General features: G+C 65.7%; 43 protein-coding genes (2 of these 43 only partly in view). 28 read left to right on the forward strand and 15 right to left on the reverse strand.

The window, feature by feature from the left end; translation table 11 throughout:
• Together ertE and ertD are read right to left on the reverse strand one after the other, a co-directional pair.
• Nucleotides 1–162, reverse strand: the 5' end (the start) of a protein-coding gene (gene ertE / locus AC3RCJ_RS14125) for an N-carbamyl-l-glutamate amidohydrolase ErtE (RefSeq protein ID WP_492962665.1). The gene continues 1,110 nt to the left of window position 1, outside the view; 162 of the gene's 1,272 nt are visible here — the first part of the coding sequence; the start codon lies at nucleotides 160–162; its stop codon lies beyond the left edge, outside the window.
• Nucleotides 163–185: 23 nt separating this feature from the next.
• Complete coding sequence (gene ertD / locus AC3RCJ_RS14130; RefSeq protein ID WP_492962663.1) at nucleotides 186–1,541, reverse strand: hydantoin-5-propionate amidohydrolase; 1,356 nt, start codon at nucleotides 1,539–1,541, stop codon at nucleotides 186–188.
• A gap of 125 nt (nucleotides 1,542–1,666) precedes the next feature.
• On the opposite strand from ertD, the gene AC3RCJ_RS14135 reads away from it, so the two are divergent.
• From AC3RCJ_RS14135 to AC3RCJ_RS14170, 8 genes are all read left to right on the forward strand, one after another.
• On the forward strand, nucleotides 1,667–2,551 hold the full coding sequence (locus AC3RCJ_RS14135; RefSeq protein ID WP_492962661.1) for a LysR family transcriptional regulator: 885 nt from the start codon (nucleotides 1,667–1,669) through the stop codon (nucleotides 2,549–2,551).
• A 229-nt stretch (nucleotides 2,552–2,780) separates the two neighbouring features.
• Nucleotides 2,781–3,875, forward strand: a complete 1,095-nt coding sequence (gene ertC / locus AC3RCJ_RS14140; protein WP_492962659.1) for a thiohydantoin desulfurase — start codon at nucleotides 2,781–2,783, stop codon at nucleotides 3,873–3,875.
• On the forward strand, nucleotides 3,875–5,539 hold the full coding sequence (ertB, locus tag AC3RCJ_RS14145; RefSeq protein ID WP_492962704.1) for a thiourocanate hydratase: 1,665 nt from the start codon (nucleotides 3,875–3,877) through the stop codon (nucleotides 5,537–5,539). Before ertC ends, ertB begins: the two co-directional genes overlap by 1 nt.
• A gap of 99 nt (nucleotides 5,540–5,638) precedes the next feature.
• Nucleotides 5,639–6,997: an MFS transporter gene (locus AC3RCJ_RS14150; RefSeq protein WP_492962657.1), complete on the forward strand. Its 1,359-nt coding sequence runs from the start codon at nucleotides 5,639–5,641 to the stop codon at nucleotides 6,995–6,997.
• A 24-nt stretch (nucleotides 6,998–7,021) separates the two neighbouring features.
• On the forward strand, nucleotides 7,022–8,188 hold the full coding sequence (locus tag AC3RCJ_RS14155; RefSeq protein ID WP_492962656.1) for a porin: 1,167 nt from the start codon (nucleotides 7,022–7,024) through the stop codon (nucleotides 8,186–8,188).
• A gap of 127 nt (nucleotides 8,189–8,315) precedes the next feature.
• On the forward strand, nucleotides 8,316–8,828 hold the full coding sequence (locus AC3RCJ_RS14160; protein ID WP_492962654.1) for a sigma-70 family RNA polymerase sigma factor: 513 nt from the start codon (nucleotides 8,316–8,318) through the stop codon (nucleotides 8,826–8,828).
• Nucleotides 8,825–9,823, forward strand: a complete 999-nt coding sequence (locus tag AC3RCJ_RS14165; protein ID WP_492962652.1) for a FecR domain-containing protein — start codon at nucleotides 8,825–8,827, stop codon at nucleotides 9,821–9,823. The genes AC3RCJ_RS14160 and AC3RCJ_RS14165 overlap by 4 nt, the downstream gene beginning before the upstream one ends.
• A gap of 98 nt (nucleotides 9,824–9,921) precedes the next feature.
• On the forward strand, nucleotides 9,922–12,384 hold the full coding sequence (locus AC3RCJ_RS14170) for a TonB-dependent siderophore receptor (RefSeq protein WP_492962650.1): 2,463 nt from the start codon (nucleotides 9,922–9,924) through the stop codon (nucleotides 12,382–12,384).
• Nucleotides 12,385–12,388: 4 nt separating this feature from the next.
• Here the strand turns inward: AC3RCJ_RS14170 and AC3RCJ_RS14175 are convergent, their stop codons facing one another.
• Both AC3RCJ_RS14175 and AC3RCJ_RS14180 read right to left on the reverse strand, forming a co-directional pair.
• Nucleotides 12,389–12,766: a SirB2 family protein gene (locus AC3RCJ_RS14175; RefSeq protein ID WP_492962648.1), complete on the reverse strand. Its 378-nt coding sequence runs from the start codon at nucleotides 12,764–12,766 to the stop codon at nucleotides 12,389–12,391.
• A gap of 87 nt (nucleotides 12,767–12,853) precedes the next feature.
• A complete protein-coding gene (locus tag AC3RCJ_RS14180) occupies nucleotides 12,854–13,300 on the reverse strand; it encodes a GNAT family N-acetyltransferase (RefSeq protein WP_492962646.1) in 447 nt (148 codons plus the stop codon).
• A 283-nt stretch (nucleotides 13,301–13,583) separates the two neighbouring features.
• Between AC3RCJ_RS14180 and AC3RCJ_RS14185 the strand changes: the two genes are divergently transcribed.
• The 3 genes from AC3RCJ_RS14185 to AC3RCJ_RS14195 are packed head-to-tail and all read left to right on the forward strand — an operon-like array spanning nucleotide 13,584 to nucleotide 16,972.
• Nucleotides 13,584–14,828 carry an MFS transporter gene (locus tag AC3RCJ_RS14185; protein WP_070313631.1) on the forward strand — a complete coding sequence of 415 codons (1,245 nt, stop codon included), beginning with the start codon at nucleotides 13,584–13,586 and terminating at the stop codon, nucleotides 14,826–14,828.
• Nucleotides 14,825–16,222 carry a NarK family nitrate/nitrite MFS transporter gene (locus tag AC3RCJ_RS14190; RefSeq protein ID WP_492962644.1) on the forward strand — a complete coding sequence of 466 codons (1,398 nt, stop codon included), beginning with the start codon at nucleotides 14,825–14,827 and terminating at the stop codon, nucleotides 16,220–16,222. The genes AC3RCJ_RS14185 and AC3RCJ_RS14190 overlap by 4 nt, the downstream gene beginning before the upstream one ends.
• Nucleotides 16,223–16,279: 57 nt before the next feature.
• Entirely contained in the window at nucleotides 16,280–16,972 is a 693-nt protein-coding gene (locus tag AC3RCJ_RS14195) for a carbonic anhydrase (protein ID WP_492962642.1), read from the forward strand.
• 125 nt (nucleotides 16,973–17,097) lie between these two features.
• On the opposite strand, the gene AC3RCJ_RS14200 is transcribed toward AC3RCJ_RS14195, so the two are convergent.
• A complete protein-coding gene (locus tag AC3RCJ_RS14200; protein ID WP_492962640.1) occupies nucleotides 17,098–17,469 on the reverse strand; it encodes a ribonucleotide reductase subunit alpha in 372 nt (123 codons plus the stop codon).
• Between the two features lie 247 nt (nucleotides 17,470–17,716).
• On the opposite strand from AC3RCJ_RS14200, the gene AC3RCJ_RS14205 reads away from it, so the two are divergent.
• The 9 genes from AC3RCJ_RS14205 (at nucleotide 17,717) to AC3RCJ_RS14245 (ending at nucleotide 30,285) form a co-directional block, all read left to right on the forward strand.
• A complete protein-coding gene (locus AC3RCJ_RS14205; protein ID WP_492962638.1) occupies nucleotides 17,717–21,415 on the forward strand; it encodes a nitrate reductase subunit alpha in 3,699 nt (1,232 codons plus the stop codon).
• A gap of 1 nt (nucleotide 21,416) precedes the next feature.
• A complete protein-coding gene (gene narH / locus AC3RCJ_RS14210; protein ID WP_492962636.1) occupies nucleotides 21,417–22,967 on the forward strand; it encodes a nitrate reductase subunit beta in 1,551 nt (516 codons plus the stop codon).
• A gap of 12 nt (nucleotides 22,968–22,979) precedes the next feature.
• Nucleotides 22,980–23,636: a nitrate reductase molybdenum cofactor assembly chaperone gene (gene narJ, locus AC3RCJ_RS14215; RefSeq protein ID WP_492962634.1), complete on the forward strand. Its 657-nt coding sequence runs from the start codon at nucleotides 22,980–22,982 to the stop codon at nucleotides 23,634–23,636.
• 34 nt (nucleotides 23,637–23,670) lie between these two features.
• The gene (gene narI / locus AC3RCJ_RS14220; RefSeq protein WP_492962632.1) at nucleotides 23,671–24,357 is read left to right on the forward strand and encodes a respiratory nitrate reductase subunit gamma; all 687 of its coding nucleotides are present in this window, start codon (nucleotides 23,671–23,673) and stop codon (nucleotides 24,355–24,357) included.
• 140 nt (nucleotides 24,358–24,497) lie between these two features.
• Nucleotides 24,498–25,253, forward strand: a complete 756-nt coding sequence (locus AC3RCJ_RS14225) for a peptidylprolyl isomerase (RefSeq protein WP_492962630.1) — start codon at nucleotides 24,498–24,500, stop codon at nucleotides 25,251–25,253.
• 99 nt (nucleotides 25,254–25,352) lie between these two features.
• Complete coding sequence (gene moaA / locus AC3RCJ_RS14230) at nucleotides 25,353–26,327, forward strand: GTP 3',8-cyclase MoaA (protein WP_492962628.1); 975 nt, start codon at nucleotides 25,353–25,355, stop codon at nucleotides 26,325–26,327.
• Nucleotides 26,328–26,356: 29 nt separating this feature from the next.
• Nucleotides 26,357–28,258 carry a type IV pili methyl-accepting chemotaxis transducer N-terminal domain-containing protein gene (locus tag AC3RCJ_RS14235; RefSeq protein WP_492962626.1) on the forward strand — a complete coding sequence of 634 codons (1,902 nt, stop codon included), beginning with the start codon at nucleotides 26,357–26,359 and terminating at the stop codon, nucleotides 28,256–28,258.
• 22 nt (nucleotides 28,259–28,280) lie between these two features.
• A complete protein-coding gene (locus AC3RCJ_RS14240; protein ID WP_492962625.1) occupies nucleotides 28,281–28,943 on the forward strand; it encodes a response regulator in 663 nt (220 codons plus the stop codon).
• Nucleotides 28,944–29,073: 130 nt separating this feature from the next.
• Nucleotides 29,074–30,285: an NnrS family protein gene (locus AC3RCJ_RS14245; protein ID WP_492962623.1), complete on the forward strand. Its 1,212-nt coding sequence runs from the start codon at nucleotides 29,074–29,076 to the stop codon at nucleotides 30,283–30,285.
• Between the two features lie 212 nt (nucleotides 30,286–30,497).
• Here the strand turns inward: AC3RCJ_RS14245 and AC3RCJ_RS14250 are convergent, their stop codons facing one another.
• From AC3RCJ_RS14250 to AC3RCJ_RS14290, 9 genes are all read right to left on the reverse strand, one after another.
• Nucleotides 30,498–31,490: a response regulator gene (locus AC3RCJ_RS14250; RefSeq protein ID WP_492962621.1), complete on the reverse strand. Its 993-nt coding sequence runs from the start codon at nucleotides 31,488–31,490 to the stop codon at nucleotides 30,498–30,500.
• The gene (locus tag AC3RCJ_RS14255; RefSeq protein WP_492962619.1) at nucleotides 31,487–35,065 is read right to left on the reverse strand and encodes a response regulator; all 3,579 of its coding nucleotides are present in this window, start codon (nucleotides 35,063–35,065) and stop codon (nucleotides 31,487–31,489) included. Before AC3RCJ_RS14255 ends, AC3RCJ_RS14250 begins: the two co-directional genes overlap by 4 nt.
• Before the next feature lie 75 nt (nucleotides 35,066–35,140).
• Nucleotides 35,141–36,859: a sensor histidine kinase gene (locus AC3RCJ_RS14260; RefSeq protein WP_492962616.1), complete on the reverse strand. Its 1,719-nt coding sequence runs from the start codon at nucleotides 36,857–36,859 to the stop codon at nucleotides 35,141–35,143.
• A gap of 159 nt (nucleotides 36,860–37,018) precedes the next feature.
• Nucleotides 37,019–39,262: a hybrid sensor histidine kinase/response regulator gene (locus AC3RCJ_RS14265; protein ID WP_492962614.1), complete on the reverse strand. Its 2,244-nt coding sequence runs from the start codon at nucleotides 39,260–39,262 to the stop codon at nucleotides 37,019–37,021.
• Nucleotides 39,259–39,621 carry an Hpt domain-containing protein gene (locus AC3RCJ_RS14270; protein WP_492962612.1) on the reverse strand — a complete coding sequence of 121 codons (363 nt, stop codon included), beginning with the start codon at nucleotides 39,619–39,621 and terminating at the stop codon, nucleotides 39,259–39,261. The genes AC3RCJ_RS14265 and AC3RCJ_RS14270 overlap by 4 nt, the downstream gene beginning before the upstream one ends.
• Nucleotides 39,622–39,650: 29 nt before the next feature.
• Entirely contained in the window at nucleotides 39,651–40,268 is a 618-nt protein-coding gene (locus tag AC3RCJ_RS14275; protein ID WP_492962610.1) for a response regulator, read from the reverse strand.
• Between the two features lie 90 nt (nucleotides 40,269–40,358).
• A complete protein-coding gene (locus AC3RCJ_RS14280) occupies nucleotides 40,359–41,261 on the reverse strand; it encodes an HDOD domain-containing protein (RefSeq protein WP_492962608.1) in 903 nt (300 codons plus the stop codon).
• Nucleotides 41,258–41,917, reverse strand: a complete 660-nt coding sequence (locus AC3RCJ_RS14285; RefSeq protein WP_492962606.1) for a hypothetical protein — start codon at nucleotides 41,915–41,917, stop codon at nucleotides 41,258–41,260. Before AC3RCJ_RS14285 ends, AC3RCJ_RS14280 begins: the two co-directional genes overlap by 4 nt.
• A gap of 96 nt (nucleotides 41,918–42,013) precedes the next feature.
• Nucleotides 42,014–43,726: a methyl-accepting chemotaxis protein gene (locus tag AC3RCJ_RS14290; protein ID WP_492964438.1), complete on the reverse strand. Its 1,713-nt coding sequence runs from the start codon at nucleotides 43,724–43,726 to the stop codon at nucleotides 42,014–42,016.
• A 342-nt stretch (nucleotides 43,727–44,068) separates the two neighbouring features.
• On the opposite strand from AC3RCJ_RS14290, the gene AC3RCJ_RS14295 reads away from it, so the two are divergent.
• Together AC3RCJ_RS14295 and AC3RCJ_RS14300 are read left to right on the forward strand one after the other, a co-directional pair.
• The gene (locus tag AC3RCJ_RS14295) at nucleotides 44,069–46,519 is read left to right on the forward strand and encodes a membrane-bound PQQ-dependent dehydrogenase, glucose/quinate/shikimate family (protein ID WP_492964359.1); all 2,451 of its coding nucleotides are present in this window, start codon (nucleotides 44,069–44,071) and stop codon (nucleotides 46,517–46,519) included.
• 150 nt (nucleotides 46,520–46,669) lie between these two features.
• Nucleotides 46,670–47,299, forward strand: coding sequence for a hypothetical protein (locus AC3RCJ_RS14300; RefSeq protein ID WP_492964358.1), 630 nt, complete (start codon nucleotides 46,670–46,672; stop codon nucleotides 47,297–47,299).
• A 56-nt stretch (nucleotides 47,300–47,355) separates the two neighbouring features.
• On the opposite strand, the gene AC3RCJ_RS14305 is transcribed toward AC3RCJ_RS14300, so the two are convergent.
• The gene (locus tag AC3RCJ_RS14305) at nucleotides 47,356–50,817 is read right to left on the reverse strand and encodes a DUF748 domain-containing protein (protein ID WP_492964357.1); all 3,462 of its coding nucleotides are present in this window, start codon (nucleotides 50,815–50,817) and stop codon (nucleotides 47,356–47,358) included.
• Between the two features lie 245 nt (nucleotides 50,818–51,062).
• Between AC3RCJ_RS14305 and AC3RCJ_RS14310 the strand changes: the two genes are divergently transcribed.
• The 6 genes from AC3RCJ_RS14310 to dsdA form a co-directional block, all read left to right on the forward strand.
• Nucleotides 51,063–53,198: a TonB-dependent siderophore receptor gene (locus AC3RCJ_RS14310; protein WP_492964356.1), complete on the forward strand. Its 2,136-nt coding sequence runs from the start codon at nucleotides 51,063–51,065 to the stop codon at nucleotides 53,196–53,198.
• Nucleotides 53,199–53,253: 55 nt separating this feature from the next.
• Nucleotides 53,254–53,655: a DUF2946 domain-containing protein gene (locus AC3RCJ_RS14315; RefSeq protein WP_492964355.1), complete on the forward strand. Its 402-nt coding sequence runs from the start codon at nucleotides 53,254–53,256 to the stop codon at nucleotides 53,653–53,655.
• A gap of 93 nt (nucleotides 53,656–53,748) precedes the next feature.
• Complete coding sequence (locus tag AC3RCJ_RS14320) at nucleotides 53,749–55,836, forward strand: TonB-dependent receptor (protein ID WP_492964354.1); 2,088 nt, start codon at nucleotides 53,749–53,751, stop codon at nucleotides 55,834–55,836.
• A 219-nt stretch (nucleotides 55,837–56,055) separates the two neighbouring features.
• Entirely contained in the window at nucleotides 56,056–56,277 is a 222-nt protein-coding gene (locus tag AC3RCJ_RS14325; RefSeq protein ID WP_492964353.1) for a hypothetical protein, read from the forward strand.
• A 4-nt stretch (nucleotides 56,278–56,281) separates the two neighbouring features.
• Complete coding sequence (locus tag AC3RCJ_RS14330) at nucleotides 56,282–56,719, forward strand: hypothetical protein (protein WP_492964352.1); 438 nt, start codon at nucleotides 56,282–56,284, stop codon at nucleotides 56,717–56,719.
• Between the two features lie 112 nt (nucleotides 56,720–56,831).
• Nucleotides 56,832–57,671 carry the 5' portion of a D-serine ammonia-lyase gene (dsdA, locus tag AC3RCJ_RS14335; protein WP_492964351.1) on the forward strand. 492 nt of this gene lie beyond the right edge of the window, so 840 of the gene's 1,332 nt are visible here — the first part of the coding sequence; its start codon is at nucleotides 56,832–56,834; its stop codon lies off the right edge, out of view.

The following is a 57,671-nucleotide window of genomic DNA, read 5'->3' on the forward strand; positions in this document are numbered from 1 at the left end:
GGCGGCGAGGAATTCCTCGCGCAGCCAGGCGCGCGCTTCGAGGAACAGCGGAGAGAAGGCGCGCCGCGTCCACGGTACCCCGGGCAGTGTCATGCGCGACAGGGTTTCCACGCGCGCCCACAGGCGCTCGGCGTTCAGGGGCGGGAAGGGGATGGTGTTCATGTATTCTTTCTATGGTTGGAGGTTCAGGCGGCGCGCGGACGCAGAAAACGGCCGTCGCCGGCGCGGTTGACGATGGCGCCGCCGTCGTAGACCAGCTGCCCGCGGCACCAGGTGGCGGCCACGCGCACGGACAATTCGCGGTCCTCGAAACTGCTCCATTGCACCGCCGACAGGCTGCGCGACGGGTCGTAGCGGTAGCGCTCGGGCGCGACGATGACGATGTCGGCATCCATGCCCACGTCCAGGCCACCCTTGCGGTCGTCCAGCAGGAAGTGGCGCGCCGGATTGCGGCACAGCTGGCGCACCACCATCGAGGGGCCGATGCCGTGCTCTTCGCAGCCCGTCCAGAAGGCGGGCAGCAGGGTTTCCAGGCCGGGACCGCCCGAGGCGTTCTTGAAGATGTTCGGGTTGCCCTTGCGCTCCAGGCCCCAGCTGACATGGTCTGACGAGACAAAGGTACAGGCGTCGCGCGCGATGTGCGTCCACAGCAGGTCCACTTCCGCCTGCGGGCGGATGGGCGGATAGTGCTTGGTCTTCGCGCCGAAGCGGCGGCTGTGCTCCTCGTGATTCAGCATCAGGTACTGGATGCAGGTCTCGATGCTGGCCCGGTGGCCGGCCGCGCGGTACATCTCGCACAGCTCGAAGCCGCGCGAGGTGGACACGTGCACGGCGTGCGCGCGCGCGCCCGTCTCGGCGCCGATCTCGTAGATCAGGGCCGTGGCCAGGTTTTCGATCAGCGGCGTGTGGGCGCGCATGAAGGCGTCCCAGCCCGTGTCGCCCAGTTCCAGCATGCGCGCGATATTCTTGCGCGTCAGTTCCTGCATCTGGTTGTGCACGCCGCACACAAGACCGGACGGCGCAATGAGGCGGAACGCCTCGTATAACTGGTCTTCCTCGACGCGTGGAAAGCGTCCCGGCGTGGCCTCGAAGGTGGAAAACTTGAACGCGCAGACGCCGCCCTCGATCAGGCCCGCCGCCGCCTGCAAGCCGTACTTGTCGTTCAGGGTGCCGAACAGGGCCACGTCGACGTGGCAGTCGCGCTCCACCTCGGCGATCTTGGCGTCGAGCTGCGGCCGCGACGCCACCGGTTCCGGATCGTCGTAGGGCATGTCGACCATCACCGTGATGCCGCCGGCCGCCGCCGCGCGCGAGGCGTGGCCCAGTCCCTCCTGGCCCGCCTGGCTGCCCGCGTGCACCTGGCCATCGACGGCGCCGGGCAGTATCCAGCGCCCGCCCGCGTCGACCCTGTCGCGTGCCTGCGGCGCGCGGCCCGTGCCGCGCGCCACGATCTTGCCGCCGCGCGCCGCCAGCCAGCCGTTTTCCACTACCTTGTCCGCTTCGACGATATTGCCGGACACCACCAGATCGAATTCGCTCATCGTTGCACCGTTCTCCATAATTGACGATGGATGAAAGTGTAGGACGGCCAAGCCAAAATACCTTATGCTTAAATATGCGATCCAATTAACATCGTGTTATGGACGACTGCTTGCGAGGTTCCTCCGTGAAACTGAATTTGCGTCAAATCGAAGTCTTCCGCGCCATCATGCTCAGCGGCTCCATCAGCGGCGCCTCCAAGTTGCTGTATGTGTCGCAGCCGGCCGTCAGCCGGCTGATTTCCTACACGGAACAGCGCCTGGGCCTGCTGCTGTTCCAGCGTATCAAGGGACGGCTGTACCCCACGCCGGAAGCGCGGCGCCTGTTCGAGGAAGTGGGCGCCGTCTATCAGAGCGTACAGCGGGTCAACGAAGTGGCGGAAAACCTGGCGGAAAACCGTATCGGCCAGCTGCGCATCGCCAGCAGCCCCAACCTGGGCCAGTCGCTGATGCCGCGCGCGGTGGCCATCTTTTGCGAGCGCTACCCGGACGTGCGCATCGTGCTGCATACCCTGATTCCCAGCGTGATGCTGCAAAGCCTGCTCACGCACGAGGTGGAGCTGGGCGTGACCTACATGCCTGTCACGCATCCGAGCCTGGCCGTGCGGCCGCTGTACAGGAACCGCATCATGGCCGTGGTGCCGCTCGATCACCGGCTGGCCGGGCGTACCGAGATCACCACGGACGACCTGGCGGGCGACCGCTTCGTCGGTTACAGCAGCGACATTCCATTCGGCCAGCTGGTGCAGCAGATGTTCGGCAACGAAGAGCAGCGCCCGCAGCCGCGCATCGAGGTGCAGCAGGCGCACGTGGCTTGCGCCATGGTGCAGGCGGGCGTGGGCGTGGCCCTGGTCGACGAGATCACGATCAGCGGCCCGATCTGGTCGAAGGTGGTGGCCATTCCCGTCGTGCCCGTGGCCAGCGCGCCCGTCAACGTGTACCACATCGAACTCGAACCCCTGTCGCGGCTGGCGCAGGAATTCATCGCCATCCTGGAATCGTTGCGCAATTGAAACGCGCACCGCGCTGGTGCAAGGGCCGCGCCAGCATGGCCCGCCCCGGAGTGCAGGCGGGTGCACCATCGCATGGCATTAACATCATGTTATATGCTAATCACAAAATGTAACGCGACATTATCGTTAATCCTACCTAATATTTGATCCATCGCGACAGGCAAGGGGCCGGCAATGTGGGCCGGCGCCGCCTGGCGCAGATGCAGATCAATCATGGAGGAGAAAAATAATGGGACGTATCTTGACACTCAGGGATGTGGAGGCGGCGGTGAAAGGCGGTTCCGTCTTTGCCTGCGGCGGCGGCGGCTGGGCTGACCACGGACGCGAACTGGGCACCCTGGCCGTGACCATCGGCCGGCCGGAACTGGTCGACATGGCCGAAGTGCCGGACGATGCCTGGATCGCCACGGCGGCCGCCATCGGTGCGCCGGGCGGCCTGACGGACTGGGAAATGCTGGGCATGGACTACGTCAAGGCGGTGCAGCTGACGCAGGCAGCGCTGGGCCATGCCATCTATGGCCTGATCATCGGCCAGAACGGCATGTCGAGCACCCTGAACGGCTGGCTGCCGTCGGCCGTGCTGGGCACCAAGGTGATCGACGCGGTGGGCGACCTGCGCGCCCATCCGACCGGCGACATGGGGTCGCTGGGCCTGGCCAACAGCCCGCTGCCCATGATACAGAGCGCGGCCGGCGGCAAGCGCGCCAACAACGCCTACATCGAACTGGTGGTGCGCGGCGCCACGGCCAGGGTCTCGCCCATCCTGCGCAAGGCGTCCGACATGTCGGGCGGCTTCATCGCCAGCTGCCGCAATCCCGTTCCCGCTTCCTACGTGCGCCAGCATGCTGCGCTGGGCGGCATCAGCATGGCGCTGGCGCTCGGCGAAACCATCCTGGCCGCCGAAAGCCGCGGCGGCATGGCCGTCGTCGACGCCATCTGCAAGCAGACGGGCGGCAGCATCATCGGCAGTGGCAAGGTGGCGCGCAATACCCTGCGCTACACGGACGAAGCATTCGACATCGGCGTGATCGAGGTGGGCCAGGGCGCCGATACATGCCTGATCCACGTGATGAACGAGCACATGGCCGTCGACGACGCGCATGGCGCGCGCATCGCCAGCTACCCGGACGTCATCACCACGCTCGACATGCAGGGCAATCCCGTCAGCGCGGGCCAGGTAAAGGAGGGCATGGAAGTGCTGATCCTCCACGTGCACAAGAGCGTCATCCCGCTGTCGTCCAGCGTCAGCGACCCGGCCGTGTACCCGCCCGTGGAAAAGGCGCTGGGCATCAAGCTCGCCGACTACGCGCTGGAGGGCAAATGATGACGCCGACGACATTCAGCGTGCAATCGGGCACCGTGCTGCGCTGCAAGGGCTGGCGCCAGGAAGCGCTGCTGCGCCTGCTGGAAAACGTGCTGGCCGTGGGCGAGGCGCCGCAGGACCTGGTGGTCTACGCGGCGCTGGGCAAGGCGGCGCGCGACTGGCCAGCTTATCGCGCCATCGTCGACGCCTTGCTGTTCCTGGAGGAGGACCAGACCCTGATCATCCAGTCGGGCAAGCCGATCGGCGTGCTGCGCACGCACAGCCAGGCCCCCATCGTCATCATGGCCAACTGTAATCTGGTGGGCCAGTGGGCCAAGGCGGAAAACTTCTATGCGCTGGAAAAGCAGGGCCTCATCTGCTGGGGCGGACTGACGGCCGGCGACTGGCAGTACATCGGTTCGCAGGGCGTGATCCAGGGCACTTACGAGATTTTCTGCCGCATCGCCGAGCGCCATTTCAACAACGACCTGCGCGGGCGCTTCATCCTGACGGCGGGCCTGGGCGGCATGGGCGGCGCGCAGCCGCTGGCAGGGCGCATGGCCAACGCCGCCATCCTGACGGTGGAAGTGAATGAAGAGAGCATCCAGAAGCGCCTGAAGAACGGTTTCCTGGAACTGCGCGCCGACTCGCTCGACCATGCGCTGGCGCTGATCGCCGATGCCGTGGCGCGCAAGGTGCCCGTTTCCGTCGGCCTGCTGGGCAATGCGGCCGATGTCTACCCGGAGATCCTGGCGCGCGGCATCGTGCCCGACATCGTCACCGACCAGACCTCGGCGCACGACCTGGTGTACGGCTATGTGCCGTCCGGCCATACGCCGCGCCAGGCAATCGAGCGCCGCGAGACGGACATCGAGGGACTGATGCGGGACAGCCGCGCGTCCATCGTGCGCCACGTGCAAGCCATGCTCGGCTTCCAGGACCGGGGGGCCGTCGTTTTTGACAACGGCAACCTGATACGTACGCATGCGAAGCAGGGCGGCGTGGCGCGCGCCTTCGATATTCCCGTGTTTACCGAAGCGTTCCTGCGGCCCCTGTTCGCGCGCGCCATCGGCCCGTTCCGCTGGATCGCGCTGTCGAACGACCCGGAGGACATCCGCAAGATCGATGACTTCCTGCTGCAACGCTTCGCCGGCAACTGGATCGTCTCGAACTGGGTGCGCCTGGCGCGCCAGTACGTGCCGTTCGAGGGGCTGCCGGCCCGCATCGCCTGGCTGGGCCATGGCGAGCGCACGGAGCTGGCGCTGGAAGTGAACCGCATGGTACGCGACGGGGAACTGAGCGCCCCGGTTGCCTTTACGCGCGACCACCTGGACGCGGGCGCCATGGCGCATCCGAACATCATGACGGAAAACATGCGCGACGGCTCGGACGCCATCGCCGACTGGCCTCTATTGAACGCCATGATCAACTGCTCCTCCAGCGCCGACCTGGTGGCCATCCATTCGGGCGGCGGCGGCTACAGCGGCTACATGACCAGCGCGGGAGTGACGGTGGTGGCGGACGGCAGCGCAGCGGCCGAACAGCGCCTGCGCCTGTCGCTGACGAACGACACCAGCAGCGGCGTGCTGCGCTATGCCGATGCCGGCTATGCCGAAGCGCTCGACGAAGTGGCCGTGAAGGGCATTGCCCGCATCGATACCGGAGAGGAGCGCTTCCGGCAATAATTCACCGTCATACGCCATACAAAACTAAAAAAAGGCCGTCCGGGGACAACCCCGGCGGCACATAACGACAACGATAATGTGGTTTACAGGGAGATGGAAATGAAAGAGCTGGCAATCAATGCGGGTGGCGCAAGCCCGGCGAAGACGGAAACAGGGGCGGGCGCCGCGCATGCCGCGATCGTGCACGATCCGAAGGCGAGCCGGCGCGCCGTCATCGCCGCTTCGACCGGCAATGCGCTCGAGTGGTACGACTTCACGGTGTACGCCTTGTTCGCCGTGTATATCGGACAGAATTTTTTCCAGAACGAGAATCCCACGGTGCAGCTGATGGCCTCCTTCATGGCCTTCGGACTCGGCTACGTGGCCCGCCCGCTGGGCGCCTTGCTGCTCGGCTCCTACGGCGACCGCGCCGGGCGCAAGGCGGCGCTGACGATGACCATCATGCTGATGGCGCTGGGCACCCTGTTGATCGCCATCGCGCCGCCGTATGCCGCCATCGGCGTGGGCGCGCCGCTGCTGATCGTCTGCGGCCGGGTGCTGCAGGGTTTTTCGGCCGGCGGCGAGATCGGCGGCGCGACGGCTTTCCTGGTCGAGCATGCGCCGCCGGAAAAGAAGGGGCAGTATGCCTCCTGGCTGCAGGCCAGCATGGGCATCAGCAACGTGGCCGGCGCGCTGGTGGCGACCATCGTCACCACCATTTACACGGTCGAGGAAATTGGCGAGTGGGCCTGGCGCATTCCCTTCATCATCGGCCTGGCGATCGCCCCGGTGGGCCTGTGGATGCGCAAGGCGCTCGACGAGACGCCGCACTTCAAGCTGGAAGAGCAGCGCATGAAGGCTGCTGGCGAAGTCAGGAAGACGCCGCTGCTGCAAGTGCTGCGCGAGTGCCCGAAACAGCTGGCGGCCGGCTTTGGCTTGTCCGTGCTGTGGGCGGCGGCGCCGTACTCGCTGATCATCTTCATGCCCATCTATGCGCAAAAGACCATGGGTTTCACGGCTTCGCAGGCGTTCACGGCTTCGCTGATCGGCAACCTGTTCATGATCGTCTGCTGCGTGCTGGCCGGTACCCTCTCGGACAGGCTGGGACGGCGCGTGATGCTGCGTTTCGGCGCCGGCCTGCTGCTCGTTTGCGTGTATCCGCTGATGATGTGGCTGCAGGCTTCGCACACCACCGTCACCCTGGTCATCGTGCAGTCGCTGTTCTGCGCCATGATCGCCATGTTCGTTGGCGTGGCACCGGCGGCGCTGTCGGAAATCTTCCCCACGTCCGTGCGCTCGTCCGGCATGTCGCTGTCGTATAACACGGCCGTCACCCTGCTGGGCGGCTTCGCACCCGCCATCCTGACGTGGATCACCTATACGACGGGCGTGGCGTTTGCCCCGGCCCTGTACGTGATGGGCGCGGCCGCCATTGCGCTGGTGGCCATCTCGACCCTGCCCGATGCCAGCAAGGCCTGATCCACCAACAAACCGGGAATTACCATGAAAATGACACCAAGCGGCGCCCTGCGCGCCGCCACGGCACTCGCTTGCCTGGCGCTTGGCCAGGCGGCGCAGGCGCAGTCGAATATCAGCTTCACCGGCGTCATCGACGCGTATGCCGGCTCGCTGCAGCGCAGCGGTGAAACGGCCCGCACCAACGTCGTCAACAGCAGCGGCATGAGCACCTCGTGGTGGGGCTTCAAGGGCGTGGAAGACCTGGGCGGCGGCTTGCAGGCGCAATTCAACCTGACGGGCTTTTTCCGCCCCGATAACGGCGGCGCCGGCCGCTACGACGCCGATACCCTGTTTGCGCGCGATGCCAACGTGGGCCTGGCGGGCCGCTTCGGGCGTTTCTCCATCGGGCGCGACCTGGCGCCCAGCTTCGTGCCGTCGATCACGCTCAATCCGTTCGGCGGCTCCTTCGCCTTCGCGCCGCTGCTGGTGCACACGCAGGCCTCGTCCGGCGCCTACCGTGGCCAGAAATGGGCGCCGACGACGGCTGGCGACACGGGCTGGAGCAACGAGATCATGTACGTCACGCCGAACATGGGCGGCCTGACGGCCAGCCTGTTCTACCAGTTCGGCGAGCAAGCCGGCAATGGCGGCAAGAACAATGTCGGCGCCAACGCCATGTACGGCAGCGGCCCGCTGACCCTGGGCGCCTACGTACAGCGCATCGCCGTCAACAATCCGCTCGATGCGGCCGCTGGCGACTCGAAGGTGTTCAGCTTCACGCCCTACCACATCGACACGGGCGCCGTCTACAAGCTGGCGGCGGCCCGCCGCCAGACCACGTGGTTCATCGGCGGCGCCTACGATTTCAAGAGCGTGAAATTGTTCGGCACCTGGCAACAGGCGGACAACCGCCTGCCCGATGGCGCGGACAGCGACCGGCACGGCTTGAAGTCCGATACGGCGCAGCTGGGCGCCAGCGCGCCGCTGGGTGCGGGCGTGGCCATGCTGTCGTGGGGGCGCAGCAGCATCCGTGCCAGCGGCGACTTCGGCGGCCCGGGCTGGCGCAGCGCGGTGCGGCGCAATACCGTCTCGCTGGGCTACGACTACATCGTATCGAAGCGCACCGACGTGTACGGCGTCGCCATGCGCGACAAGATCAGCGACCAGGACGGCGGCAGCAGCGTGGGGGCGGGTATCCGCCACAAGTTCTGACGCTGGGCATGGACCGGCAGAGGGCGAGGTCCTGTTGTCGCCCTGCCACGTCCAACGCGGCGGTTGCGCCAGCCTTGCCATGCCAGTTAGAATGCGAATCATTATTGTTTGTGCGTGAGGATATCCAGTGTCGGCTGCCCAACCCGGCGTTCACCAGGAGGTGGGCAGCCTGTATCGCGATCATCACCGCTGGCTGCAGGGCTGGCTGCGGCACAAGCTGGGCAACGCCTTTGACGCGGCCGACGTGGCGCACGACACCTTCATGCGCCTGCTCAATCGCGAAGAAGGCATTGCCGCGCGCGAGCCGCGTGCCTTTCTGACAACGGTGGCCAAGGGAGTGCTGGGCAATCTGTACCGCCGCCGCGACCTGGAAGCGGCCTACCTGGAAACCCTGGCGAGCCTGCCGGCGCAGTGCGCGCCAGATCCCGAGGCGCAGGCGATCCTGCTCGAAGCGCTGTTCGACATCGATCGCCGCCTCGATGGCTTGCCTGCGCCCGTGCGCCGCGCCTTTTTGCTGTCGCAGTTGGACGGCATGCCGCAGGCGGGCATCGCCGCCGAATTGCATGTGTCGCTGGCCACCGTGCAGCGCTACCTGGTGAAAGCCATGCACCAGTGCTTTTTTGCCAAGCCATCGGCATGAGCACGAGCTTGAGTGGCGCCGCCGCGCCGGAAGCGCCCGGCCTGCAAGCCGTCGAATGGCTGGTGCGCCTGCAGGCTGGCGATTGCGGGCCCGAAGTGGAGCAGGCATGGCGCGCCTGGCGGGCCAGCGACGCGGAAAACGAACAGGCATGGCAGCACATCGAAGCGTGCATGGCGCGCATGCGCGGCTTGCCCGCAGCGCTGGCGCACGGCACCCTGGCGCGCAAGCCCGCCCGCGCGCAGGCGAATGCGGCGCGGCGCCAGTCCTTGAAACTCGTGGCGCTGCTGGCCGTGGGCGGCGGTGCCTGGCTGGCGGGCGGCGATGAACAGGCGCGGTTCTGGCTGGCCGATTACCGCACCGGCACGGGCGAACTGCGCCACATCGTGCTGGAAGACGGCACGCGCATCGCGCTCAACACGGCCTCCAGCATCGACGTGCGTTACGATGCGGGTCAGCGCCTGGTGACGATACTCAAGGGCGAGATCATGGTCACGACCGCGCGCGATGCGGCGGGCCGGCCGTTTTTCGTGCGCACGGCGCAAGGCCGTTTGCAGCCCGTTGGCACGCGCTTTGCCGTGCGCGTGAAAGAAGACCGTACGCAGCTTGGCGTGTTCGAAGGCGCCGTCGACATTTTTCCAGGGCAGTCGCCAGTGGCGGCGCGCAGGCTGCAAGCCGGCCAGCAAGCGAGCTTCACGGCGGCCCAGGCCGGCACCGTGCGGCCCCTGCCAGCCGGCGCGGATGCGTGGACGGCCGGCATGCTGGTGGCGCACGACATGCCGCTGGCAGATTTCGTGCAGGAACTGGCGCGCTACCGCCAAGGGCGCCTGGCCTGCGATCCGGCCATCGTTCACCTGCGCGTGTCCGGCATCTACCCGCTGGCCGATACGACACAGGTGCTCGACATGCTGACGCGCACCTTGCCCGTCGACGTGCGCCAGAGCACGCGTTTCTGGGTCACGGTAACACCACACCGGCCAGACGCCGGGCGTACATAGGCCGCTTGGAAAAATATGTTCAGAAAATAGTGAGGGGTTTGCGGTTTTCGCGTGGCAGGCACAGTGAACCCTTCATTCACTTTCTGGAAAATCGTCCCATGCCTGGTAAAACATCTTCTCTCTTTCCCGCCGTTTCCTCCCGCTGCCGGCGCAGCGTGGCCGCCATCGCCGTCAGCCAGGCCCTGTGGCTGCTGGCCGCCGGCGGCGCCACGGCCTTTGCGCCGGCCGCCACGGCCGCCAATGCCAGCCGTGTCGCCATGGCGATACCCGCCGGATCGCTGGAGCAGGTGCTCGTGCGCTTCGGCCAGGAGACGGGCACCATGATTTCCTACCAGGCTGCCACCGTGGCGGGCAAGCGCAGCGCCGGCCTGGCGGGCAGCTACAGCGTGCCCGAGGCGCTGGGCGCCATCGTTGCCGGCTCCGGCTTGCGCGCCGTGCCGCAGGCGAATGGCGGCTATGTGCTGGAAGCGGCGCCCGCCAGCATGGGGCAAACCATGCCGGAGATGACCGTGACGGCCCCCGCCGATGCCAAAGGCACGACGGAAGGCAGCGGCTCGTACACGACGCAGGCCATGCGCTCGGCCACTCGCCTGGGCCTGTCCGTGCGCGAGACGCCGCAAGCCGTCAGCGTGGTGACGCGCCAGCAGATGGATGACCAGAATCTGCAAACGGTGGAAGAGGTGCTGCAAAACGCGGCCGGTGTGGCCATCAACCGCTATGACAGCGACCGCACCTCGTTCTTTGCGCGTGGCTTTTCCATCGCCAGCTACCAGTATGACGGCATTCCCACCACGGTCGACAATGCCTACAACGTGGGCGATAGCACCCTGGACATGACGGCCTACGACCGGGTCGAGATCGTGCGCGGCGCCACGGGCCTGCTGACGGGCGCGGGGGAACCGTCGGCCACCATCAACCTGGTGCGCAAGCGCGCCTCGTCGGCGCAGCTGGCCGGCGCGGCGGCCCTGAACCTGGGTTCCTGGAACCATGCGCGCGCCAGCGCCGACCTGTCCACGCCATTGACGGCGGATGGCAAGGTGCGCGGCCGCGTCGTGGCCAGCTACCAGGACAGCGAATCGTATGTGAATCTGTACCACGGCAAGAAAGCCATGGCCTACGCCACCGTGGAAGCGGACCTGGCGCCCGGCAGCGTGCTGATCGCCGGTTATGAATACCAGGACAACCGCCCGCGCGGCGGCATGTATGGCGGCTTGCCGCTGTGGCATGCGGATGGCGAGCGCGCCGCGTTTTCCCGTTCCACCACCACGGCCGCCACCTGGAGCCGCTGGTTCAGCGCCAGCCAGACGGCGTTCCTGCGCCTGGAGCAGCAGCTGGGCAGCGGCTGGAACCTGACGGCCATGCTGAATCACGGCTGGGGCAATTACTCGGCGGCCGAAACCTTCGCCTACACCTGGCCGGACAAGGTCACGGGACAGGGCGTGACGGGCAGCCCCGGCTTTTATTCGGGCACGCGGCGCCAGGACAGCGTCGACGCCTATGTGCAGGGACCCGTGCAGCTGCTGGGCCGCACGCACGACCTGGCGTTTGGCGTCTCGGGCAGCAACCAGTTCGCCAGCAATCCCGGCATCTCGGGCGGCAGCGTCGATTACGGGAACTTTTACCAGTGGCAGGGTGTGGCGCCGGAGCCGGACTGGAACGATCCCGACTTTTACCGCTGGAAGCTGCTCGACACGGTGCAGCAGCGCGGCATCTATGGCACGGCGCGCTTTTCGCTGGCCGACCCCTTGACACTGATCGTCGGCGCGCGCTACAGCCGCTACAAGGCGGACCACATCGACGACTGGGGCGGCAGCTACGCCTACGCCAAGCATGCCGTCACGCCATATGCGGGCCTGGTATGGGATATCGATGCGCGGCATGCGCTGTACACCAGCTACAGCAAGATCTTCAAGCCGCAGGGCAACCAGGACCGCTTCGGCCGCTATCTCGATCCCGTGCAGGGCAAGAATCTGGAAGCGGGCGTGAAGGGCGAGTATTTCGGCGGCAAACTCAATGCAGCGCTGGCCCTGTTCCGCATCGCGCAAGATGGCCTGGCGCAGGAAGACACGGGCCACTTTGTCGGCAATTCGCTGACACAGGCGTATTACGCGGCGGACGGCACCACCAGCAAGGGCGTGGAGCTCGATCTGTCTGGCGAGCTGGCAAAGGGCTGGAATGTCTCGGCCAGCCTGTCGCATGCGGCGGCCAAGGACAATGCCGGCGCGCGCCTGAACAGCTACGTGCCGCAGACGCTGGCGCGCGTGTTTTCCACGTACCAGCTGCCAGGCGGCTGGCGCGCCCTGTCGCTGGGCGGCGGCGTGAACTGGCAGAGCGGCGCCTACCGCGACGCCACGGGCCCGAACGGCGTCGAGCGCGTGGAGCAGGGTAGCTACGCCGTGGCCAGCCTGATGGCGAAATATGCGCTGTCGCGCCAGTTGTCCGTGCAGGCGAACGTCAACAACCTGTTCGACAAACACTACTACAGCCAGGTCGGCATGTACAACCAGGGCTACTGGGGCGCGCCGCGCAATGCCAGCGTGACGCTGCGCTACCTCTTCTGATGTATCAGAATGGCCAGGCCTGCTTGGTGACGGCCACGGCGATAATGTAGGCGAAGACCAGCACGGCTGCCGCGAAGGCGGCGCCGCGCGTGGCCGGCGTCTTGCCCCGCTTCAGGGCGATGGTGCCCAGCACGATATAGGCCAGCAGCGCGCACAGCTTGGCGGCCAGCCACGGCTGGCTGCCCGGCGACTGGCCGCTCCACACGGCCAGGGCGATGGCGCTGGCCAGCAGCGCCGTGTCGACCAGGTGCGGCAGGATTTTTACCCAACGCTGCTGCAAGGCGGGCGAGGCGCGCAGCATCCAGGCGCCGCGCAACAGGAAAAGACAGCCGCTGGCGGCGGCGCAGCCCATGTGGAAATGCTTGAGGCTCAGATAATCCATGCGTGATGTGGTGGGCGTTGATTGATCGTGGCGCCAGCATAGCCGCCTTTGGCGTCCTGCGCCATACGTCGTCGGGACGAGATGCAGCTAAGGCAGCAATTTCACGTACACGAGCTCCGGGTCGCCCTCGTCGAGATGGTCGATCCGGCCGCTGCGCACGAAGCCGGCCCTGGCGAACAGCCGTTGCGCGGCGCCGTTGGGCCGGTTCGTCGAGGTGAACAGTTTCCCTGTCTGGCACGCGGCTTCGGCGGCCGCCAGCAGGCGCAATCCTACGCCGCAGTGCTGCTGCGCGGGCGCGACCACCACCAGCGAGACAAAACCGTGGCCGAAGAAGTCGCCGTGCGTGAGGACATAGCCGGCCACCTGGCCATTGCGGATGGCCACCTGGCAGTGCCCCTTGCCGGCGGCGGCGCGCACGGCATCGCCGCGCTCCGGGTGCGTCTGGGCATAGGCGTCGCAAGCGAGCATGGCTGCCACATCGCCATGCCCGGCCATGCGGGTGACGATTTCATCTGCTTGCGTTCTGTTTTCCATGCCGCTCCCTGTTGTGCCGGTGCCGAGTGTGCCAAAAATGCGCCGGTTTGTAAAACCCCCGCCATCCAGGCTAGGTCCGCGTGCCGGTATCTAGTCACTTTTGCCGATGCGGCTATCCAGATTGCCTTTCCAGAATCACCCTGTGGCCGATAGTGCCTTTCGCGGCCGCCACGTAAGCTGGTCGGGACGGCTGGCCAGACGGCCAGTGCATTCATGGAGAAACATCGTGGCTACCCTAGATGGCACTAAGAACAACAGTAGTAACAAGGCAGTCGAACCCGGCATGCGGCGCAAGCAGGCATCCGTATTGATCAGCAGTACCTTCGCGTTTACCATCTGCTTCGCGGTATGGATGATGTTTGCCGTACTGGGCATCCCCATCAAGACCAGCCTGGGCTTGACTGAAACACAATTCGGCCTGCTGGCCGCCATGCCCGTGCTGACGGGCTCCCTCGTGCGCGTGCCGCTGGGCATCTGGACGGACAAATACGGCGGACGCCGCGTCTTCTTCCTGCTGATGCTGGCCAGCGTGGTGCCGATCTACCTGATTTCCTACGCCACCGCCTACTGGCACTTCCTCGTGCTGGGCATGTTCGTGGGCCTGGCGGGCGGTTCGTTTTCCGTCGGCACGCCGTATGTGGCGCGCTGGTATGAGAAGGAGCGCCGCGGCCTGGCGATGGGCATCTTCGGCGCGGGTAACTCCGGTTCCGCGCTGACCAAGTTCGTCGCGCCGGGCATCGTCGCCGCCTTCGGCTGGCAAATGCTGCCCAAGGTGTATGCGGTGGCCATGCTGGCCACGGCCATCATCTTCTGGCTGTTTTCGTACACGGACAAATCGCACCTGGCGCCATCGGGCGAAAGCTTTTCCGCGCAGATGAAGGTGCTGAAGGACCCGCGTGTGTGGCGCTACTGCCAGTACTACTCGGTGGTGTTCGGCGGCTACGTGGCGCTGGCGCTGTGGATGACGAAGTATTACGTGGCCGAATACGGTTTTGATTTGAAACACGCGGCGCTGCTGGCCGCCTGCTTCTCGCTGCCGGGCGGCGTGCTGCGCGCGCTGGGCGGCTGGATCTCGGATAAATATGGTGCCGCCAAGGTGACCTGGGCCGTGATGTGGGTGTGCTGGGTGTGCTTCTTCCTGCTGTCGTATCCGCAAACGCAGATGGTGGTGGAAACCGTCACGGGTCCGCTGGCCTTCCATATCGGCCTGTCGCCGCTGTGGTTCACCGTGCTGCTGTTCATCGTCGGCATCGCCATGGCCGTGGGCAAGGCGTCCGTCTTCAAGTTCATCGGCGATGATTTTTCCGACAACATCGGTGCCGTCTCGGGCGTGGTCGGCCTGGCCGGCGGCCTGGGCGGCTTCATCCTGCCCGTGATGTTCGGCGCCCTGGTCGACTTCACGGGCGTGCGTTCGAGCTCCTTCATGCTGCTGTACGGCACCGTCTGCGTTTCCCTCGTCTGGATGCATTTCTCGTTCAAGCCGCTGCGTGCGGCACCAACTACTCAACCTGCAGGAGTTAAAGCATGAGCCGCTATATGATCAATACGTGGGAGCCTGAGACTCCCAGTTTCTGGCAAAGCACGGGCAAGGCCACGGCCGGGCGCAATCTGTGGATTTCGATTCCCGCCTTGCTGCTGGCATTTGCCGTGTGGATGGTGTGGAGCGTGGTGGTGGTCAACCTGCCCAACATCGGCTTCACCTACAGTAACAACCAGCTGTTCTGGCTGACGGCCCTGCCGGGCCTGTCCGGCGCCACCCTGCGCATCTTTTACTCGTTCATGGTGCCGATTTTCGGCGGCCGGCGCTGGACGGCCATTTCCACCGGCTCGCTGCTGATTCCCGCCATCGGCATCGGCTTTGCCGTGCAGGATGTGAATACGGGCTACCCGACCATGCTGATCCTGGCGCTGCTGTGCGGCTTCGGCGGCGGCAATTTCGCCTCGTCGATGGCCAACATCAGCTTTTTCTACCCGAAATCGAGCAAGGGCTTCGCGCTGGGCATGAATGCGGGCCTGGGCAACCTGGGCGTGTCGGTTGTGCAGTTCGTCGTGCCGCTGGTAATCACCTTTGCCGTCTTCGGCGCCTGGGGCGGCGATGCGCTCACCTGGACCAAGGGCGGCGTCAGCAAGCAGATGTGGCTGCAGAACGCGGGCTTCATCTGGGTCCCGTTCATCGCCCTGAGCACCTTGCTGGCCTGGTTCGGCATGAATGACCTGGCCTCGGCCAAGGCCTCGTTTTCGGAACAGGCCGTGATCTTCAAGCGCAAGCACAATTGGCTCATGTGCTGGCTGTACACAGGCACCTTCGGCTCCTTCATCGGCTACTCGGCCGCCTTCCCGCTGCTGATCAAGATCCAGTTCCCCGACGTCAATCCGCTCGACTATGCCTTCCTGGGCCCGCTGGTAGGCGCGCTGGCGCGCGTGGCAGGCGGCGTGATCTCCGACAAACTGGGCGGCGCCCGCGTCACCCTGTGGTCGTTCCTGCTGATGATAGGCGCCGTGCTGGGCGTGCTGCACTTCATGCCGCAGGCGGGCCAAGGTCTGCACACTGCGGGCAGCTTCAATGGCTTCTTCTGGATGTTCATGCTGCTGTTCGCCGGCACCGGCATCGGCAATGCCTCGACTTTCCGCATGATCCCCGTGATCTTCATGACGGAGCGCCAGCGCGCCGCGGCAGGCCAGGGCAAGGCGGCGCAGGAGCAGGCCATCGTCGACGCCAACAAGGAAGGCGCGGCGGTACTGGGCTTCACCTCGGCCGTGGCCGCCTACGGCGCGTTCTTCATCCCGAAAAGCTACGGCACCTCGATCGCGCTCACGGGCAGCCCCGACGCGGCCCTGTGGTGCTTCATCGGCTTTTATGTCAGTTGCATCGCCATCACCTGGTGGTGCTATGCGCGCAAGGGCGCAGCCATGCCTTGTTAATCAGCATGCCCGGCAAGGCAGTCCTGGCCGGGCGTGGTATCAGTATCAGAGGATGTCATGGAAGAACTGGAAAAATTCGTCAACGGCTTCAGCCTGTTTCAGCAGCAGTATTTCAGCGAGCCGCAGACCCTGTACGACAGCCTGCGCGACGGGCAGCGGCCGTCGACCCTGCTGATCGGTTGCTGCGATTCGCGCGTCGACCCCATGCTGCTGACGGGCAGCGACCCGGGCGATATGTTCGTGGTGCGCAATATTGCCAACCTGGTGCCGCCGTGTACGCCGGAGGCGCCGCCCGGCGTCAGCTCGGCCATCGAATTTGCCGTCTGCAAGCTGGAGGTGGCCAGGGTGATCGTGCTGGGCCATGCGCGCTGCGGCGGCATCCGCGCGCTGCTGGAGCCGCAGCCGCGCGCGCAGGGGCAGGAAACGGACTTCGTGGGCCAGTGGATGCGCATCGCCGAACCGGTGGCGCAGCGCGTGCGGCGCGAACTCGCGCACCGCTCGTCGGAAGAACAGCACCACGCGTGCGAGCTGGCCAGCATCCTGCAGTCGCTGGACAACCTGCTCACCTACCCGTGGCTCAAGCGCCGGGTGGAGCAGGGCGTGTTGAAACTGCATGGTTGGTATTTCGATATCGACAGCGGCGCCCTGATGGCGTATTCGGCGCGCCAGCAGCAGTTTTTGCCGCTCGTGTGCCCGATCGAAAGGGCGCGTCATTTGCATGAGCGCCCTTGGCCGGACGCGGTCAGGTAAGTTGATATGCGGGGTCAACAATGTGTCGGATTACGCGTGGCGCTGCCCCGCTAATCCGACCTACATCTGGTAGGTCGGATTAGGTGGGGCCGCCGAGGCCGCAGGCCGTAATCCGACAAATTCCCTCAGCTAAAACGCAATAAATCCCCGCTGCGGTCGAACGCCAGCAGGCTGTCGATGCGGCCCTGCTCGATGGCCGTCACCATGGCGCGCAGGGGCGCCTCGCATGCCTGCTGCGGCGGCGGCACGCCGTCGCGCCCCGCCAGTCCCGCCACGAAGACCACGTCCCAGTGCGTCTGCATCTGTTTCGATTCTTCCATCAATGCCTCGAAGCTGCCCAGTTCATCGGGCAGCTTGTCGGCGCACATCACGGGCGTCAGCGATTTGCCCTGGCCGCCGGGCTGGGCCTGCGCCTGGGTGAAGGTGAACAGCAGCCGTTGCGGCTGATCTTGTGTGCGGGCGCTGCGCAGCAGGCTGGCGTAGTCGGTGATGCTCATATTGGTCCTCTTTGTCTGGGTTGAAAGGTGCGGTGCATGCAGACCTGTAGGTATACCGCAGCACGCCTGCGCAGCCCATAGGCATTAGTGACTATGGGTATATGCATTCCTGGTGCCGGAAACCGACTTCTTGCCAATACCGCCGCGCAATGCGCATCGATAGACTGTTTGCATCGACGCGTGGGCCATCCGGCTTGCGGCGTTTTAATGACCTGGCGCCGTTTTCGCGGCGCAATGTGGAGGTAGCATGAGTCACTTTCTGGACCGTCTTAAATTTTTTAGCAAGCCCGCCGAGCCGTTTTCGAACGGCCATGGCACCGTGGTCGATGAAGACCGCACCTGGGAAAACGCCTACCGCCAGCGCTGGCAGCACGACAAGATCGTGCGTTCCACGCATGGCGTGAACTGCACCGGCTCGTGCAGCTGGAAGGTGTACGTCAAGAATGGCCTGATCACCTGGGAAACCCAGCAAACCGATTACCCGCGCACGCGGCCCGACCTGCCCAACCACGAGCCGCGCGGCTGCCCGCGCGGCGCCAGCTATTCCTGGTACGTGTATTCGGCCCAGCGCGTGAAGTATCCGATGGTGCGCGGCCGGCTGATGGAAATGTGGCGCGAAGCGCGCAAGACCATGGACCCCGTCACGGCCTGGGACTGGATCAGCCAGGACCCTGTGCGCTCGCAGCAGTACAAATCCATCCGCGGCCTGGGCGGCTTCGTGCGCGCCACCTGGGAAGAATCGAATGAAATCATCGCCGCCGCCAACGCGCTGACGATCAAGAAATACGGTCCGGACCGCATCGTCGGCTTTTCGCCGATTCCCGCCATGTCCATGGTCAGCTACGCCTCCGGCACGCGCTACCTGTCGCTGATCGGCGGCGTGGCCCTGAGTTTCTATGACTGGTACTGCGACTTGCCGCCGGCCAGCCCGCAAGTGTGGGGCGAGCAGACGGACGTGCCGGAATCGGCCGACTGGTACAACTCGACCTATCTGATGGTGTGGGGCTCGAACGTGCCGATGACGCGCACGCCGGACGCCCACTTCTACACGGAAGTGCGCTACAAGGGCACGAAAACCGTGGCCATCTCGCCGGACTACGGCGAAATGGTGAAGTTCGGCGATATCTGGCTGGCGCCGAAGCAGGGCACGGACGCCGCGCTGGCGCTGGCCATGGGCCACGTCATCCTCAAGGAATTCCACTCGGAAGGGCAGAGCGCCTACTTCCGCGACTATGCGCGCCAGTACACGGACTTCCCCATGCTGGTGCTGCTCAAGGAGCATAACGGCACCCTGGTGCCCGACTACTTCCTGCGCGCTTCGCACCTGGACAACAACCTCGACGAAACCAACAATCCGGAATGGAAAACCCTCGTCATCGACGAAACCACGGGTGCGATTACCGCGCCGGCCGGCTCCATCGGCTTTCGCTGGGGCGAGTCGGGCAAGTGGAATCTGGAACAGAAGGCGGGCGGCAGCGGCGCGCCCATCGTGCCGATGCTCTCCATGATCAACGACAGCGACGCCGTCACGGAAGTGGGTTTCGCCTACTTCGGCGGCAAGGATGCGTCCGACATGCTGCTGCGCAAGGTGCCGGTGAAAACCATCCGCCTGGCCGACGGCACGACGGGCCTGGTCACCACCGTGTTCGACCTGACCCTGGCCAACTACGGCATCGACCGTGGCCTCGGCGGCGAGAACGTGGCCGAGAGCTATGACGACGACGTGCCCTACACCCCCGCGTGGCAGGAAAAGCACACGGGCGTGAAACGCGCCGACGTCATCACCGTGGCGCGCCAGTTCGCGCAAAACGCGGACCAGACGCGCGGCAAGAGCATGGTCATCGTGGGCGCCGGCCTGAATCACTGGTACCACATGGACATGACGTATCGCGGCATCATCAACATGCTGATGATGTGCGGCTGTATCGGCCAGTCGGGCGGCGGCTGGGCCCATTACGTGGGCCAGGAAAAGCTGCGTCCGCAAACGGGCTGGACGCCCTTGGCCTTCGCCCAGGACTGGGTCCGCCCGATGCGCCAGATGAACGGCACCTCGTTCTTCTATGCCCACACGAGCCAGTGGCGCCACGAAAAGCTGGAAACGGGCGACATCGCCTCGCCATCGGCGGCCGGCGGCACGGGCGACCTGACCCTGCTCGACTACAACGCCAAGGCCGAGCGCATGGGCTGGCTGCCATCGGCGCCGCAGCTGCAGACCAATCCGCTGGAAGTGGCCAAGGCCGCCAAGGCGGCAGGGCAGGCGCCGGCCGCGTATGCGCTCGACCAGATCAAGGCGGGCCAGCTGCAGTTCTCGTGCGACGACCCGGACAATCCGGCCAACTTCCCGCGCAATATGTTTGTCTGGCGCTCGAACATCCTGGGCAGCTCGGGCAAGGGCCACGAATACTTCCTGAAATACCTGCTGGGCACGCAGAATGGCCTGCTCAGCGACGAAGACGACTGCATCACGCCGAAACAGGTGAAAGTGCGCCCGGCCGCCGAAGGCAAGCTCGATCTGCTGGTGGTGCTGGACTTCCGCATGTCGACCACGTGCCTGTATGGCGACGTGGTGCTGCCGACGGCCACCTGGTACGAAAAGGATGACTTGAACACCTCGGACATGCATCCGTTCATCCACCCGCTGTCCGAAGCCGTGCAGCCGCTGTGGCAATCGAAGTCGGACTGGGAAATCTACAAGGGGCTGGCCGAGAAATTCTCGGAAATCGGCGGCGAGCTGCTGGGCACCCAGCAAGACATCATCCTCACCCCGCTGATGCACGATACGCCGGGCGAGCTGGGCCAGCCTTTCGATCCCAAGGACTGGCGCGCCGGCGAATGCGATGCGATTCCCGGCAAGACCATGCCGAACATGACGGTGGTCGAGCGCAATTACCGCGACGTCTACAAGAAGTTCACCTCGATCGGACCGCTGCTGGAAAGCATCGGCAACGGCGGCAAGGGCATTTCCTGGAAAACGGGCCATGAAGTCGAGGTATTGCGCGGCATCAACCGCACGGTGCTGGACGAGGGCGTGTCCAAGGGTCAGCCGCGCCTCGATACGGCCATCGATGCGGCCGAGATGATCCTGTCGCTGGCGCCGGAAACGAATGGCCACGTGGCCGTCAAGGCCTGGGCCGCGCTGTCCGCCATCACGGGACGCGAGCATACGCACCTGGCGCTGCCGCGCGAGCATGACAGCATCCGCTTCCGCGACGTGCAGGCGCAGCCGCGCAAGATCATTTCCTCGCCCACCTGGTCGGGCCTGGAAAGCGAGGAAGTCAGCTACACGGCCGGCTATACCAACGTGCATGAACTGATCCCTTGGCGCACCCTGACGGGCCGCCAGCAGTTCTACCAGGATCATTTGTGGATGCGCGACTTCGGCGAGGGACTGTGCGTGTACAAGCCGGCCATCAACACGAAGACGACGGAAGCGCTGCTGGGCACCCGCCCGAACGGCAACAAGGAACTGGCGCTGAACTTTTTGACGCCGCACCAGAAGTGGGGCATCCACTCCACGTATTCGGACAACCTGCGCATGCTGACCCTGTCGCGCGGCGGACCGCACGTGTGGCTGTCGGAGACCGACGCGAAGACGGCAGGCATCGTCGACAACGACTGGATCGAGGTCTTCAACGTGAACGGCACCCTGACGGCGCGCGCCATCGTCAGCCAGCGCATCCCGGCCGGCATGACGATGATGTACCACGCGCAGGAAAAGATCATCAACGTGCCTGGCGCGGAGATGACGGGCAAGCGGGGCGGCATCCATAACTCGGTGACGCGCGCCGTGCCCAAGCCGACGCACATGATCGGCGGCTACGCCCAGCTGGCGTACGGCTTCAATTACTACGGCACGGTGGGCTCCAACCGCGATGAATTCGTATTGGTGCGCAAGATGAACAAGGTTGACTGGCTCGAAGGCCCGTTGCAGGAAGAAGGAGCATAGTATGAAAATCAGAGCGCAAATCGGCATGGTGCTGAACCTGGACAAGTGCATCGGCTGCCACACCTGTTCCGTCACCTGCAAGAACGTGTGGACCAGCCGCGACGGCGTCGAATACGCGTGGTTCAACAACGTTGAAACCAAGCCCGGCATCGGCTATCCGAAGCAGTGGGAAAACCAGGACAAGTGGAATGGCGGCTGGCGCCGCACGGATGCGGGCAAGATCGAGCCGCGCCAGGGCAGCCGTCTGAAGATCCTGGCGAACATCTTCGCCAATCCGAACCTGCCCGCCATCGACGAGTACTACGAGCCGTTCACCTACGACTACGAGCACCTGCAAAGCGCGCCGCTGTCGCAGACGCCGCCGACGGCCCGTCCGATCTCCGTGCTGACGGGGAAAAAGATGGAGAAAATCGAGTGGGGCCCGAACTGGGAAGATGACCTGGGCGGCGAATTCGCCCAGCGCAGCAAGGATAAACTGTTCGACAACATGCAGAAGGAGATGTACGGCACCTTCGAGAACACCTTCATGATGTACTTGCCGCGCCTGTGCGAGCATTGCCTCAATCCCACGTGCGTGGCGTCCTGCCCGTCCGGCTCCGTGTACAAGCGCGAAGACGACGGCATCGTGCTGATCGACCAGGACAAGTGCCGCGGCTGGCGCATGTGCATCTCCGGTTGCCCGTACAAGAAGATTTACTACAATTGGTCGTCCGGCAAGGCGGAGAAGTGCACGTTCTGCTTTCCCCGCATCGAGGCGGGCCAGCCTACCGTGTGCTCGGAAACCTGCGTGGGCCGCATCCGCTACCTGGGCGTGCTGCTGTACGACGCCGACAAGATCGAGGCAGCGGCTTCCGTGCCGCAGGAGCAGGACCTGTACCAGGCGCAGTTGGACCTGTTCCTCGATCCGCACGACCCGGCCATCATCGCCGAGGCGCGCCGCCAGGGCATCCCGGACCTGTGGCTCGAAGCGGCCGTCAAGTCGCCCGTCTACAAGATGGCTGTCGAGTGGAAGGTGGCGTTCCCGCTGCATCCCGAATACCGCACCTTGCCGATGGTGTGGTACGTGCCGCCGCTGTCGCCGATCCAGGCGGCGGCCGAATCGGGCAAGCTGGGCGTGAACGGCATGCTGCCGGACACGCAAAGCCTGCGCATTCCCGTGCAATACCTGGCCAATCTGCTGACGGCCGGCGACCAGCCGCCCATCGTCACGGCGCTGGACCGCATGCTGGCCATGCGTGCCTATATGCGCAGCAAGACCGTCGAGAAGGTGGAAAACCTCACGGTCCTCAAGCAAGTGGGCCTCACCAAGGCGCAGGTGGAGGACATGTACCACATCATGGCCATTGCCAATTACGAAGACCGCTTCGTCATCCCCAGCAGCCACAAGGAAATGGCCGAGGACAGCTTCAACGAGAAGGGGTCGTGCGGCTTCAGTTTCGGCAACGGCTGCTCGGACGGCAGCAGCGAACCTACCTTGTTCGGCAAGAAAAAACACGGTTCGGCCATCTTCATGCAGATGCCGAAGTCGCGCAAAACGGCGCCTGGCGCCTAAGGAGAAACAGCCATGAACCACTACACCATCCTTTCGCGCCTGCTGCTGTATCCCGAGCCTGAGCTGATCGCGCACCTGCCGCAGCTCGATACGGCGCTGGAAGCGGCGCCCGAGTGGCAGGCGCTGCTGCGTCCGCTGCTGGCGCACCTGGGCAATGGCAGCCTGATCGACCTGCAGCAGCAGTACGTGGCCACGTTCGACCGCAATCCCTCGCACTCGCTGCACCTGTTCGAGCATATCCACGGCGAATCGCGCGACCGGGGCCAGGCCATGGTCGACCTGATGGAAGAGTACAAGCGCCACGGCCTGCAGATGACGGGCGACGACTTGCCCGACTTCGTGCCGCTGTTCCTGGAATTCCTGGCGCAGCTCGACGCGGCGGCCTCGGCGCCGCTGCTGGGCGACGCCGTGCACGTACTGGCGCACATCGGCCGCAAGCTGACGGCCAACGGCAGTCCGTACGCACCGGTCTTCACGGTGCTCGAACGCCTGAGCCCGGTGACCGCGGAAACCTTGGCCGAGCCGCCCATCCGGGACATGGACGAGGCGCTGGAAACCTTCGGTCCCGGCGCGGACGGCGTCGAGCCGCTGCTGCGCCCAGGCCAGGGTCCGGTCGCGGGCGGCGTCCATCCCGTGCATTTTCACCCGCAGCCGCGGCGCGCCGCCTAACTGGCCCACCGCGTCCGCATGAGGAGAGTACATCATGAGTAATTATCTGCATCAATTTCTGTATGGCATTTATCCATACATCGCGCTGGCCATCTTTTTCCTTGGCAGCCTGATCCGCTTCGACCGCGAGCAATACACGTGGAAGTCCGATTCCAGCCAGCTGCTGCACCGCGGTAGCTTGCGTTTGGGCAATATCCTGTTCCACCTGGGCATCATCGGCCTGCTGTTCGGCCATGCGGCCGGCTTGCTCACGCCCGTCTGGGTGTGGGATACGCTGGGCGTATCGCACAGCCTGAAGCAGGGCGTGGCCATGGCCGCCGGCGGCTTGATGGGCGGCCTGTGCCTGGCCGGCCTGCTGATCCTGCTGGTGCGCCGCTTTTCCAATGAGCGGCTGCGCGCCGTCACCACGGCCGGCGACAAGCTGGTGATGCTGTGGATTCTGCTGACCTTGCTGCTGGGCCTGTCGTCGATCTTCGTCTCGGCGTCGCACATGGATGGCCACATGATGGTCTTGCTGATGAACTGGGCCCAGCACATCGTGACCTTCCGCGGCGACGCCGCCAGCTTCATCGTCGACGCGCCGCTGGTGTTCAAGCTGCACCTGTTCATGGGCATGTCGCTGTTCGTCATCTTCCCGTTCACCCGCCTGGTGCACGTATGGAGCGGCTTTGGCGCCGTCGCATATCTGGGCCGCACCTGGCAACTGGTGCGCCGCCGCTAAAAAAACGCCATGAAAAATCTACTGCGCGTAGCGATTTGCGGCCTGCGATGCTCACTGTGCATCCGCACAGCTGCGCTTCTCAGCCGCAACTCATCTCCGCTCGCTACGATTTTTCAGGCTATTTATGGAAGGAAAGTAAGATGGGAATCTCCGTCAATGGCATCGATATCGACGATGCCGACATCGCGCAGGAACTGCCGCACCACCAGCAGGCGGGCAATCCGCTGAAGCAGGCCGTGCATGAACTGGTGCTGCGCCGCCTGCTGCTGGACGAGGCGCAGCGCCTGGGCTTGCAAGCAGATAGCGACGATGCCCTGGTCGAAGCGCTGTTCGCGCAGGAAGTGCGGGTGCCGCCCGCCGACGATGCGGCCTGCCGCACCTTCTATGCGCAGCGCCCGCAGCTGTTTCGCAGCGGCGCGCTGGTCGAGGCGCGCCACATCCTGTTCCAGGTGACGCCGGAAGCGCCTTTGGAGCTGCTGCGCACGACGGCGCAAGCCGTGCTCGACGCGCTGAAACTGGCGCCCGAGCGCTTCGCCGAACTGGCGGCGCAGTATTCGAACTGCCCGTCCGGCGCCCTGGGCGGCAGCATGGGCCAGCTGTCGCCGGGCCAGAGCGTGCCGGAGTTCGACGCGCTCGTGTTCCGCCTGGAAGAGGGCGCGCTGGCCGCGCACCTGCTGGAAACGCGCTTCGGCTACCACATCGTGCAGGTGCAGCGCCGGGTCGAAGGCCAGGCCATCCCGTACGAAGCGGTGCAGGCGCAGATCGCCGACCGCCTGTCGCGCGCAGCCTGGCAGCGCGCCGTGCACCAGTACCTGCACCTGCTGGCCGGGCGCGCGCAGATCGCCGGCGTGGAACTCGAAGGCGCCGACGGCACAGGCAGCCCGCTGGTGCAATAGGTCGGAAGACCTAGGCCGCTAGCCCTTCTGGGGCGCAGCCAGTTCTTCCCCGCGCCGTTATAATCGGCTTAACTGTTGTATGTTGCAAGGAGTATGGCCATGTTGGTTGACCGCTTTGGCCGATCGATCGATTACGTGCGGCTGTCCGTGACGGACCGCTGCGACCTGCGTTGCAGTTATTGCATGCCGAAGGGATTCCGCGGCTTCGAGGAGCCGAAGGACTGGCTGACGTTCGACGAGATCGAGCGCCTGCTGGGCGTCTTCGTGCGCCTCGGCACGCGCCGCGTGCGCCTGACGGGCGGCGAGCCGCTGTTGCGGCGCAAGCTGCCCGAGCTGGCGCAGCGGCTGTCCGCGCTGCCCGGTTTGCAGGACCTGTCGCTGTCGACCAACGCCACGCAACTGGGCAAGCACGCCGTGGCCCTGCGCGCGGCGGGCGTGGACCGCATCAATGTCAGCCTCGATTCGCTGGACCGCGCCTGCATGCAGCAGATCACGGGGCGCGACAGCCTGCAGCCCATTTTGGATGGCCTGATGGCGGGCAAGGCGGCCGGTTTCGACCCGATCAAGATCAATATGGTGGCCATGCGCGGCATCAATGACGGCCAGATCGAGGCCATGGCCGCGTTTTGCATCGAGCAGCAGTTCATCCTGCGCCTGATCGAAGCGATGCCCATGGGCAGCACGGGCCGCAATGCCAGCTACATGCCGCTGGCCCCCGTGCGCGAGCGCCTGGCCGCGCGCTTTGACCTGGTGCCGCAGGCCCTGGAGCTGGGTGGCGGTCCGGCGCGCTACCTGGCGACGCGCGACGGCCGCTCGAGCATCGGCTTCATCACGCCGATGTCGCAGCACTTCTGCGCCACCTGCAACCGCGTGCGCCTGTCCGTCGACGGCACCTTGTACCTGTGCCTGGGGCAGGAACAGCAATTCGCCTTCCGGCCCCTGCTGCGCGACGGCGCCAGCGATGCCGAACTGGAGGCGGCGCTGCGCGCGGCCATCGAACTGAAGCCGCAGCAGCACGATTTCAATACGCAACCCGATAAAATCGTGAGATTCATGGCACAAACGGGCGGCTGAGGCAGTTTGCATTTATATTCAAGGGCGGTATGAAATTCAAGGCGATGTTTTCCTCGTGGCAAAAGCTGTCGACCAAGATCGTCGGCGCGCTGCTGCTCATGCTGGCCCTGGCCCTGACGGCCATCGGCTGTACCCTGTTCCTGTCGTGGCAGCTCGAGGGCAGTTCGGCCGCCATCAATGAAACGGGCAGGCTGCGCATGCAGGCCTACCGCCTGACCCTGATGATCGCCAGCGACGCACCCCGGCAGGCGCGGCAGCAGGTACTGCTGATCGATGAAACCCTGGCCAAGATCGGCCACGGCGACCCGCAGCGGCCGCTGTTCCTGCCGCCGCGCCCCGCCATCAAGGCCGAATTCGCGCGCATCGGCCAGGCCTGGCGCGACGAGCTGCGGCCGGCCGCGCTGGCGGCCGATACGCCCGCGCGCGCGCGCCAGTTCGAACACGCAGCCGATACCTTCGTCGGCCAGGTGGACCAGCTGGTGCGCATGATCGAACACGACAGCGAGCAGCGCACGTTCTGGCTGCGCGCTTCGCAGCTGGTGCTGCTGGCCATGGCGATACTCGGCACGGTCAGCATGATCTACCTGATGTTCATGCTCATCATCGAACCGGTGACCCGCCTGCGCCTGGGCATGCAGCGCATGAAGGAGCGCGATTTCAGCGTGCGCCTGGCCGTGGAAAGCAATGACGAATTCGGCCAGCTGGCCAGCGGCTTCAACCAGATGGCCGACCGCTTGCAGGCACTGTACGGCAACCTGGAAGAGGGCGTGCGCAGCAAGACGGCCACCCTCGAGTACCGCAACCGCGAACTGGCGCTGCTGTACGAAAGCGCCGCCTTTTTGCAGCGCCCGCAGCCGTTGGAAGATATCTGCGGCGGCTTCATGCAGCGCATCGTCGATTATTTCGAGGCCGACGGTTCCACCGTGCGCGTGCTCGACGCCGAGCGCGGCAACCTGCACATGGTGGTGCATACGGGCCTGTCCGAGGAACTCGTGGCGTCCGAGCATTGCCTGAAGGTGGGCGACTGCCTGTGCGGCACGGCTGTCGAGATGAAGGTGGCGAAGGTGCACGACATGCGGCGCATCGACAAGGCGCACGAGCTGCGCTGCCACCGCGAGGGCTTTGCCACCGTCTCCGTCTTCCACATCCACGCGCACGAACAGCACATGGGCTTTTTCAACCTGCACTTCCGCCAGGCGCGCGTGTTTTCCGCGCGCGAGCTGGCCCTGCTGGAAACGCTGGGGCAATTGCTGGGCATCGCGCTGGAAAACCTGCGCCTGGCCGCGCGCGAGCGCGAAATGGCGATTTCCGAGGAGCGCAACCTGGTGGCGCAAGGGCTGCACGACAGCATCGCGCAAAGCCTGAACTTCCTCAACCTGCAGGTGCAGATGCTCGACGATTCGGTCGGCAAGTCGCGTTTCGACGAAGTGGCCAGCATCGTGCCGGCCCTGCAGGCGGGCATCAAGGAAAGCTATGAAGACGTGCGCGAGCTGCTGCTGAACTTCCGCAGCCGCCTGATGGAGGACGACCTGATCGGCTCCCTGCGCGCCGCGGTGGACAAATTCCGCCGCCAGACGGGCATCGATGCAGAACTGCTGGCCGATGTCGACGGCGCGCCTTTCCCCCGCGAGCAGCAATTGCAGTTATTATTCATCGTCCAGGAAGCGCTGTCGAACATCCGCAAGCACGCCCAGGCCAGCCACGTCGAGGTGCGGCTGGACGATCACCAGGACTTTACCCTGACGATCAGCGACAATGGCGTCGGCTTCGATGCCGCCGCCGTCTTGGAAAAGGGCGACAGCCACGTCGGCATCCACATCATGCGCGAGCGCGCACAGCGTATCGAGGCGACGTTCGAGGTGCATGCCTGTCCGGGCGGCGGCACCACGGTCGAACTTCACCTGCGGCGCGAACAGCGCCGCGCAGCCTGAGCACTCACTTGAAAGAAAAATAATGGAGACTCCCGTCAAACCGATCACCGTCATGCTGGTGGATGACCATGCGCTGTTCCGCAGCGGCATACGCTCGCTGCTGCAGCGGCACGCCGAATTTTCCGTGGTGGGCGAGGCGGCCGACGGCGTGGAAGGCATCAAGCGCGCCATCCAGCTGCAGCCCGACGTGATCTTGCTGGACCTGAACATGGCCGGCATGTCGGGCGTGGAAGCGCTGCAGCTGATGCAGCACGACTGTCCCGACACGGCCATCGTCATGCTCACCGTGTCGGAAGACGCCGAAGACCTGGCCACGGCCCTGCGCGCGGGCGCCTGCGGTTACCTGATCAAGAACATCGATGCGGACTACCTGGTGCGCGCCATCCGCCGCGCGGCCGCCGGCGAAGTCGTCATCGCCGAAGCCATGACGGGCAAGCTGGTGGCGCAGCTGCAGGCGGGCACGCGGCGCGAGGAGCCCGTGTCGGAGCTCGACAAGCTCACGCCGCGCGAGAAGGAGATCATCGACTGCCTGTCGCGCGGCGAAAGCAACAAGGGCATCGCGCGTACGCTGGACCTGGCGGAAAGCACCGTCAAGATCCACGTGCAGAACGTCTTGAAAAAACTCAACCTGACCAGCCGCGTGCAGGCGGCCGTGTACGCGGTCGAGCACCGCCAGGGCAAGTAGCCCGGTAGTTGGGGGCTGACCCGCCGGGCCGGACCCCATGGCTATCATCTCTCTCTAGTCCTTTTTGCCGATGGCAGTTCCTGTGCTTTTAAAGTAGTATATTGAATATATCTTTAAAGGCGTATCCATCATGGCCATCACACCGATCAGCGAACCATCCGTCCGCCGCGCCGCTCCAGGCGCGGCGCCCTGGCACGCCAGCCATGCGCTGTGGCAGCTGGGCTTCCGTCCTTTCTACCTGCTGGCGGCCGTGTTTGCGGCCATCGCCATTCCCCTGTGGCTGGCCAGCTATGTCGGCCTGTCGCCAGGGCGCGCGCAGGTGGGGCTGGGCTGGCACATGCATGAGATGGTGTTCGGCTTCGCCGTCGCCGTGGTCATCGGTTTCCTGTACACGGCGGGGCGCAACTGGACCGGCTTGCCGACGCCGCGCGGCGCGGCGCTGATGGCGCTGGCCGCTCTGTGGCTGGCGGGCCGCGTGGCCATGCTGTGCTTTCCCGGCGTGGCCGCGGCGGCCATCGATGTGCTGTTCCTGCCGCTGGCCGGCTGGCCGCTGTACCAGGTGCTGCGCCGTTCGGGCAACCACCGCAACCTGTTCCTGGTCGGTCTGCTGGCCTTGCTGGCGCTGGCCAACGCCCTGTATCACGCGGCCGCGCTGGGCGCGCTGTCGCTGTCGCCGTTCGTGCCCGTGCAGGCGGCCATCCTGGTCATCGTGCTGATCGAATCGGTGCTTGGCGCCAGGGTCATCCCCATGTTTACGCGCAATGGCGCGCCGGGCAGCACGCCCGTGGCCAGTCCGCGGCGGGCCTTGATCGCCGTGGCCTGCATGGCGGCGGCCGGCATCGCCTGGCTGGCGGGCGCGCCCGGCCTGGTGACGGCGCCGCTGGCGCTGTGCGCGGCCGGCGTGTCGCTGGCCAACCTGCTGGCCTGGCAGCCGCAGCGCACCATGCGCGTGCCGCTGCTGTGGATACTGCACCTGTCGTATGCGTGGATAGGCGTCGGCTTCGCGCTGCTGGCGGCCGCCAGCCTGGGCCTGCTGCCGGCCAGTGCCGCGTTTCACGCGTTGACGGTCGGTTCGATGGCGGGGCTGATCATCGGCATGATGACGCGCACCACGCTGGGTCATACGGGGCGCGCGCTGAAGGGCGGCCGGGCCGAAGCGGCCATGTACTGGCTGGTGCAGCTGGGCGCGCTGGCGCGCCTGCTGGCCGGTGTCGGTCCCGCAGCGCTGGCCGTGCCGGCGCTGCTGGCGGCGGGCGCGTGCTGGTCGCTGGCCTTCGGCCTGTATGTGCTGGTGTACGCGCCCTACCTGTGGCGCGCCAGGGTGGATGGCCGCGAAGGCTGAGTGGCCGTCAGGATGGACGCCAGGCCAGCAGCTTCTTGATTTCCGGTGTCCAGTAGGACAACGATTCACCCACGACGAACAGCAGCATGCCGAGCATGAAGGCTCTCAGCAGCAAGTCCCTGCACCAGATCATATCGTCCCCCGAATTTTCATATTGGCAAGTTTACCATCGGTCTGCGCGGCCATGTTGACTTTCTGGCGTGGCCAGCGCGTCATGTGGTCGCGCCCACATCGTGGAATTGCTCCTTGATCATCAGCAACTGCGGCATCAGCTCGATGAACAGTTCCGTCAGCCAGGGGTCGAAGTGGCTGCCCGCGCCGGCCTTCAGGTGCGGCACGATGTCTTCGATGGGCCAGGCCGGCTTGTACGGACGGCACATATTGAGCGCGTCGAAGACGTCGGCCAGCGCCACGATGCGCGCCGATTGCGGGATGGCGTCGCCGCGCAAGCCGTCCGGGTAGCCGCTGCCATCCCATTTTTCGTGGTGGCGCAGCGACACTTCGGCCGCCAGGCGGAACACCGGCGCTTCGCTGCGCGACAGGATCTCGTAGCCTATCCTCGGATGCGTGCGCATGATGGCCCATTCCTCATCGTCGAGCGGTCCCGCCTTGCGCAGGATGGCCTGCGGCACGCCCAGCTTGCCCGTGTCGTGCATGGCCGCCGCCAGCTTGATCTGCGCGCAGCGCTCGGCATCCCAGCCGGCGGCGCGCGCCAGCGCGGCCGAATAGGCGGCCATGCGCCAGATATGCGCGCCCGTGTCGGTATCGTTGTAGTGGCCCGCGTGGCCCAGCATCTGGATGGCGTCGCGGTAGCTGCGTTCCAGCGCCGTGGCGCGCACCAGCGACAGGTGGGCCGCCACCCGCGCCCGCACGATGGGGGCGGAGACGGGCTTGACGATGTAGTCGACGGCGCCCGCGTCGAAGCCGGCCGATTCCTGCTGCGTGCCGCTGTAGGCGGTGATGAAGATGACCTGCATCGCCTGCGTGGGGTCGATCTGGCGCAACTGCGGGCATAGCGCATAGCCATCGATGTCGGGCAGGCCCACGTCGAGCAGCACCATGGCGGGGCGGTGCTTGAGCACGGCCGCCCGGGCATCGGCGCCATTGCAGGCGAATACCAGGTGGTAGCTGTCGGCCAGGATCGAGCGCAGCAGGCTCAGGTTGGTCGGCTCGTCATCCACCACGAGTATCGTCGGCAGGTTCACCCCGGCTCCCCCAGCGCCAGTTCGGCGGCCAGCCGGCGCGTGGCCTGCTCGGCGCCGCGGAAGTCGAACGCGCACAGGCGCGCGCGCAGCGCATCGAGGCTGTCGGGCGGCAGCACCTGTTCCAGTTCCTGCAGCAGCAGTTCGGCTGGCGCCGGGTCGTCGCGGTCCAGCGCTTCCAGCAGGCGCGCCAGCAGCACGCCCGGCGCCGCATGGGGGCCGGCGGCGGCCCGCCCGGGGCCGTGCGGCGGCACCGTGCCCGCCATGGCTTCCACCGCCTCGATGGCTTGCGCCAGCGCATGTTCGAGCGCATCGAGCGCGGCGGCCGCGTCGCTGCCGGCATGCAGCACCTGTTCCGCATGCTGGGCCGCGTGCAGCGTGGCGGGCAGGGCCAGGCTGCCCGCCACGCCCGCCAGTTTATGCGCGAGCGCGGCCGCGTCCGCGCGCGCGTCGGCCGCCAGCAGCGCGCGCATGGCGCCGACCGCGTTGCGGTACGTGACGCCGAAGCGCGCCAGGTGCTGGCGATAGGGGGCCTCGTCGAGCCATTGCGCCATGCCCAGGCTCAGGTCGATCACGGGATCGGCCGCGCCAGGCACCGCAGCGCCGCCGTCCTGGGCGTGCAGCGACTGCGGCGGCAGCGGCACGCCTTGCGCGCGCTGGCGCTGCACGCGCGCGATCAGGGCGATGGTCTGCGGCACGTCGAAGGGCTTGCTGATGAAGTGGTTCATGCCCGCCTCCAGCGCCGCCGTCCGCTGCGCCTGGAAGGCGCCCGCCGTCAGCGCCACCACCGGCAAGTCGTCGAATTGCGGCAGCTTGCGCAGTTCGCGCGTCGCCTGCAAGCCGTCCATGACGGGCATCTGCACATCCATCAGCACGATGTCGACGGCGCCGGGGTGGGCGTGCAGCCATTCCAGCGCCTGCCGGCCGTCGCAGGCGAAGGCGGGCAGGGCGCCCTGGTCGCACAGGATATGCCGGATCACGTCGCGGTTGATTTCGCTGTCGTCCACCACCAGGATGCGCACGCCATCGAGCAGGCGCTCGCGCGTTTCCTCGCGCAGCTCGGGCAGGCCGGCCGTCTCGGCGCGCCGCTGCCGCGCTTCCATTACCGCGTTGTACAGGCTCGATGCCGTCACCGCCTCGTTCAGGATGGCGTCGGCCGGCGCGGCCGGCGCGGCGCCGGGAGCGAGCATGACGACGGGGCAGTCCTGCGGCGGCAGCACGGCGCGCAGCGCGCGCGCCACGCCCAGGCCGTCCATGTCAGGCAGGCGGGCGGCCAGCAACACGGCGCCGGGACGCAGGTCGGGTGCGCAGTCGTGCACGTGGGCCAGCGCTTCCTGGCCGCTGGCCACGGCCGTCACTTGCCAGCCCAGGCCCAGCGCGACGGCGCAGACGGTGCCGCGCGCCGCGCTGTCGCTGTCGGCCAGCAGCAGGCGCAGGCCGGTCATCTCGCCCGATGACGCGTAGGCCGCCATCAGTTGCAGGGGCACGGTAAAGCTGAATTCGCTGCCCTGGCCCGGCGTGCTCTCCAGGCTCAGGGTGCCGCCCATCAGGCGCACCAGCTGGCGGCAGATGGTCAGGCCCAGGCCCGTGCCGCCGAAGCGCCGCGTGGTGGAGCTGTCGGCCTGGGTGAAGGCGGAAAAGATCGCTTCCTGCACTTCCGGGGCGATGCCGATGCCCGTGTCGCGCACGTAAAAGCGCAGCACGGCGGCATCGCCGTCGCGGCTGTCGAGGGCCACGCCCAGGTTGATCGCGCCGCGCGCGGTGAACTTGATGGCGTTGCTGGCCAGGTTGATCAGCACCTGCTCCAGCCGCAGCGCGTCGCCCAGCACGCTGTCGATGCCGTCGGGCAGCGGGCCGATGCGCACCTCGATAGGCTTGTCATGCACGGCCACGGCCATGCTGGCCGCCACCCTGTCGATCACGTCGGCCAGGCGGAACGGCGCCTGTTCGATGCTCATGTGGCCCGCCTCGATCTTCGAGACATCGAGCACGTCGTTGATAATGCCCAGCAGCGACTGGCCCGCGTCGCGGATCTTGCGCGCCATCTGCGCGCCTTCCGCGTCCAGGTGGCCGCGTTCCAGCAGCCAGGCCATGCCGAGGATGGCGTTCAGCGGCGAGCGGATTTCATGGCTCATGTTGGCGAGGAATTCAGCCTTGCCGCGGTTGGCCGCTTCGGCCGCGTCGCGCGCCAGCAGCATGTCCGTCTCGGCCTGCTTTTGCACGGAGATATCCTGCGCGAACACCAGCGTGGCCGGCCCGTCCTTGAGCATCACGCGGGCCGTCGTCTTGAACACCGGCACGGGCCGTCCCTGCTTGTCCAGGCCGACGGCTTCGAACATTTGCTCGCTGGCGGAATCGGCCTCGATCAGCGCTTCGTTGGTCGCCAGCGCCGCCTGCGATTCGGCCGTGATCATGGCGCGCCACGGCAAGCCGCTGAGGTCATCCTCGAGGGCATAGCCGTGCAGGTGGCGGTAGCGCGGGTTCGAATACACGAAACGGCCATGGCGCAGGATGGCGATGGCCAGCGGCGCATCTTCGATCAGCGTGCGAAAGCGCGTCTCGCTGTCGGACACGGCCTGCATGGCCTGGCGTTCGCTTTCCTGCTGCGCGCGCCAGGCGGCCAGGTAGCGCCGGCGCCGCTGGCTCCAGTACAGCAGCGCGCCGCCGGCCAGCGCCACGATGGCAAAGAAGATGGCATAGCCGAACGCCTGGCGCCGCAGCGGGGCGGCGATGGCCGCTTCCTCGCGGCTCAGGCCGATGATCAGCGCGCGGTCCATGTGCAGGGCCGGCGGCGCGATCGTGGCCAGCGCCATCACGCGCGGCGGGCTGCCGGGCACGCCGGGAACCAGCACGCCGTCGAGCACGGTGGATGGCAGGCCGCTGTCGCGGTAGCGCCGCAGGAAGCTGCCGGGCACGTCCAGGTTGCTGCCATCGACGGCGCCCTTGGCCGGGTAATTGAGGAATTGCCGGCCGTCGCCATGCAGCACCACGGCCCAGACATCGGCCGCATACATGGCGGTGCGGAATTTTCCCGTGAAATATTCAGGATCGAAGGTGGCCACCACCAGGCCGGCAAAGTGGCCTTGCCGGTCCGGCACCATGCGCGCGGCCGTGATCACCAGGTCGTTCTTGAACGAGCGGAAGGGCGGCGAAAGGTACAGCATGCGCGCATCGGGCGCGTCGCGCACGGTCTGGAAATAGCCGCGGCGCGAAAAATCCTGGCCGATCAGCTCCGGGATGTTGGTGGCGACGGGCTTGCCGCTGGCATCGATGACCAGCATGGTGCGCACGCCGGGCATGGCGTCGACGAGGGCGGCCAGGCGTCGCGGCAGGGCCTGGCTGGCGTCCGTTTCCGCCTGGGGGCCCAGGTAGTCGCGGATCACGCCTTCGAGCACCAGGTTGGTGGCGGCCAGGTCGACCTCGATATTCTTGGCCAGCAGCGTCGTCAGCACGTCCAGCCGCTCCCGTTCCGCCGCCGCGTGCCGCGTGGCTACGTCATGGTGCAGGTAAGCCAGCGTGGCGCCGATGATCAGCAGTCCGAGGAGAAAAAAAAGCCACTCAATCAGTCGTCTGTGCACTGCGTCGCCACCTGGTAGTCGGATCATGTGATGATGCTATACCGGATATGGAAGAAGGACAACTTTTCCCAGCGACTACTCTGCTGATAGTGTGGTCAATTTGTCGAAGCGGCCGTCTGTTTGCGCCGCGTCGGCCAGCGGCAGGCTCAGGCGGAACACGGCGCCCCGGCCCGGCGCCGAGTCCACCGCGATGCTGCCGCCCATCAGGACCGCCAGGTGGCTGGCGATGGCCAGCCCCAGGCCCGCGCCGCCGTGCGCGCGGCTGGGCCGGTCGTCGGCCTGCGAGAACTTGTCGAAGATGGCGGCCTGCTGCGCGTGCGCGATGCCGATGCCCGTGTCGCATACCTCGATGCGCAGCTGGCCGGCGTGGCGCGCCACGCGCACGTCGATGCGCCCGGTTGGCGTGAAGTGCAGCGCGTTGTCGAGCAGGATGGCGAGCAGGCGCACCAGGCGCGGGCGGTCGCAAACGATGTGCGACGGCGTGTCCGCGGACGCGCTCCAGGCCAGCCCGACGCCCTGGTCCGCCGCGCGCTGGCGGAACGGCGCCAGCGCCTGGGCCAGCACGCCGGCCAGCGGCTCGGGCGCGCACCTGAGCCTGAGCTGGCCGCCCTCGAGCGCGCTCAGTTCCATGGTCGCCTCGACCATGGCCAGCAGCTGGCGGCCGCTGGCGCGTATGGCGTGCGCATGGCCGGCCAGGTCCGGCTGCGGCTGTTCCAGCAGCAGTTCGGAAAAGCCGAGAATGCCGTTGAGCGGCGTGCGCAGCTCATGCGACATGTTCGACAGGAAGCGCGACTTGGCTTCGCTGGCGGCGATGGCTCTGGCGCGGCTGTCGATCAGGCGCCCGATCAGCAGCACCAGCGCGGCCCACGACAGCACGATCAGTGCGCTGGTGACGGTCGCCATCAGCAGTGCCTGGTCGCGGCGCGACACGTAGTCGGTCAGCACCGTGTCGCGGTCCAGGCCGATCAGCATGTACAGCGGGTAGTGCGCGAGTTTTTCAAACGCGTAGTAGCGCAGGGCGCCGTCGACGGGGCTGCGCAGCAGGAAGCTGCCGCGCGTCTTGCCGCGCATTTGCGCGAACAGTTCGCTGTCGCCCACGTCCTGGCCGATGGTGTTGACGCTGCCGACGCGGCGCGCGCGCATCACGCCATCGGTGCCGACGAGGGCGATGGAACTGTTGTTGCCCAGGTCGACCTCGTCGTACAGGCGCGTGAAGTAGTACGGGTCCATCGATGCCACCACCACGCCCTTGAAGCTGCCATCGGGGTGGTTGATGCGCCGCGTCAGCTGGATCGACCATTTTTTCGAGACGCGGCCCAGCACGGGCTTGCTGATGTACAGTTCGCCGCTGTCGCCGTGCACGTGCACCTGGAAGTGCTCGCGGTCGGCCAGGTTGGTGGGCTTGAACGGCTTGCTCGTCAGTACCGTGTCGCCCCGCTCGTCGACGATGGTAAACAGGTTGTACAGGGGGCCGGGATTGAGCCCCTGCTGCAGGTCGGTGACGATGTCGAGCCGGTCGCCCAGCGCGTTGTAGCGGCCGCGCAGGTAGGTGACGGCCTGGTCGGCCCCCTCGATGGTGCGGATCGCATGTTCGTCGAAGACGCGCGCCATGCTGCGCGCCTCGCGCCGGGCATCGGCGACGGCGCCGTCGTAGGCGTGCGCGAGTTGCAGTGCCGTCACGCCCCACAGGCCGGCCAGCAGCAGGGCCACGAAAACCGACAGCACGATGCGCGTATCGAGCCGTTCCCAGGGAATGGCCCGCCATTGCAACGGTAGTTTGATATGGTGCCGCATGCCGCCTCCCGCAGTGTTTATTCCATGACCATGGTCGCGTATGCGGTCGATGGCATGGCGTGCACTTCATTGCAATCAATTATACCGAATATAAATGATTTCATCGATTAAATTGATTTTTATGTGGAAAGTGTTGCAATCGATCCAAATGGCCCTGTTTCAGCCTGTCGCCGCCCGGCGTGCCAGCCAGTGTTCCACCATGTCGCGCAGCTGCGCGGCCGTAAAGGGCTTGGACAGGTAGTCATCCATGCCGGCATCGACACAGCGCTGCCTGTCATCGTCGGTGACGCCGGCCGTCAGCGCGATGACGGGCGTGCGCGCGCCGCCGCTGCGGGCCTCGCGCGCGCGCAGCGCCTGGCAAGCGTGGTAGCCGTCCATGACGGGCATCATGCAATCCATGAGCACCAGGTCGTAGCGCTGCGCGGCCAGGGCCAGCAAGCCCAGTTCGCCGTTTTCCGCCGTGTCGATGGCATAGCCGCGGCCGGCAAGCTGCAGGCAGACCAGCTGGCGGTTCAAGGCCGTGTCTTCGACCAGCAGGATGCGCGCTTGCGGCGGCGCTTCCGGCGTCGTGTTCGTCTGCATGTGCATCTCCTCTCCAGGTTCGGGCGGCGCCGGCGCGGTACTGGACACCGGCGCCACGGCCGTGGCGACGCCGCACGGGATGCGCACGGTGAAGCGGGAGCCGGCGCCGGGCGCGCTGTCGCAGGCGATGTCGCCGCCCAGCAGTTCGGCCAGGTGCTTGCAGATGGACAGGCCCAGTCCCGTGCCGCCATACGCGCCGCTGATGCTGTCGTCGGCCTGGCAATAGGGCTGGAACACGCGCCCCAGCTGCTCCTGCGTCATGCCGATGCCCTGGTCGGCGACGCTGAACACGAGGACGGCGGTGTCTCCGCCGGCCGGCGCGTCGGGCGCCAGCTGCAGGCGCAGCGTGACTTGCCCCGCTGCGGTGAACTTGACGGCGTTGTTGAGCAGGTTGCCCAGTATTTGCGCGATGCGCGTGCGGTCCGAGCACACCTGCGGCGGCACGTCGGGGGCGACTTCGGCGGCCAGGCGCAAGCCTTTCTTGTCCGCCTGCGCCTGCTGCAGCACGAGCAGGTCGTCGAGCAGCAGGCGTGGCGCGAAGTCGCGCAATTCGATGCCCATCTGGCCCGCCTCGACCTTGGACAGGTCGAGGATGTCGTTCAGGATATGCATCAGGTCGTGCACGCCATTGCTGACGTTGGCCGCATAGTGGCGCTGCGTCGCATCGAGCGGGGTTTCCAGCAGCAGCTCGGCCATGCCGGCGATGCCGGCCATCGGCGTGCGGATCTCGTGGCTCATGATGGCCAGGAAGCGCGACTTGGCGGCGTTGGCCGCTTCCGCGCGCGCCTGCAGTGCCAGCGCCATCGCCATGTCGCGCTCGCGGCGCCGCAGCAGCGCCATGATCAGCGCCATGGCCAGGCTCACCACCAGCAGGCCGACCAGCGCCGCGCCGCCCATGGTGCGCAGCATGCGGCGCCAGCCGGCCAGGTAGACCTCGTCCGTGATGGTCACGTTGATGGCCAGCGGATAGTCGCGCACCAGCCGCACGCCGGCCAGGCGATTGACGCTGCGGCCCTGGTCGGCCGCGCGCGGCAAGTCCACTTGCAGCACGCCATGCGTCTTGCCCTGTTCCAGCAGGCGGTAGGTGCTGCCCGTCAGGTTGCGCTTGCCCATCATGGCGGGCACGGCGGGCCAGCGGGCCAGTAGCGTGTAGTCGCTGCGGTACAGGGAAAAGGCGGTGTTTTCGCCGATGCTGCTGTTCTGGAAGAATTTGCTGAAGAAATCGCACGACAGGCCGACCAGGACCACGCCCAGGAAGCGGCCGTCCGGCCCGCTGATGCGCCGGCTGATGTAGAAGGTCCAGGCGCCGTTGCCCTTGTTTTGCACGGGGGCGCTGACATGCATGCCGCCGTCCGGATGGCGGCGGTGGTAATCGAAGTAGTCGCGCTCGCCCAGGCGGATCGGTGGCGTGGGGTAGGCGCGGCTGAAGGCCAGCACGGCGCCGTCGCTGCCGACGATGGACACCACGTCGACCTGCGGCACGCCGCCGATCTTGTGGCGCAGCATCTGGTGCGTGGCAGGCGTGTCGATGGCGGCGGCCAGCGCCGCCGCATCGGCGGGCGCGCCGGCCTGGATCTCGCTGCTGACGCTGTCGAGCACCAGGCGGGCCGCCGTCATGCTTTGCGCCGTGCTCTCGGCCAGCAGCAGCGACAGCTTGGACAGGTCCTGTTTCCAGTCGTCGACGGCTTCGCGGTACAGCAGCACGCCGGAGATGATGATGCACGCCGCCAGCAGGCCCACCAGCGCCAGGCCCGCCACGGCCGCCGTGGCGCGTGGCCGATAGCGGTGAACCAGGCGCAGGACGGCCCGGCGCGCGTTCATGCCGGCGCGCCCGTGTAGTCGTTCATGCTGCGGCGTACTTCCTGTTCCACTGCGCCGAGCAGCGCCGCCGTTTCATCGAGCCAGCCGGGCGCCGCCACGCCCTGGTGGCGCACCAGCTGTTCCAGCGCCGCCAGGCGCGCCGTCAGCGCGCGGGCGCCCAGCAGGGCCACGGTGCCGCGCAAGGTATGGCAGCTGTGCACGATGGCTTGCATCGCGCCGCCCCGCACGGCCTGCTCCACGCGCGCGTACATGGCCGGGGCGGTGTCCAGGTAGGTCTGGGACAGGGCGCGGAACATCTGCAGGTCGTTGCCCGTGGCCTGGAACAGCACGGCTGGATCGATGTGGCGATAGGCTTGCATGGGGACTCCGGGACGGTGGTGGCGCCGGACTAGGCGGCCAGGCTGTTGCGCCGCGCATGGCCGGCGCAGCAGGCGCGCAGGTAGCCGCGCAATTCGTCATAGTTGACGGGCTTGGAAAAGAACACCACGCCGGGCGGCACGCCGCCGCGCTCTTCCAGTTCTTCCGGCGTCAGGCTCGACAGCATGGCGATATGCATGTCCGTCAGCAGCGGGTCGGCGAGGATGGTGCGTATCACTTCGTAGCCGTCGATGCCATCCATGACGATGTCGGCCAGCAGGATGTCGGGCTGGTCGCGGGCGATTTCCATCAGCGCCTGGTAGCCGTTCTCGCAAAAGCGCAGCGCGGCCTGCAAGCCCCAGGAACCGATCTGCTTTTCATACAGCGCGCGCTCCATGGGATTGTCCTCGATCACCAGGATCGACGGCGGACGGCCCGACGGCGCCTGGCGCGCAGGGCGCGCGGCGCGCAGGTCCTGGCCGGGGCCGCCCTTGTAGGCTTCCACGGCGGCCAGCGGAATGCGCCGGTGGCCGCCCTTGGTCTTCCAGGCCTCGATGACGCCGGCCTCGACCAGTTGCTGCACCGAAGTGACCGAAATGCCGAGGATTTCGGCGGCCTTTTGTGTGGTGCAAACGTCAGCTGTGTGCATGGTGTCGTCTTTGTAGGGTTGGTTTGGTATGTATGCCAATGATACGCATGCACCGTAGAAAAATCAAATCCAACAAATTAGGTGAATTCACTAAAAACATGCCGCGTGGTGGTGCGCGCTCGCCTGCATCGCCCGCATCGGGGCGGCGTACGGGGCCTGGCCACGCAGGTTTTGCCATTCCGTCCAGTCGGCGTTGCTGTGGCGCAGCAGCGTTTCCAGGCGTTCCGCGTCCAGTCCCAGCGCCCGCGCGGCGCCGATGGCGGGCCCACGCTGTCCCGCGCCATTGAGCAGGATCAGGTCGGCGATGGCGGAGGCCAGCTTCAGCAGCCAGGCGAGGTTGCTCAGGCGCCCGGCCAGTCCGCAACCGGGAGGCGCTGCATGGCACAGCACCGCATCGCACAGCAGTTCGGGCATGCCCCAGCCCCGCATCAGCATGCCCGACAGGGCCAGTTGATGGTGGCCGAAGCGCCGCGCCTCCTGCTGCAGCAGGCCGGCGGGGGCGCCGCCGCCGTGCTGCCGCAGCAGTTGCGCATACGCCTGCGGACGCAGGCTGGCCAGCGCCAGCTGGCCGCTCCTGGCCAGCAGGCCGCAGGTGAACAGTTCATCGGCTGGCGCCAGCCGCAGCGCGTCGCCGACCAGGCGCGCCGCGCACGCCATGGCCAGCGCATGCGCCCAGTAGCGCTGCTGGTCGAAGCCGTCGCACGGCGCGGGCGCGGCGGCCGGGCCGGCGAAGGCCTGGCGCAGCGCGGGCAGGCCGATGCTCGCCAGCATGGCGCCGTTGACGGCCGCATGGCTGCGCTGCCGTGGTGCCAGGGCGGCGTTGGCCAGGCCGATCACCGTGCCGCTCATGGCGGGATCGCTGCTGATCTGTTCGGCCAGCTCGTCGAGCGGCACCTGCTGCTGGCACAGCTGCTGCAGCTTGCGGCGCTGCCAGGCGGGCGAGGGCAGGATGGCGCCGCCCTGCAGCGCGCTCAGGTCGATGTGCTCGTTCATGGCAGGCTTTCCGTATCGCTGTGATTGTCCGTTTGTGCCGGCAGGTACTGCAGCCGCGTGACCGCGCTCGACAGCACGTCTAGCGCCACCAGCAAGTCCGCGTGCAGGCGGCGCTGCATCTCGATATCATCGGCGAAGCCGGCGTTGACGGCGCGATGCGCCAAGGCCTGCAGGGGGCCGAGACCCATGGCGGCGCTGCCGTCGAGGATCTCCTGCGACAGCAGGCGTGCCGGCGCCGTGCGCCCGCAGCGCAGCGCATGGGCGATGCCGGCCAGGCGGTCGCGCGTCTCCGAGACGAACAGGGTCAGGATTTCGCCCTGCAGGCGCCGGTCGTAGCCAAACATGGCATCGAGCCGGGCCTGGTCGAACGGCGCCATCTCGGCCGCTGCCGCCGGCCGGTCCTGCTGCGGCGGCGCCTGGTGCAGCGGGCGGGCGCTATCTTGCGCCGCCGGGGTGGCGCTGCGCTCCTGCAGCAACTGGCGCAGGTCCTGGTGGGGCGCGCCCGCCGCCTTGTCGCGGATGCGCTGGCGCCACTGGATGCGGCGCCACAGCAGGGCCGTCAGCAACAGCAGCAAGCCAGCCACGGCCAGCGCCGGGCGGACCAGGGTCGTGTCGTCGCAGCGGGCAAGCAGATAGGTGTGCAGGAAAGCGTTCATGGCCACACCTGCGCGCTGGCGTGGCGGCGGAAGGGAGCGGATGTCATCGTGATTCTCCTGTCAATGTCTGTCGTTGCCTGCGGCGTCGGGCGGAAATCAGAATTCTTCCCAGTCGCCGCCATCCTTGGCCGCTGCGCCGGCCCTGGTTTCCCGCTGCGCCGGCTTGCCGACCAGCGTCAGAGGCGCCGGCCGGCGCGGCGCCGGGCGGAGCGGGGCGGCTGGCGCCGCATGCAGGGGCGCGCGCGCAGGCGCACGCGCCGGGGCCGGGGCGGCCTGGCCCGCTTCCAGCTTGAACACGCTGACCACCTCGGCCAGCTTGGCCGCCTGTTCCTGCAGCGATTGCGATGCCGCAGCCGCTTGTTCCACCAGCGCCGCATTCTGCTGCGTGACTTCGTCCATTTGCGTGATGGCGCGGTTGATTTCCTCGATGCCCGTGCTTTGCTCGATGCTGGCGGCCGAGATTTCGCTGACGACGTCGGTCACGCCGCGCACCGTGTCGACCACTTCCGTCATGGCCGCGCCGGCCTGTTGCACCAGCTTGCCGCCTTGCCCCACCTGTTCCACGGAATCGCTGATCAAGGCCTTGATTTCCTTGGCCGCCTGGCTTGACCTCTGCGCCAGGTTGCGCACCTCGGTCGCCACGACGGCAAAGCCGCGCCCCTGTTCACCGGCGCGCGCCGCTTCCACGGCCGCATTCAGGGCCAGGATATTCGTCTGGAAGGCGATGCCGTCGATGACGCCGATGATGTCGACGATCTTGTTGGACGAGCTGTCGATCGCCTGCATCGTGCGGATCACGTCATTCATCACGTCGCCGCCGCGCGCCGCCTTGTCCGAGGCGCTGACGGCCATCTGCCTGGCCTGGCGCGCATTGTCCGCGTTTTGCCGCACGGTGGCCGTCAGTTCCTCCATGGCCGAGGCGGTTTCTTCCAGCGAGCCTGCCTGCTGTTCCGTGCGTGCCGACAGGTCCAGGTTGCCCGCCGCGATTTCACCCGTGGCCGTGCCGATGGTGTCCGTGCCGGAGCGTACTTCGGCCACGATGCGCACCAGGCTGGCGTTCATCTCGCCCAGCGCCGTCATCAATTGACCGACTTCATCGTTCGAGGTGGCCAGCACGGGCGTGCTCAGGTCGCCCTGGGCGATGGTGCGGGCCACGCCGATGGCCGAAGCGAGCGAGGCGACGATGCGCCGTGCCAGCACCAGGCCCATGCCTGCCACGAGCGCCGTCACGGCCAGCGCCAGCACGATGGCGATCCAGCGTGCGCTGCCGGCCGTGGCGGCACCCTCGGCCGCGCCTTTCCTGGCCAGGTCTTCATTGTATTTGTGGTGCGTGGCCAGGGCATCGATCAATTGCTTGATGATGGGCTGGTTTTCCATCAGCAAGTCGCGTGCCGCGTCCAGTTCGCCAGCCTTCGACAGCGCCATCACCTTGTCGCGCACCGTATCGTAGCGGGCCAGCACGGCACGGTCGGCGGCCAGCAGCGTGCGGTCTTGCTCGTCCGAAATATTTTCCTTTTCGTACTGCTCCAGCGCCTTGCCCACGGCCACCCGGGCCTCGGCGATGCCTGTTTCCAGCGCGGCGCGCTGGGCCGCATCCTTGCTGGCCAGGTGTTGCCAAACGGCCGTGCGCATTTGCGCGAAGGGCACGAATGCCGCGTTGAGGCTCAGCAGGCTGGGGACGGTATTGACGGTGGCGTAGCTGGCCGCCGTATACACGCGGTCCATCTGGTAGATGCTGGCCCCGGCCAGGGCCGCCAGGCCCAGGACGACGGAGAGGATCAAGGCGTACAGTCGTTTAGCGATGGTCATGGTAGGCGCCGCTCCTGCAATGGGGTTAAAAATCAAGTAAACATGCCTGCTGGGAATTCATGATGTTTATTTTACGCTATAAATTTGTTTTATTCGAGAAATTTGTTTTTGATTTTTATTTTATTGTTGTTTTCATTTTTCTTTGTCAAAATTCTCAAGCAAACACGGCGTGCCGCCGGCGGGCAGGGGTGTGCGCCTGTGTGGTTAAAAGCAACACCGCAAAAACAGGGTGTTCTCGCGTGTGCCACGCTTTGCCGATTAGTGAAAAAATGAAATTGCATTGATCGCCGTCAATCCGGTGCGCTGGCGCGTGCCGCCGACTTACCCTTGCAAAGGAGCATCATGACTGCCTCTTCCCGGCCTGGACCCTTGTTGCTGATCACCGCCGCCGTCTTCATCCTGCTGGGACTGGCGCTTGCCGGCGGCGGCGCCTGGCTCGCCAGCCTGGGCGGTTCCTGGTACTACCTCGTGGCCGGCATCGGCATGCTTGTCGCGGGCGTGCTGGTGCTCAAGGGGCGGCGCGGCGCCCAGCCTTTCCTGGCGCTTCTGCTGTTCGCCACCCTCGTCTGGTCCGTGATCGAGGTGAAATTCGACTGGTGGCAATTGCTGCCGCGCCTGGACATCTGGTTCGCCGCCGGCGTGTGGCTGCTGCTGCCCTTCGTCGACCGCCGCCTGGGCGCGTATGGCGCCAGCCAGGCGCCGGCCCGCGAGCCGGGCAAGACGGCCTTGCTGGCCGCCGTCGTGGCCACCGTGGCCGTGGGCGTGTTCGCGCTGTTCCAGGATTACCATACCTTGCACGGCGAAGTGCCGGCTGAAAACATGGCGGCCACGCCCGCAGGTGATATCGCGCCCGGCGTGGCGCCCAACGACTGGGCCGCGTATGGCCGCTCCGGCTATGGCGACCGCTATATGCCGGCCGCGCAGATCACGCCGGCCAACGCCGCGCAGCTGAAACAGGCGTGGGTGTACCACACGGGCGACTTCAAGGGGCCGGACGACCCGGGCGAGATCGCCAACGAAGTCACGCCGCTGAAAGTCAATGGCATGCTGTATCTGTGCACGCCGCATAACATCGTCATCGCGCTGGACCCGGACACGGGCAAGGAACTGTGGCGCCACGATCCGAAGATCAACCGCGACGCGTCAAGCTACCAGCACATGATCTGCCGCGGCGTGGCCTACTGGGACGTCAACGCGGGCCGCGCCAAGGGCGACCCTGCGCCCGAGGCGGCCGGCATGGAGTGCCCGCGCCGCATCTTCGCGCCCACCATGGATGCGACCTTGATCGCCGTCAATGCCGATACGGGCGCAGCGTGCAAAAGCTTCGGCGAAAACGGCGTGATCGGCCTGTACCACGGCATGGGCATGAAGAAGCGGGGCTTCTTGATGCCGACGTCGCCGCCGGCCGTGGCGCAAAAGGTGGTGGTGATGGCCGCCAGCGTGACGGACAATTTTTCCACGGAAGAGCCGTCGGGCGTGATCCGCGGCTACGATCCCGTCAGCGGCAAGCTGCTGTGGAACTGGGATGCCTCGAACCCCGACGACACGGCGCCGATTGCCGATGGCAAGACCTATACGAACAACTCGCCCAATTCCTGGGGCGTGTCCAGCGTCGATGAAAAGCTGGGCATGGTGTATATACCCATGGGCAATGAAACCCCGGACACCTGGGGCGGCAAGCGCAATCCGAATGGCGAGAAATACAATAGCGCCATCGTCGCGCTCGATCTTGCCACGGGGAAAGTGCGCTGGGTCTACCAGACCGTGCACCACGATATCTGGGACATGGATATCGGCGGCCAGCCCACCCTGGTCGACATCGACACGCCGACAGGCAAAGTTCCATCGGTCGTGGCCACCACCAAGCGCGGCGACATCTATGTGATCGACCGGCGCGATGGCAGCCTGGTCGTGCCGGCGCCGGAAAAACCCGTGCCGACCGCCAACGCGGCCCCTGGCGACCGCCTGTCGCCCACGCAGCCGTTCTCGGCCCTCACTTTCTTGCCCGAGAAACACATCAGCGAAACGGATATGTGGGGCACGACGCCATTCGACCAGCTGGCCTGCCGCATCATCTTCCGCCAGCACCGCTATGAAGGGCCGTTCACGCCGCAAACGGTGGCCGAAGGCAAGATCAAGGGCGCCATCATCTCGCCGGGCCCGCTCGGCATCTTCGAGTGGGGCGGCGCGGCCGTCGATCCCGTGCGCCAGCTGTTGCTCGTCAATCCCGACTACATGGGCTTTTTGGAACGCCTGGTGCCGCGCGCGCAAGCCAATGCGAAGGGCGGCACGGGGTCGGAAATGGGCTTGCAGCCGCAGACGGGCGTGCCGTTCGCCGTGGAAATCAAGCCCTTCCTGTCGCCGCTGGGTTTTCCTTGCCAGGCACCGCCATGGGGCTATGTGGCCGCCGTGGACTTGCGCACGATGAAAAAAGTCTGGATGCACAAGAACGGCACCACGCGCGACAGCGCCCCCGTGCCCATCGCCTTGCCGCTGGGCGTGCCCAGCCTGGGCGGCATGAGCACCACGGGCGGCGGCGTGGCCTTCCTCAGCAGCACGCTCGATTACACCATCCGCGGCTACGACGTGCGCAACGGCAAAACCGTCTGGCAAGCCCGCCTGCCTGCCGGCGGCCAGGCCACGCCGATGAGTTATGTCTCCGACAAGACGGGCAAGCAATATGTGGTCGTCATGGCCGGCGGCCACGGTTCGCTGGGCACGAAGATGGGTGACAGCCTGGTGGCGTTTGCCTTGCCGGACGAAGCGACGAAGGAGGCGGGGAAAGCAAAGTAATTGCGTTTGCTGCGGTTCCGCCACTGCTGGCGGCACCGCAGCATAATTACTTGCCGGGCTGGCGAGTTTTTAAAGTTGCATGTTGCTTATAATAATGTCGTTTGTTAGACTCGGGACCGGACTCATATCGCCCATCCTGTGACTTATTCAATGAATACGACGACCTTTTCGCTAATGACAGCAGTACTACTTTCCGTTGGTGCTTGTTCTCCTAAAGCACCGAATGCCGAACTCGACGCGGCGAATAAAAAGATCGCCGCGCTGGAAGCCGAGCTGGCGGTTGAAAAGGCAAAAAACGTTCCAGTTTCTGCAGCCGTCGCCGACACAGTGGTTGCGGGAAAACAGTGGACTTATGACGTGAGTGAGGACAAGATGGATGGCGGCACGACTTATTTCGCCAACGTGTATAGCACCAATGCCGTCAATTTTGACTTCCCCTACAGCGGATTACAAAACGCCAAATTGACTTTGCGGGCAGGATACCGTCAAGCTAAAGATGTGATTTTCTCGATCAGAAAGGGACAGATATTATGCCCCTCCTATCAGGATTGCACGGTGCTGGTGAGATTTGATGATGAAAAGCCCGTCAATTATGCCGCGGCGGCGCCTGCTGATAATAGTTCAGATACGATTTTCTTCCGCAATTATGAGAAATTCCTGGGGAAACTGCAAAAAGCGAAACGAGTACGCATTGCCGTGGATATTTTTCAGGAAGGCGCGCCCGTATTTGAATTTGATGTCAGCGGATTTGACCGTCAGCGATATCAGCCCAAGCAATAAATTCACTTCTTGATCAAAGGGCGTTGTCCGCAAATTCACTGCGGAAAACGCCTTTTTTATTGCGCCGCCAATCCCAGCTTCAAGCCCACCGGCTTGCCCGGCGCAGCCTCCGTCTTTTCCGGCGCCCCGGCGCCGACCCTGGCCGCCGGCGTGCCGTCCTGCTGCAGGGCCGCCAGGATGGCCGCGCTGCGCTGGGCGCCCAGTTTGCTCAAGGCATCGGCAGGCAGGGCCTGCTTGGCTTCCAGCTGCTGGCGCAAGCCGGTATAGAAGGCGCCTGTGTCGGCCACTTGCGGCTCGCCCTCGATCAGCTTGCCCAGGCGTTGCAGGACGGGGATCTTGGCCGCTGCCGGCGCGGAGGCGCTGGCCGATGCCGCCGCCGTGGCTGGTACGGCCGATTCCGCCGCCTTCTTTTGCTTGTCCAGCTCGGCCTTGCCGAAGCGTTCGCCGTACAGCTCGCGCAGGGCGCCCCGTATCTTGCGTTCGCCCAGGTTCAGCGGTCCCGGTTCTTCGCCCGCTTCCAGCTTGATGCCGGCCTTGGCGGCGACGGCGCGGCGCACGGCCTGGGCGCGCAGGGCGGCCCCGTCCGTGTCGCTGTACTGGCCCGGCACGGCCAGCTTCAGCTGTTCGCGCTTGGCGAGGATCTGTGCCACCTGCTTGAGTTTTTCCCGCTCGGGCGGCAGCAGCACGGCGCTGCCCGCATCGAAATCGATGGCTTCGAGCTTGTCGGCGCTGATGCCCAGCAAGCTGCCCAGCGCACGGAATGGCGCCGTGACGATCTTGGTCAGCACATTGCCCACGGCTTTCCAGATCAGGGCGCCATAGCTGAATTGCGGGTCGTTCATGTCGCCCGACACGGGCAAGCCGAGGTCGATGCGCCCGTCGCTATCCTTGAGGATGGCCAGTGCCAGTTCCAGCGGCAGTTTCAGGGCATCGGGACTGTCGATGCGCTCGCCCAGGGTCAGCTTGTCGAGCACGATCTGGTTGCTGCCGTCGAGCTGGCGGTTGCGCACCTTGTATTGCAAGTCCAGCGAAATCTTGCCTTCCGCCACCTTGTAGCCGGCAAACTTCATCGTGTACGGCGAGGCGGACACCATGTCGACGTTCTTGAACACCACGTTCAAGTCCGTATTGTCGGTCGGGGCGAAGGGATTGAGCTGGCCGCGTACGCGGGCCAGGCCGAATTCGTCGATGCGGCCATCGAGTTCGATCTGGCTGCGCGCATCGCGCTTGGTCGACAGGCCCGTGACGACGCCATTGAGTTCATAAATCTTCGCCGCGAACTGGGGCCGCAAGCTCAGGTCGGCGAAGTCCAGCTTGGCGTTCTGCAGGCGCACGCGGCGCACGCGCACGGGGAAGGCGGCGTCGGCCGCCGACGCGGTGGCGCTCGCAGGAGCGGGTGCCGTGGCCGGCTCGGGCGCCTTCACCAGCAAGCGCTGCGCGTTCAGGCTGCGGTCGTTTTCGATGATCAGCTGGGCGTTCGGTTCGACCACGCGCAGCTCGGGGATGTCGACAAAATCGGGGCCCACGCTGGCCGTCAGCTTGTCGGCGCGCACGCTTTTCCATGAGGCAAAACGCTTGCCATCCGTTTCATTGAGCACGAGGCCGGCGATATCCACGCCGCCCTCATAGCGCACTTTCGGCGCCTTCGGCGCGCCGCCGCCCGTCGTCAGGCGGCCGCTGCCGGAGAGAGTGCCGCCCGCCAGCTTCAGCTTTACATGCTGCGCCAGCAAGGGTTGCACGGGCGCCAGGGCCAGCTGTTTCAAATTCAGTTGCGCATCGACGGCACCCGTGCCCGGCACGAACTTGCCCTTGGCCGTCAATACTCCGCCTTCGCGCAGGCCCACGCCCAGCTCGAACGGCAGCGCCTGCTTCATATCGTTGCTGACCTTGTCCAGCGACAGGCGCGCATCTTGTAAGTTGCCCTTGATGCCCGTGCCCGCGTCATCGAAACGGGCGCCGAACTTGCTCAGTTCCACCTTGTCTATCTGGGTGGACCACGGCGCGGAAGGGGCGTCCTTGCCCGCGTCGGCCTTGCCGGAGGCAAACACGGGCAGTTTTTGCGCAATCGCAAAGTCTCCCTGGCGGTTGCGCGCCAGGTCGATCTGCGCGCCGCTGGCCGTCACGGCGCCCACGTGCACGCTATGTGCCGCCAGGTCGATCTTGCCTTCTGTAAAGCCCAGTTGGGCCAGCTTGAACGGCGTTTGCGCACCGCGTTGCATGGCCAGATCGGCCAGTGCAAAGCTGGCGCCGTCGATCACGGTGGCCATGCCCGCCGGCCCCTGCTGCAAGCCCAGTTGCAGTTGCAGTTGCAACTGTCTTGCACTCAATTGCAGGGCGGGCGAGACGGTTTCATCGATGGCGGAGACGTCCACATTGGCCAGCGCCAGCTGTTTCAAATCCACCTTCCACTTGCCAGGCTTGGCTGGCGCGGCGGCCGGTGCTACAGGTTCGGGATTGCCGGGCAACATCAGGTTGGCCACGTCGATCTCGCCCTTGCTGTCGCGCCGCACGGCCACCTTGCCGCCGTACAGATTGATTTTATCCACCGTGACATTCTGGCGCGCCAGGTCCACGTTCACGCCGGCGATGCCCAGGGTGGACAGCGAGGTAAACGGTTCCCCTTTGCCATCGCGGACCAGCGCCAGGTCGCGCAAGGCCAGGCCCGCGCCCTTGACGGTCGCTTGCAGCGCACCGTCGGCATAGGAAAAGGCGTAGGGCAGGCGGGCCGACAGCTTGCCGCTGGTCACCGTCGCGCGCGTGTACGCCTTCAAATACGCGGCCAGGCCTGGCAGGGAAGCGTCGTTCAATATCAGTTCGCCGTCGCCACGAATCGGGCTGAGCGAGGCCGTGCCGCGCCAGTGCAGCTTGCCGCCGCGCGCCGCGTCGGCGCTCAGGCTGTAGCTGCCGTTGGCGTCGGGCAGGGTCGAGATATTGTCGAGCGTAAAGTTGATCGGCGTGAAGTTATCGGCATAACCCGCCTTCTGGTCTTGCCAGTCCACTTTGCCTTGTTCCAGCGCAAAGTGGGCGATGACGAGGCGCGGCATGCCGCCCTCGCTCTTGTCCGGGTGCTTGCGTTGCCAGGTGGCCAGCACTTCGGCCAGGTTGAACTTGCCGTCCGGCGTGATGGTCAGCTGGGCCTGCGGCGCCGTGATGCGGATTTCCGCCAGGCTCCAGGCGCGGCGCACGATGGATTTCCACTCGAGTTGCACGGCCAGGGCGCCGATGGACAGCAGCGGCGCGCCGCCCTGGCCATCGGCGCCGGGTGCTTCCTTGAAAGCGATCTGGTCCGCTTCCAGGCGCAAGGTAAACGGGTTGAAGCGCACGTCGGCGATGCTGGCCTGGCGCGCGAGTTCTTTTTCTGCAAATGTGGGCAACTGGTGCTTGATGACGTAGGGCACGAGCCAGAAGCCGGCCGCGCTGTAGGCGGCGAGGGCACAGCCGATGCCGACGGCCCAGCGCTGCCAGCGTTTCCAGCGAAATGTTTTCGTCTGCACGCTTTTGTTGTCGATTGTGTTCACGAACTTACCTTTTGATCTTGTTGGGCGGCGCGTCCTGCGCGCCGTGACTGTCAGTATGCCTCTTTGCGGCCTCGTCTGCAAAATCCAAACGTGTTCAAGTGACAACAGGCGCCACGGTGGCCTTGTTTCTTGTGTAAAACTCACACAAACTCACTCTTACTTGATAATGATTCTCATTATCGGTATCATGCGCGCTAACCGTAAGTTTCCATTCGTACATATTTTCTCATTGAAAGTCCGATGTCATGCCTGTCGTTTCTCCTCGTACCCGCTTGCTTCCAGTCGCCGCCGCCCTGTCGCTGGCCTTCGCTTCCCATGCGGCCCATGCCGCCAGCGGCCAGGACGACTTGACGGCTGGCGATGAGAAAGTCATGCAAGCCGTGCAAGTGACGGGCGCCCGCGCGCAAGGCCTGGTGCCCGTGACCACGGAAGCGGGCAGCTTTCGCGGCGCCAACATCATGGATGTGCCGTCGACCGTCAACGTGATCACGCGCGCATTGCTGGAGCAGCAAGCCGTGTCCGGCCTGTACGACGCCGTGCGCAATACGGCCGGCGTGACGCGCCAGCAGAATGGCGGCGAAACCTGGGATCAGTTGGTGATACGCGGCATCGCCGTGGAAAACCGCACGAATTACCGCCTCAACGGTTCCATGCCCATCATGAATTTCTCGCAAGTGGCCATGGAAAACAAGGAGAGGGTGGAAGTGCTCAAGGGCGCCTCGGCCCTGTACTACGGTTTTACCTCGCCGGCCGGCGTCGTCAATTTTGTCACCAAGCGGGCCGGCAGCCAGCCCGTCACCAGCGTGGGCTTGAGCCTCGATGACCGGGGCAGTGCCGTGGCGCATGTCGACGTGGGCCGCCGTTTCGGCGCGCAGCAGGAATTCGGCGTGCGCATCAACGCGGCCGGCGGCACCCTGGGTTCCTACCTTGATCATGTCGGCAACGGCAACCGCAGCTTTCTCTCCACCGCGCTGGACTGGCGCGTGACAAATAAACTGTTGTTGAAGGCGGACCTCGAGTACGACCGCCGCAAGGTGACGGAGCAGGCGGGCGTGGCCTTGCCGGCCGCCGTGAAAGGCGTGATCAGCCTGCCGCGCGCCGTCGATCCGCGCCAGCTGATCGGCCCCGACTGGTCGCATTTCGAGGCGCAGACGAAAAACGCGCAATTGCGCGCCGACTACGCCATCACGGATGGCTGGGCCTTGACGGTGGAGGCGGGCCACTCGGAAACGGCGCGCGACCGCCGCCTGGCCATCTTTCGCCTGAATAACGCGGCGGCCCTGGCCACGGGCGCGGGCCGCATCACGGGCAATATCCAGCACAGCGTGACGGCGTCGGATCTGCTGCGCGCGGAACTGGCCGGCAATTTCCACACCGGATCGATTGCCCATGAACTGACCCTGGGTGCCTCGCGCACGGACAAGTCGCAAGACCCTATCTACCAGAGCAACTACACGATCGCTTCGCAAAACCTGTACAAGCCCGTGCCCGTGACGACTGTCGTGTTCGGTCCCAAGCCGGCCATGCCCACGACGGCCGCGCTGGAAACGCGCGACACGGGCTTGTACGCGCTCGACCGCATGGTCTTCAGCCCGCAATGGCAAAGCGTCATCGGCGTGCGCCGCAGCAGTTATCAGAGCGACCAGGGCGCCAGCCATTACGACGTCAGCAAGACGACGCCGATGGCCTCCTTGATCTACAAGGCCACGCCCCAGCTGTCGTTCTACGCCTCGACGGCGCGGGGGCTGGAAGAGGGAGAGACGGGCCCGACCGGCACCGTCAACCAGGGCGTCAAGATGGCGCCCGGCGTGAGCAAGCAGAAAGAGCTGGGCGCGCGCTGGCTGACGCCGGGCGGCACCTTGCTGTCCGCCGCCTTGTTCGACATCACGCGCCCCGGCTACTACACGAATAGCAGCAATGTCTTCACGTCGGATGGCGAACAGCGCTATCGGGGCCTGGAACTGTCGACCCAGGGCAAACTGACGCGCCAGCTGTCGTGGCAAACGTCGGCCCAGCTGCTCGACCCCAGGTTCGCCAACATCAACGCCGATTACAACGGCAAGGCGCCGGAAAACGCGTCGAAGCGCACGGCCAGCGCCTTCTTGTCGTATGCGTTGGACGCCGTGCCGGGCCTGTCCGTCAACGGCGGCGCGTATTACTACAGCGCGCGTCCCGTCAACGACCTGAACCAGGCTTTCCTTGGCGGCGTGAGTCTGTACAGCGCGGGCGCCCGCTATGCGAGCCGCGTGATGGACAAGGCTGTCGTGTGGCAGCTGAACGTGGAAAATGCGGCCAACAAGCGCTACTGGGCCGGCGCGGGCACGCGGCTGGCATCGGGCGCCCCACGCGCCATCAAGCTGAGCTTGAAGGTGGATTTGTAAGCCAGGCTTGACCTGCGCCCTGTGCGCAGGGGCCTTGCGCTGATACAATGTTGCCATGTTCATCAGCAAAGGCAAGGCCGGCATCGTCCTGTGGATCGCGTGTATCGCCATCTTCCTGGCCACGCTCGCCCCTACGGTGTCGCGCGCGCTGACGGTCGCCAGCGGCCTGGCCGTGCCCAGCCTGGAAATCTGCTCGGTGGCGGGCGGCATGAACATGTTGCCCGCAACATTGTCCACGGACGCGCCCGATCCCGATACTTCCAAGGGCAGCATGCGCATGGGCGATTGCCCGTGCTGCAGCATGCATGCGGACACCTTGTCGCTTCCGCCTACCTCGCTCGTGCTCGCGTCAGGCGAACTCATCACGGGCTTGCTGCCCGAACTGTTCTACCAATCCGCCACGCCCCTGTTCGCCTGGACGCCCGTCCAGCCCCGTGGCCCGCCCGCCGCTTTCTGACCTGTCCCTTATCCTGAACTGCCTTGCGCCGCGCGGCCATGTGCTGCGCTTGCGGCCGTTCGTCTTACCCATACAGAATCTGAAAGCAGCACCATGAAACATGTACCGTTCTTGATTTCCCTCGCCCTCGCCATGCCCGCCGTGGCGCAAACCAGCAATGAAGCAGGCACCACCGTCTTGCCCGAGATGAAAGTCATCGTCACGGCCATAGGCGACGGCTACCGTCCCGCCGCCGACACGGCGCTCATGCTCAGCAGCACGCCAGGCTACAGCGTGGCGGCCGGTGGCGGCGTGTCCGGCTTGCCTGTTGTCAATGGCTTTGCCGATGACCGCCTGAAGATTCGCATCGACGGCATGGAATTGACGTCCGCCTGCGCCAATCATATGAATGCGCCGCTGTCCTACATTGATCCGCAACAGGTGCAGCGCATCCGCCTGATCGCGGGCGTGACACCCGTCAGCGCGGGCGGCGACAGCATCGGCGGCACCATCGAGGTGCAATCGATGGCGCCCGTCTTCGCCCGGCCCGGCGCGCCGCTGCTCACGCAAGGCAGCCTTGCCGTGTCCGGGCGCAGCGTCAACAACAGCGTGGCGACCAGCGTGCATGCCACGGCCGCCAGCGACAGCTTGAGCATCGGCTACAGCGGCGCCTATACGCGCGGCCACAGCTATGAAGATGGCCACGGCAACAAGGTACTGGCCAGCATGTTTGAAAGCATCAACCAGGCCATCGTGCTGGCGGCCAAGGGCGATGGTCAGCAGCTGACCCTGCGCGCCGGCGTGCAGCACATCCCGTACCAGGGCTTCCCCAACCAGTACATGGACATGACGGACAACCATGGCCAGTTCGCCAACCTGGCCTACCAGGGCACGTTTGCCTGGGGCGTGCTGGACGCGCGCGTCTACTGGCAGCAGACGGACCACGAAATGGGCTTCTTCTCGCCCGAGCGCAAGGGTTCGATGCCGATGATTACGCATGGACGCAACACGGGTTACGCGCTGATGGCCAGCTTGCCGACCGCTGCGGGCGAGTTGCGCCTGGGCCAGGAGTGGCACGGTTTCCGCCTCGACGACTATTGGCCTGCCGTGCCCGGTTCCATGATGATGGGGCCGCGCACCTATCTGAACATCAACGATGGCAAGCGTGACCGCACCGTGCTGTTCGGCGAACTGGAAACGCGCCACGATGGTCGCTGGACGAGCGTGCTGGGCTTGCGCGGCGAATCCGTGCGCATGGACACGGGCGACGTGCAATCGTATGGCACCAACATGATGAACATGCCGGACCTGATGGCCGCCAGGGCCTTCAATGCGCGCAGCCGTAGCCAGCGCGACACGAATATCGATGCTTCGGCGCAAGCGACGTTTGTGCCGGACACGGCCAGCAGCTACGAATTCGCGCTGGCGCGCAAGGTGCGCTCGCCCAACCTGTACGAGCGCTACTCGTGGGGCCGCGGCTCGATGGCCATGACCATGACCAACTGGTTTGGCGACGGCAACGGCTATGTGGGCGATATCGACCTGAAACCCGAGACGGCGTACACGGCGGCGTTCACGGCCGACTGGCATGGCGGCGGCGAAGACGGCTGGTTCCTGCGCGTCAACCCGTATTACAGCAAGGTCGACAATTACATCGACGTCGACGTGCTGTCGTCTTTCCACCCGTATATGAAAATGGGCGCCAACGGCAATTTGCTGCGCTTTGCCAACCACGACGCCAAGCTCTACGGCGTGAATCTGGCGTGGCAGCTGCCTTTGGCGCGCAGCAGCCAATGGGGCAGTTTCATGGCGACCGGCAACACCGCATACACGCGGGGCAAGCGCAGCGATGGCGGCGATTTGTACCGCATGATGCCGTTCAACGCCTTGCTGGCCGTCGAGCACAAGCTGGGCGCCTGGAGCAGCCGCATCGAAGCGAAGATCGTGGCCCGCAAGGACAAGGTCGATGCCCGGCGCTTCGAACCGGAAACGGGCGGCTATGCGCTCGTCAACCTGCGCAGCAGCGTGGCATTGAACAAGATGGCCAGCCTGAGCGCCGGTGTCAGCAACCTGTTCAACCGCGCCTATGCGGACCCGCTGGGCGGCGTGTATTTGTCTGGCTTGAAGGCGAACGGCGGCGCGCTGCAAGCCTTGCCGGCCGAGGGACGGTCGATTGATGTGGGGCTGCAGCTGACGTTCTAACGGCAGTGGCGCCTTCCAGATGCCGATGCGGGAGGTGGAAGGCGCCTGCAGAACCCGCCGCGTCGGCGAAAGCCAGGTGTGCGTGACAATGTGCGCATGTTTCTTTTCGGTAATTTGTTATGCTCCATGGCGTCCCGTTTTCGGCGTTTGCCGGACAGGTGCGATAGCAAGGCTTGTTGCTATCGGTGGACAGGGTGCTGGCTCACAAAAAGGGTGTACATGATCGCGTTTAAAGATTTCCGTTCTACTACGTCGGGCAGTCCTCTGTCCGATGGCATCGACAGAGCGCTGGTGTTGGCCAATGAATGGCTGGCAAAAACAGGTGTGCGTCCTGTCAACATTGAAACCCTCACGGAAACCAGGGGCGTGGTGTCGATATTCCAGGTCGAGCGCGGCCTGCGCGTGTGGTATGAAGTGGGTTCCGTACCGCCGGCAGCGTAAGGAGATGGATATCTTCCCCCGCAAACCGCTTGGCGAAGATGCCGCCGCCATCGTGCTGTCCCTTGCTGTTGTCGCGTATATGGCATCCTTGTTTTTAACGGCAATCGTGGATTCCCACGAAGTCTTGCTGGGTGGGGGCGTATTATTGCTCGGCTGGCTAGGGCCGTTGGCCGGCAGTTTCGCCTGGTTTGCCAATCCGCTGCTTATTTTGGCCATGTACTTTTCGAAAGAGAAGCCCAGTGCCGCCATGGCGGCCGCCTTTTTTGGCTTTGCGCTGGCCCTGACTACCTTTGGCCTTAAAATAATTCCCAGTGATAACGGTTCCTACACGGTGCTGGGCTTCGGTGCCGGATGCTATCTTTGGCTGGCCTGTTTTCCAGCCGTGTTCATCGCCTCGCTCTTAAACAACAGAAAATCCAGGACCCTTGCTCCTGGCGAATAGTTCTGTTGCAGCAGAACAGGTGATCTCCCGTCACACATTGCCTGACCAAGCATCGTTTGCCAGCCGCGCCCCGATGCGGTCTAATCATGGTTTGTTCCTACACGAGCTTGCCATGCTGCCCACTCCCGCCATCGCCGCGCTGCGCGAAAAATTTCCCCTGATTACAGAATTGATGGCCTTGCAGCCGCTGAGCTGGTTCAATCCCGCCATCGCGCCGGCGGCCGAGGCCCTGGACGACGTGGGTTTGACGATGGCCGACGTGGCCGATGCCAGCGCGCGCCTGGCGCGCTTCGCGCCGTATCTGGCCAAGGCGTTTCCGGAAACGCAGGCCAGCGGCGGCGTCATCGAGTCGCCCGTCGTGCCGCTGCCCGCCATGCAGGCGGCGCTGGGTTTGGCGTCAGGCGTGACGAACGGTCAGCTATGGCTCAAGCAAGACAGCCATTTGCCCATTTCCGGCTCCATCAAGGCGCGCGGCGGCATCTATGAAGTGCTGAAACACGCGGAAACGCTGGCGCTGGACGCCGGTTTGCTGAAGGAGGGCGACGATTACAGCCTGCTGGCCAGCGACGCCGTGCGCGCCTTCTTTGGCCAGTATGCGGTCGCCGTCGGCTCCACGGGCAATCTGGGCTTGTCGATCGGCATCATGAGCGCGCGCCTGGGCTTTCGCGCCACCGTGCACATGTCGGCCGACGCGCGGCAATGGAAGAAGGATAAATTGCGCAGCCACGGCGTCACCGTCGTCGAATACGCGACCGACTACAGCGTGGCCGTGGAAGCGGGGCGCAAGCAGGCGGAGGGCGACCCGGCCTGCCACTTCGTCGACGATGAAAACTCGCACGATCTGTTTCTCGGCTACGCGGTGGCGGGCCAGCGCCTGCAAGCCCAGTTTGAAGCGGCCGGCGTCGCGGTGGACGCGCAGCACCCGCTGTTCGTCTACCTGCCGTGTGGCGTC

Source organism: Janthinobacterium sp. GW822-FHT07H11, from assembly GCF_058798615.1.

Bases quoted from the DNA above. Each gene is read 5' to 3' on its own strand.
- narH (WP_492962636.1), top strand. From the start codon at position 21,417: ATGAAAATCAGAGCGCAAATCGGCATGGTGCTGAACCTGGACAAGTGC.
- AC3RCJ_RS14235 (WP_492962626.1), top strand. From the start codon at position 26,357: ATGAAATTCAAGGCGATGTTTTCCTCGTGGCAAAAGCTGTCGACCAAG.
- AC3RCJ_RS14290 (WP_492964438.1), bottom strand. From the start codon at position 43,726: ATGACCATCGCTAAACGACTGTACGCCTTGATCCTCTCCGTCGTCCTG.
- AC3RCJ_RS14190 (WP_492962644.1), top strand. From the start codon at position 14,825: ATGAGCCGCTATATGATCAATACGTGGGAGCCTGAGACTCCCAGTTTC.
- AC3RCJ_RS14310 (WP_492964356.1), top strand. From the start codon at position 51,063: ATGCCTGTCGTTTCTCCTCGTACCCGCTTGCTTCCAGTCGCCGCCGCC.
- moaA (WP_492962628.1), top strand. From the start codon at position 25,353: ATGTTGGTTGACCGCTTTGGCCGATCGATCGATTACGTGCGGCTGTCC.
- ertC (WP_492962659.1), top strand. From the start codon at position 2,781: ATGGGACGTATCTTGACACTCAGGGATGTGGAGGCGGCGGTGAAAGGC.
- narI (WP_492962632.1), top strand. From the start codon at position 23,671: ATGAGTAATTATCTGCATCAATTTCTGTATGGCATTTATCCATACATC.
- AC3RCJ_RS14200 (WP_492962640.1), bottom strand. From the start codon at position 17,469: ATGAGCATCACCGACTACGCCAGCCTGCTGCGCAGCGCCCGCACACAA.
- AC3RCJ_RS14285 (WP_492962606.1), bottom strand. From the start codon at position 41,917: ATGAACGCTTTCCTGCACACCTATCTGCTTGCCCGCTGCGACGACACG.
- AC3RCJ_RS14265 (WP_492962614.1), bottom strand. From the start codon at position 39,262: ATGAACGCGCGCCGGGCCGTCCTGCGCCTGGTTCACCGCTATCGGCCA.
- AC3RCJ_RS14150 (WP_492962657.1), top strand. From the start codon at position 5,639: ATGAAAGAGCTGGCAATCAATGCGGGTGGCGCAAGCCCGGCGAAGACG.
- AC3RCJ_RS14275 (WP_492962610.1), bottom strand. From the start codon at position 40,268: ATGCACACAGCTGACGTTTGCACCACACAAAAGGCCGCCGAAATCCTC.
- AC3RCJ_RS14165 (WP_492962652.1), top strand. From the start codon at position 8,825: ATGAGCACGAGCTTGAGTGGCGCCGCCGCGCCGGAAGCGCCCGGCCTG.
- AC3RCJ_RS14315 (WP_492964355.1), top strand. From the start codon at position 53,254: ATGTTCATCAGCAAAGGCAAGGCCGGCATCGTCCTGTGGATCGCGTGT.
- AC3RCJ_RS14195 (WP_492962642.1), top strand. From the start codon at position 16,280: ATGGAAGAACTGGAAAAATTCGTCAACGGCTTCAGCCTGTTTCAGCAG.
- AC3RCJ_RS14225 (WP_492962630.1), top strand. From the start codon at position 24,498: ATGGGAATCTCCGTCAATGGCATCGATATCGACGATGCCGACATCGCG.
- ertB (WP_492962704.1), top strand. From the start codon at position 3,875: ATGACGCCGACGACATTCAGCGTGCAATCGGGCACCGTGCTGCGCTGC.
- AC3RCJ_RS14185 (WP_070313631.1), top strand. From the start codon at position 13,584: ATGCGGCGCAAGCAGGCATCCGTATTGATCAGCAGTACCTTCGCGTTT.
- narJ (WP_492962634.1), top strand. From the start codon at position 22,980: ATGAACCACTACACCATCCTTTCGCGCCTGCTGCTGTATCCCGAGCCT.
- AC3RCJ_RS14205 (WP_492962638.1), top strand. From the start codon at position 17,717: ATGAGTCACTTTCTGGACCGTCTTAAATTTTTTAGCAAGCCCGCCGAG.
- AC3RCJ_RS14300 (WP_492964358.1), top strand. From the start codon at position 46,670: ATGAATACGACGACCTTTTCGCTAATGACAGCAGTACTACTTTCCGTT.
- AC3RCJ_RS14330 (WP_492964352.1), top strand. From the start codon at position 56,282: ATGGATATCTTCCCCCGCAAACCGCTTGGCGAAGATGCCGCCGCCATC.
- AC3RCJ_RS14260 (WP_492962616.1), bottom strand. From the start codon at position 36,859: ATGCGGCACCATATCAAACTACCGTTGCAATGGCGGGCCATTCCCTGG.
- AC3RCJ_RS14270 (WP_492962612.1), bottom strand. From the start codon at position 39,621: ATGCAAGCCTATCGCCACATCGATCCAGCCGTGCTGTTCCAGGCCACG.
- AC3RCJ_RS14245 (WP_492962623.1), top strand. From the start codon at position 29,074: ATGGCCATCACACCGATCAGCGAACCATCCGTCCGCCGCGCCGCTCCA.
- AC3RCJ_RS14170 (WP_492962650.1), top strand. From the start codon at position 9,922: ATGCCTGGTAAAACATCTTCTCTCTTTCCCGCCGTTTCCTCCCGCTGC.
- AC3RCJ_RS14175 (WP_492962648.1), bottom strand. From the start codon at position 12,766: ATGGATTATCTGAGCCTCAAGCATTTCCACATGGGCTGCGCCGCCGCC.
- AC3RCJ_RS14320 (WP_492964354.1), top strand. From the start codon at position 53,749: ATGAAACATGTACCGTTCTTGATTTCCCTCGCCCTCGCCATGCCCGCC.
- AC3RCJ_RS14180 (WP_492962646.1), bottom strand. From the start codon at position 13,300: ATGGAAAACAGAACGCAAGCAGATGAAATCGTCACCCGCATGGCCGGG.
- AC3RCJ_RS14240 (WP_492962625.1), top strand. From the start codon at position 28,281: ATGGAGACTCCCGTCAAACCGATCACCGTCATGCTGGTGGATGACCAT.
- AC3RCJ_RS14155 (WP_492962656.1), top strand. From the start codon at position 7,022: ATGAAAATGACACCAAGCGGCGCCCTGCGCGCCGCCACGGCACTCGCT.
- AC3RCJ_RS14325 (WP_492964353.1), top strand. From the start codon at position 56,056: ATGATCGCGTTTAAAGATTTCCGTTCTACTACGTCGGGCAGTCCTCTG.
- AC3RCJ_RS14295 (WP_492964359.1), top strand. From the start codon at position 44,069: ATGACTGCCTCTTCCCGGCCTGGACCCTTGTTGCTGATCACCGCCGCC.
- AC3RCJ_RS14280 (WP_492962608.1), bottom strand. From the start codon at position 41,261: ATGAACGAGCACATCGACCTGAGCGCGCTGCAGGGCGGCGCCATCCTG.
- ertD (WP_492962663.1), bottom strand. From the start codon at position 1,541: ATGAGCGAATTCGATCTGGTGGTGTCCGGCAATATCGTCGAAGCGGAC.